The 55,180-nt window shown below is 67.7% G+C and carries 54 protein-coding genes; 26 read left to right on the top strand and 28 right to left on the bottom strand.

Annotated features, from left to right (window positions below; translation table 11 throughout):
* From ON38_RS34210 to ON38_RS17845, 8 genes are all read left to right on the top strand, one after another.
* Positions 1–1,930 (top strand): serine/threonine-protein kinase (locus tag ON38_RS34210; protein WP_506330621.1); only part of this gene is annotated, 1,930 nt, incomplete at its 5' end.
* Positions 1,931–2,076: 146 nt separating this feature from the next.
* Positions 2,077–2,979 (top strand): serine hydrolase family protein, encoded by a 903-nt coding sequence (locus ON38_RS17875; RefSeq protein WP_245564089.1) that lies wholly within the window; start codon positions 2,077–2,079, stop codon positions 2,977–2,979.
* Positions 2,980–3,067: 88 nt separating this feature from the next.
* The gene (locus tag ON38_RS17870) at positions 3,068–4,102 is read left to right on the top strand and encodes an ATP-dependent 6-phosphofructokinase (RefSeq protein WP_039825973.1); all 1,035 of its coding nucleotides are present in this window, start codon (positions 3,068–3,070) and stop codon (positions 4,100–4,102) included.
* Positions 4,103–4,206: 104 nt separating this feature from the next.
* Entirely contained in the window at positions 4,207–5,592 is a 1,386-nt protein-coding gene (locus ON38_RS17865) for an alpha/beta hydrolase family protein (protein WP_039825961.1), read from the top strand.
* Positions 5,593–5,635: 43 nt separating this feature from the next.
* On the top strand, positions 5,636–7,144 hold the full coding sequence (gene gatB / locus ON38_RS17860; protein WP_039825960.1) for an Asp-tRNA(Asn)/Glu-tRNA(Gln) amidotransferase subunit GatB: 1,509 nt from the start codon (positions 5,636–5,638) through the stop codon (positions 7,142–7,144).
* Between the two features lie 119 nt (positions 7,145–7,263).
* The gene (locus ON38_RS37545) at positions 7,264–7,908 is read left to right on the top strand and encodes a PadR family transcriptional regulator (protein ID WP_083872767.1); all 645 of its coding nucleotides are present in this window, start codon (positions 7,264–7,266) and stop codon (positions 7,906–7,908) included.
* A complete protein-coding gene (locus ON38_RS17850) occupies positions 7,868–8,419 on the top strand; it encodes a GyrI-like domain-containing protein (RefSeq protein WP_245564088.1) in 552 nt (183 codons plus the stop codon). Before ON38_RS37545 ends, ON38_RS17850 begins: the two co-directional genes overlap by 41 nt.
* Positions 8,420–8,465: 46 nt before the next feature.
* Positions 8,466–9,335 carry an alpha/beta fold hydrolase gene (locus tag ON38_RS17845; RefSeq protein ID WP_039825957.1) on the top strand — a complete coding sequence of 290 codons (870 nt, stop codon included), beginning with the start codon at positions 8,466–8,468 and terminating at the stop codon, positions 9,333–9,335.
* 93 nt (positions 9,336–9,428) lie between these two features.
* Here the strand turns inward: ON38_RS17845 and ON38_RS17840 are convergent, their stop codons facing one another.
* Complete coding sequence (locus ON38_RS17840; RefSeq protein WP_039825956.1) at positions 9,429–10,535, bottom strand: PQQ-dependent sugar dehydrogenase; 1,107 nt, start codon at positions 10,533–10,535, stop codon at positions 9,429–9,431.
* Positions 10,536–10,873: 338 nt separating this feature from the next.
* Between ON38_RS17840 and ON38_RS17835 the strand changes: the two genes are divergently transcribed.
* Complete coding sequence (locus ON38_RS17835) at positions 10,874–11,563, top strand: DoxX family protein (RefSeq protein WP_245564087.1); 690 nt, start codon at positions 10,874–10,876, stop codon at positions 11,561–11,563.
* 64 nt (positions 11,564–11,627) lie between these two features.
* Here ON38_RS17835 and ilvD read toward each other — a convergent pair whose 3' ends face one another.
* Both ilvD and ON38_RS37540 read right to left on the bottom strand, forming a co-directional pair.
* Positions 11,628–13,469 carry a dihydroxy-acid dehydratase gene (gene ilvD / locus ON38_RS17830; RefSeq protein ID WP_039825954.1) on the bottom strand — a complete coding sequence of 614 codons (1,842 nt, stop codon included), beginning with the start codon at positions 13,467–13,469 and terminating at the stop codon, positions 11,628–11,630.
* Positions 13,388–14,335 carry a PH domain-containing protein gene (locus ON38_RS37540; protein ID WP_083872770.1) on the bottom strand — a complete coding sequence of 316 codons (948 nt, stop codon included), beginning with the start codon at positions 14,333–14,335 and terminating at the stop codon, positions 13,388–13,390. Before ON38_RS37540 ends, ilvD begins: the two co-directional genes overlap by 82 nt.
* 439 nt (positions 14,336–14,774) lie before the next feature.
* Between ON38_RS37540 and ON38_RS17820 the strand changes: the two genes are divergently transcribed.
* The 7 genes from ON38_RS17820 (at position 14,775) to ON38_RS17790 (ending at position 21,311) form a co-directional block, all read left to right on the top strand.
* The gene (locus ON38_RS17820; RefSeq protein WP_039825952.1) at positions 14,775–16,700 is read left to right on the top strand and encodes an acetolactate synthase large subunit; all 1,926 of its coding nucleotides are present in this window, start codon (positions 14,775–14,777) and stop codon (positions 16,698–16,700) included.
* Complete coding sequence (ilvN, locus tag ON38_RS17815; RefSeq protein ID WP_030521893.1) at positions 16,697–17,200, top strand: acetolactate synthase small subunit; 504 nt, start codon at positions 16,697–16,699, stop codon at positions 17,198–17,200. The genes ON38_RS17820 and ilvN overlap by 4 nt, the downstream gene beginning before the upstream one ends.
* A gap of 111 nt (positions 17,201–17,311) precedes the next feature.
* Entirely contained in the window at positions 17,312–18,313 is a 1,002-nt protein-coding gene (ilvC, locus tag ON38_RS17810; RefSeq protein ID WP_174372431.1) for a ketol-acid reductoisomerase, read from the top strand.
* 126 nt (positions 18,314–18,439) lie between these two features.
* Positions 18,440–18,814, top strand: coding sequence for a hypothetical protein (locus ON38_RS17805; RefSeq protein ID WP_039825950.1), 375 nt, complete (start codon positions 18,440–18,442; stop codon positions 18,812–18,814).
* Positions 18,811–19,881 (top strand): PEP/pyruvate-binding domain-containing protein, encoded by a 1,071-nt coding sequence (locus ON38_RS17800; protein WP_245564086.1) that lies wholly within the window; start codon positions 18,811–18,813, stop codon positions 19,879–19,881. The genes ON38_RS17805 and ON38_RS17800 overlap by 4 nt, the downstream gene beginning before the upstream one ends.
* Positions 19,878–20,477, top strand: coding sequence for a helix-turn-helix domain-containing protein (locus tag ON38_RS17795; RefSeq protein ID WP_039825949.1), 600 nt, complete (start codon positions 19,878–19,880; stop codon positions 20,475–20,477). The genes ON38_RS17800 and ON38_RS17795 overlap by 4 nt, the downstream gene beginning before the upstream one ends.
* A 249-nt stretch (positions 20,478–20,726) precedes the next feature.
* Positions 20,727–21,311: a dihydrofolate reductase family protein gene (locus tag ON38_RS17790; protein WP_039825948.1), complete on the top strand. Its 585-nt coding sequence runs from the start codon at positions 20,727–20,729 to the stop codon at positions 21,309–21,311.
* Positions 21,312–21,337: 26 nt separating this feature from the next.
* Here the strand turns inward: ON38_RS17790 and ON38_RS17785 are convergent, their stop codons facing one another.
* Positions 21,338–21,748 (bottom strand): RidA family protein, encoded by a 411-nt coding sequence (locus ON38_RS17785; protein WP_039825947.1) that lies wholly within the window; start codon positions 21,746–21,748, stop codon positions 21,338–21,340.
* A gap of 78 nt (positions 21,749–21,826) precedes the next feature.
* On the opposite strand from ON38_RS17785, the gene ON38_RS17780 reads away from it, so the two are divergent.
* On the top strand, positions 21,827–22,234 hold the full coding sequence (locus ON38_RS17780; RefSeq protein WP_039825946.1) for a winged helix-turn-helix transcriptional regulator: 408 nt from the start codon (positions 21,827–21,829) through the stop codon (positions 22,232–22,234).
* 134 nt (positions 22,235–22,368) lie between these two features.
* Positions 22,369–23,130 (top strand): dienelactone hydrolase family protein, encoded by a 762-nt coding sequence (locus ON38_RS17775; protein WP_039825945.1) that lies wholly within the window; start codon positions 22,369–22,371, stop codon positions 23,128–23,130.
* 159 nt (positions 23,131–23,289) lie between these two features.
* Here ON38_RS17775 and ON38_RS17770 read toward each other — a convergent pair whose 3' ends face one another.
* The 5 genes from ON38_RS17770 to ON38_RS17750 form a co-directional block, all read right to left on the bottom strand.
* Positions 23,290–24,153 carry a hypothetical protein gene (locus ON38_RS17770; protein WP_157181799.1) on the bottom strand — a complete coding sequence of 288 codons (864 nt, stop codon included), beginning with the start codon at positions 24,151–24,153 and terminating at the stop codon, positions 23,290–23,292.
* Positions 24,140–25,228: a WXG100 family type VII secretion target gene (locus ON38_RS17765; RefSeq protein WP_039825943.1), complete on the bottom strand. Its 1,089-nt coding sequence runs from the start codon at positions 25,226–25,228 to the stop codon at positions 24,140–24,142. Before ON38_RS17765 ends, ON38_RS17770 begins: the two co-directional genes overlap by 14 nt.
* 3 nt (positions 25,229–25,231) lie before the next feature.
* The gene (locus tag ON38_RS17760) at positions 25,232–25,522 is read right to left on the bottom strand and encodes a hypothetical protein (RefSeq protein ID WP_039825942.1); all 291 of its coding nucleotides are present in this window, start codon (positions 25,520–25,522) and stop codon (positions 25,232–25,234) included.
* The gene (locus tag ON38_RS37060; protein WP_218000791.1) at positions 25,519–25,866 is read right to left on the bottom strand and encodes an SAV_915 family protein; all 348 of its coding nucleotides are present in this window, start codon (positions 25,864–25,866) and stop codon (positions 25,519–25,521) included. Before ON38_RS37060 ends, ON38_RS17760 begins: the two co-directional genes overlap by 4 nt.
* Before the next feature lie 91 nt (positions 25,867–25,957).
* A complete protein-coding gene (locus tag ON38_RS17750; RefSeq protein ID WP_039825941.1) occupies positions 25,958–26,539 on the bottom strand; it encodes a TetR/AcrR family transcriptional regulator in 582 nt (193 codons plus the stop codon).
* Between the two features lie 85 nt (positions 26,540–26,624).
* On the opposite strand from ON38_RS17750, the gene ON38_RS17745 reads away from it, so the two are divergent.
* The 4 genes from ON38_RS17745 (at position 26,625) to ON38_RS17730 (ending at position 30,352) form a co-directional block, all read left to right on the top strand.
* Positions 26,625–27,368 (top strand): alpha/beta fold hydrolase, encoded by a 744-nt coding sequence (locus tag ON38_RS17745; protein ID WP_039825940.1) that lies wholly within the window; start codon positions 26,625–26,627, stop codon positions 27,366–27,368.
* Between the two features lie 202 nt (positions 27,369–27,570).
* Positions 27,571–28,455, top strand: a complete 885-nt coding sequence (locus ON38_RS17740) for an alpha/beta fold hydrolase (RefSeq protein WP_039825939.1) — start codon at positions 27,571–27,573, stop codon at positions 28,453–28,455.
* Between the two features lie 285 nt (positions 28,456–28,740).
* Positions 28,741–29,574, top strand: a complete 834-nt coding sequence (locus tag ON38_RS17735; protein ID WP_051164910.1) for an SAM-dependent methyltransferase — start codon at positions 28,741–28,743, stop codon at positions 29,572–29,574.
* A gap of 295 nt (positions 29,575–29,869) precedes the next feature.
* Positions 29,870–30,352: an RDD family protein gene (locus ON38_RS17730; RefSeq protein WP_039825938.1), complete on the top strand. Its 483-nt coding sequence runs from the start codon at positions 29,870–29,872 to the stop codon at positions 30,350–30,352.
* A 239-nt stretch (positions 30,353–30,591) separates the two neighbouring features.
* Here the strand turns inward: ON38_RS17730 and ON38_RS17725 are convergent, their stop codons facing one another.
* Positions 30,592–30,783: a DUF397 domain-containing protein gene (locus ON38_RS17725; RefSeq protein ID WP_039825937.1), complete on the bottom strand. Its 192-nt coding sequence runs from the start codon at positions 30,781–30,783 to the stop codon at positions 30,592–30,594.
* Complete coding sequence (locus ON38_RS17720; protein ID WP_083872765.1) at positions 30,780–31,673, bottom strand: DUF5753 domain-containing protein; 894 nt, start codon at positions 31,671–31,673, stop codon at positions 30,780–30,782. Before ON38_RS17720 ends, ON38_RS17725 begins: the two co-directional genes overlap by 4 nt.
* Positions 31,674–31,960: 287 nt before the next feature.
* Between ON38_RS17720 and ON38_RS36095 the strand changes: the two genes are divergently transcribed.
* Complete coding sequence (locus tag ON38_RS36095; RefSeq protein WP_157181798.1) at positions 31,961–32,620, top strand: hypothetical protein; 660 nt, start codon at positions 31,961–31,963, stop codon at positions 32,618–32,620.
* Positions 32,617–32,832 carry a hypothetical protein gene (locus ON38_RS17710; RefSeq protein ID WP_039825935.1) on the top strand — a complete coding sequence of 72 codons (216 nt, stop codon included), beginning with the start codon at positions 32,617–32,619 and terminating at the stop codon, positions 32,830–32,832. The genes ON38_RS36095 and ON38_RS17710 overlap by 4 nt, the downstream gene beginning before the upstream one ends.
* Positions 32,833–32,932: 100 nt before the next feature.
* Here ON38_RS17710 and ON38_RS17705 read toward each other — a convergent pair whose 3' ends face one another.
* From ON38_RS17705 to urtA, 17 genes are all read right to left on the bottom strand, one after another.
* Positions 32,933–33,817: an HNH endonuclease gene (locus tag ON38_RS17705; protein WP_039825934.1), complete on the bottom strand. Its 885-nt coding sequence runs from the start codon at positions 33,815–33,817 to the stop codon at positions 32,933–32,935.
* A 134-nt stretch (positions 33,818–33,951) separates the two neighbouring features.
* Positions 33,952–34,632, bottom strand: coding sequence for a response regulator transcription factor (locus tag ON38_RS17700; protein ID WP_039825933.1), 681 nt, complete (start codon positions 34,630–34,632; stop codon positions 33,952–33,954).
* Positions 34,629–35,828: a sensor histidine kinase gene (locus ON38_RS17695; RefSeq protein ID WP_039825968.1), complete on the bottom strand. Its 1,200-nt coding sequence runs from the start codon at positions 35,826–35,828 to the stop codon at positions 34,629–34,631. Before ON38_RS17695 ends, ON38_RS17700 begins: the two co-directional genes overlap by 4 nt.
* A 5-nt stretch (positions 35,829–35,833) precedes the next feature.
* The gene (locus tag ON38_RS17690) at positions 35,834–36,724 is read right to left on the bottom strand and encodes a CPBP family intramembrane glutamic endopeptidase (protein WP_051164908.1); all 891 of its coding nucleotides are present in this window, start codon (positions 36,722–36,724) and stop codon (positions 35,834–35,836) included.
* A gap of 235 nt (positions 36,725–36,959) precedes the next feature.
* Positions 36,960–37,748, bottom strand: coding sequence for an ABC transporter permease (locus ON38_RS17685; protein WP_039825932.1), 789 nt, complete (start codon positions 37,746–37,748; stop codon positions 36,960–36,962).
* Positions 37,748–38,485: an ABC transporter ATP-binding protein gene (locus ON38_RS17680; protein ID WP_039825931.1), complete on the bottom strand. Its 738-nt coding sequence runs from the start codon at positions 38,483–38,485 to the stop codon at positions 37,748–37,750. The genes ON38_RS17685 and ON38_RS17680 overlap by 1 nt, the downstream gene beginning before the upstream one ends.
* A gap of 150 nt (positions 38,486–38,635) precedes the next feature.
* The gene (locus ON38_RS17675; RefSeq protein ID WP_039825930.1) at positions 38,636–39,118 is read right to left on the bottom strand and encodes an MTB12 C-terminal domain-containing protein; all 483 of its coding nucleotides are present in this window, start codon (positions 39,116–39,118) and stop codon (positions 38,636–38,638) included.
* Positions 39,119–39,297: 179 nt separating this feature from the next.
* A complete protein-coding gene (locus ON38_RS17670) occupies positions 39,298–40,530 on the bottom strand; it encodes a cytochrome P450 family protein (RefSeq protein ID WP_039825929.1) in 1,233 nt (410 codons plus the stop codon).
* Positions 40,527–41,789: a cytochrome P450 family protein gene (locus tag ON38_RS17665; protein WP_039825928.1), complete on the bottom strand. Its 1,263-nt coding sequence runs from the start codon at positions 41,787–41,789 to the stop codon at positions 40,527–40,529. The genes ON38_RS17670 and ON38_RS17665 overlap by 4 nt, the downstream gene beginning before the upstream one ends.
* A 782-nt stretch (positions 41,790–42,571) precedes the next feature.
* Positions 42,572–44,308 carry an allophanate hydrolase gene (atzF, locus tag ON38_RS17660; RefSeq protein WP_245564090.1) on the bottom strand — a complete coding sequence of 579 codons (1,737 nt, stop codon included), beginning with the start codon at positions 44,306–44,308 and terminating at the stop codon, positions 42,572–42,574.
* 2 nt (positions 44,309–44,310) lie between these two features.
* A complete protein-coding gene (gene uca / locus ON38_RS17655; protein WP_245564084.1) occupies positions 44,311–47,970 on the bottom strand; it encodes an urea carboxylase in 3,660 nt (1,219 codons plus the stop codon).
* Between the two features lie 49 nt (positions 47,971–48,019).
* On the bottom strand, positions 48,020–48,721 hold the full coding sequence (locus ON38_RS17650; protein ID WP_039825927.1) for a GntR family transcriptional regulator: 702 nt from the start codon (positions 48,719–48,721) through the stop codon (positions 48,020–48,022).
* A 10-nt stretch (positions 48,722–48,731) separates the two neighbouring features.
* Complete coding sequence (gene urtE / locus ON38_RS17645) at positions 48,732–49,424, bottom strand: urea ABC transporter ATP-binding subunit UrtE (RefSeq protein WP_039825964.1); 693 nt, start codon at positions 49,422–49,424, stop codon at positions 48,732–48,734.
* Between the two features lie 5 nt (positions 49,425–49,429).
* Positions 49,430–50,371, bottom strand: a complete 942-nt coding sequence (gene urtD / locus ON38_RS17640; RefSeq protein ID WP_083872762.1) for an urea ABC transporter ATP-binding protein UrtD — start codon at positions 50,369–50,371, stop codon at positions 49,430–49,432.
* The gene (urtC, locus tag ON38_RS17635) at positions 50,371–51,486 is read right to left on the bottom strand and encodes an urea ABC transporter permease subunit UrtC (RefSeq protein ID WP_039825926.1); all 1,116 of its coding nucleotides are present in this window, start codon (positions 51,484–51,486) and stop codon (positions 50,371–50,373) included. Before urtC ends, urtD begins: the two co-directional genes overlap by 1 nt.
* The gene (gene urtB / locus ON38_RS17630; protein ID WP_039825925.1) at positions 51,483–52,370 is read right to left on the bottom strand and encodes an urea ABC transporter permease subunit UrtB; all 888 of its coding nucleotides are present in this window, start codon (positions 52,368–52,370) and stop codon (positions 51,483–51,485) included. The genes urtC and urtB overlap by 4 nt, the downstream gene beginning before the upstream one ends.
* A 4-nt stretch (positions 52,371–52,374) precedes the next feature.
* Positions 52,375–53,700 (bottom strand): urea ABC transporter substrate-binding protein, encoded by a 1,326-nt coding sequence (gene urtA, locus ON38_RS17625; protein WP_083872761.1) that lies wholly within the window; start codon positions 53,698–53,700, stop codon positions 52,375–52,377.
* Positions 53,701–53,933: 233 nt separating this feature from the next.
* Here urtA and ON38_RS17620 point away from each other — a divergent pair, with 233 nt between their 5' ends.
* Both ON38_RS17620 and ON38_RS17615 read left to right on the top strand, forming a co-directional pair.
* Positions 53,934–54,539 carry a ClpP family protease gene (locus tag ON38_RS17620; protein ID WP_039825924.1) on the top strand — a complete coding sequence of 202 codons (606 nt, stop codon included), beginning with the start codon at positions 53,934–53,936 and terminating at the stop codon, positions 54,537–54,539.
* 40 nt (positions 54,540–54,579) lie between these two features.
* Positions 54,580–55,180 (top strand): ClpP family protease (locus ON38_RS17615; protein WP_039825923.1); only part of this gene is annotated, 601 nt, incomplete at its 3' end.

Raw genomic sequence — 55,180 nt, 5'->3', positions numbered from 1 at the left:
CCCGGCCACCAGCGTGGGCATGCTGATCCGCTCGCATCTGACCGAACCGCCACCGCGAGCAAGCGTGCAGCGAACCGGATTACCGGCCGCACTCGATGATGTGATCGCATGGGGTATGGCCAAGGATCCGCACGAGCGTTTCGCTACGGCAGGTGAACTAGCTGTAGCTGCCCGCACCGCGCTGAACTCTCCGGCGCGCCCCCCGTATCCCGCCGGCCCACAGCCGCGGTCCGGCGAATCTCCCGCTATTGCCGAGGTGCCCGCTCCGTCGGCGCCGCCGACCGGCGGGATTCCCACCCTGGTGGTCCGGATACCGCGCGAGGAGGGCACGCCGGACCCGGCCACGACCCTGCCCGCGATTATCCCCGGCGACCCGACCTCCTTCCGGCCCACCGAAACCGAGTTCACCCCGCTGCCGGCCGACGATCCCGCTCCCGCCGCCGATCCCGAGGCCCCGCCCGGCGGTATCCGGCCGTTCCCGGACGCGCATCTCTACCAGAACGAGCAGTTGCACCCGGCCGTCGATCCGTCACAGTACGAGAACCCGGCGCCCGCGACCGGGGGCATGCCGGTCGCGGACTTCTACCCGCACGATCAGGCCACCCGCATCTACGGTGAACCCGGCTATCCGGTCCCGGCGGCCGAGGAGTCCACCCGGGTCTTCCGGGACGAGACCCCCGCAGGACAGGCCTATCCCGCCCAGGACGCGACCCGCTCCTATCGGCCGGTGGAGAGGGACGCCTCGGGGCTCGCCTATCCCGCCGACGATCCGGCCCAGGCCTACCTGCAGGAGAACGCCGGATTCGCCTACTCCGGAGAGGACACCACTCGGGCCTATCAGCCGGTGGAAGAAGGTCATGCCGGGCTCGCGTACTCCGGCGAGGACGCGACCCATGCGTATCAGCCGGTGGATGATGGCCACGCGGGCCTCGCGTACTCCGCCGAGGACGCGACCCATGCGTACCAGCCGGTGGATGATGGCCACGCCGGGCTCGCCTATTCCGGCGAGGACGCGACCCGCGCGTATCAGCCGGTGGATGATGGCCATGCGGGCCTCGCGTACTCCGCCGAGGACGCGACCCGTGCGTATCAGCCGGTGGAAGAGGGTCACGCGGGCCTGGCGTACTCCGCCGAGGAGACCACCCGGGCGTATCAGCCGGTGGATCGGACGCCTCCCGAACTCGCCTACTCCGCCGAGGAGGCGAGCTTCGACCCGCGGCCGCAGTACCCGGTGTCCGAGCCGACCGGCCGCTACGACGCTGCGGCGCCCGGCGAGCACTACGGCTACCGGGCCCAGGATCCCGGCCCACCGGCCGACCCCTATGCGGCCGCCTACGAGGCCGGCTATCGCGACAGTTACGCCGCGAACGCGCGGGCCCGTGACACCGCACCCGGCGGCGAACGTTCCAAAGTCGTGCCGATAATGACCGGAATCGGGGTTTTCGCGGTGGTGATCATCCTCGCGGTACTCGGTATCCAGTTCCTCGGTGGCTCCGAGGGCCCGGAATCCACCGGCGCCGCCGATACCACCGGCGCCGCCACCACCTCGGCCCCCGAGCGGACTTCCGCGGCCGACAGCACCGGCGAACCCTCCGCCACCACCTCCGCGCGCACCAGCACCACCACGTCGGCGACCACCACCACGGCCCGGGCCGATCTGCCCGCGGGTGCGCAACCTTGTTCGGGGGTGTCCTCCGGCGGTTCCGAATACGGTTCCGCGGCAACCGGTACCGCGGTGACCAGTTGCGAGTTCGCCGAGGCGGTCCGGCAGGCCTACCTCGATCCCTCCGTGGTCTCGGCCGAGGGCGATCCCGTCTCGGTCGAGGCCACCAGCCCGGTGACCGGCCAGGCCTACACGCTCGAATGTGTCGCCGCGGCCGGCCTGGTCACCTGCCGGGGCGGGAACAACGCCATCGTCTACCTCTACTGACCTGCCGGTAGACGCGGAACCGCGCATTCGTTCGCGTCCCCGGCGGGCTCATCCGGGCCGGGCCGGGGCCGCCGATGGAGTACGGTTTTCCGACCGGGTACGAATCATCGGGACTGTGGGAGATCACAAGAGCCATGCGGAGAGAAGTGTCGGCCGATAAGAAACGGGAACTCCCACTGGTCCGTCGCCTGCTCGCGATCACTGCCTGCCTGCTCGTCGCAGTCGTCGCGCCGGCCTGCGGATCCGAGCCCGAGAAACGGCCGCTGACCACCTCGATCACCCAGGCGGCGGCCGAAGCGCCGGGCGGCAAGGTCTCGATCACCATTCCGGGCACGCTGGCCGCCGATTTCACGGTGCTCGAGCAGTCGGCGAAAGGGAAACTGGGTCTGGCGATCATGCCGGTGGGCGGTGAACAGTTCGTCGGACTGGGCAAGTGGACCACCGGTCCCGCGTGGTCGACGATGAAGGTTCCGCTGGTGGTGGCCGCCGAGCGGAAGAACCCCGGGGGCCAGTCCTACGCCGCCTCGGCCGCCATCACCGCGTCGGACAACACCGCCGCGGACACCCTGTGGTCCGCGCTGGGGACCCCTCGGGAAGCCGCCCAATCGGTCCAGGCGGTGCTGCGCGAGGGCGGCGACAGTGTCACCGTCGTGGCGGAGAAGCCGAAGCGCGCGGAGTACTCGTCATTCGGGCAGTCCGAGTGGTCGCTCGCCGACCAGGTGCGGTTCGCCTCGAAACTGCCCTGTCTCCCGGGCTCGGAGAAGGTCGTGCAGTTGATGGGTTCGGTCAGCGCGAATCAGCAGTGGGGTCTCGGTTCGGTGTTCGAGGCGGCCGAGTTCAAGGGCGGCTGGGGTCCGGACACCGACGGGGCCTATCTGGTGCGGCAGTTCGGCCTGGTACCGGCCAGTGGCGGTTCGGTCGCGATAGCGCTTGCCGCGCAACCGGATTCGGGCACGTTCTCCGACGGGATGAATCTCCTCGACGAGATGGCGGGCCTGATCTCCCAGCATCTGGGCGAGTTCACCGGCGGGTCCTGCCCGGCCCGGTGAGCGGCACTCCCGCCCGGTGCGCGGGCGTTACCGGACATTCACGGGCCCGACGCGGCAAAGGTGTCTCGCAGCGGGCAAGATGGGCGCCATGCGCATCGGAATCCTGACCGGAGGTGGGGACTGCCCGGGACTGAACGCGGTGATCCGCGCTGTCGTTCGCACCGCGAACGGCCGCTACGGTGACGCGATCGTCGGCTTCGAGGACGGCTGGCGCGGATTACTCGAGGACCGCAAGATCCGGATCCAGAACGACGATCGCACCGACCGCCTGCTCGCCAAGGGCGGCACCATGCTCGGTACGGCGCGTACCAACCCCGATATCCTGCGCGCGGGCCTTGGGCAGATCCGCCGGACGCTCGACGACAACGGCATCGAAGCGCTCATCCCGATCGGCGGAGAGGGCACGCTGACCGCCGCCAGCTGGCTGTCCGAGGAGGGTGTTCCCGTCGTCGGCGTGCCGAAGACGATCGACAACGATATCGACTGCACCGATGTCACCTTCGGCCACGACACCGCCCTGTCCATCGCCACCGAGGCCATCGACCGGCTGCACACCACCGCGGAATCCCATCAGCGGGTGATGCTGGTCGAGGTCATGGGCCGGCACGCGGGCTGGATCGCCGTACACGCCGGTATGGCGGCGGGCGCCCATCTGACGCTGGTCCCCGAACAGCCCTTCGACGTGACCGAGGTCTGTGCACTGATCAAGAGCCGGTTCCAGCGCGGCGACAAACATTTCATCTGCGTGGTCGCCGAAGGCTCGCATCCCGCTCCCGACTCCGGGTTCACCCTGCGGGAGGGCGGAGTCGACGAATTCGGGCACGAACGGTTCACCGGCGTCGCGCAGCAGTTGGGGGTGGAGATCGAACGCCGGATCGGCAAAGAGGTCCGCACTACGGTGCTGGGGCACGTGCAGCGCGGCGGCAGCCCGTCCCCGTACGACCGGGTGCTGGCCACGCGGTTCGGCCTGCACGCGGCCGAAGCGGTGCACGCCGGGCATTTCGGTCAGATGGTGGCCCTGCGGGGTACCGAGATCGGGCTGGTGCCGCTGCACGAGGCGACCAAACAGCTCAAACGTGTTCCGGCCGACCGCTACGACGAAGCCCGCGCCTTCTTCGGCTGAACCCGCCCGCCGGCGGCGCCGGAACCGGGGGTCCGGCCGAAATCCTCGGCGCGACCTCGGTGCTTCGCCGGGGTCGCGCCGCGGCGCGGGGATACAGTCGGACCATGCGCCATGGCAGGGGTGTGTTGCTGGTTGCGGTTCTCTCGATGCTCGTCCCGGTACTGGCCGGTTGCCCGGGCGGCGCCGTCGACGACCGGGTGCGCGGGCAATGGCACGGGGCGATCGAGGTGCCCGGCGCGCCGGTCGTGGTGGCGGTGGATTTCACCGGTCGGACCAGCGGGCGGATCGATATACCCGCCGAACGGATCGCCGGCCGTGCCCTGGCAGAAGTGGTGGCCGAACCCGGGCGGGTGGAGTTCGGGGTGCCGGATGTCCCGGGCGACGCGCGGTTCGCGGGCCGGCTCGACGAATCGGCCGATGCCATCGTGGGTGATTTCCGCCAGTCCGGGCACAGTTTCGGGTTGCGACTGAATCGCCGGCCGGTCGGTGCCCCGGCCCGTCCCCAGCAACCCGCACCGCCGTATCCCTATATCTCCGAAGAGGTTTCGTACCCGAGCGGCGGTATCACCGTCGCGGGCACCCTGACCCGTCCCGCGGCGACCACCGGGCCGCTGCCGGCGGTCGTCCTCATCGGCGGCAGCGGTCCACAGGACCGCAATGAGGAGATCGCCGGGCACCGGCCGTTCCTGCTGCTGGCCGATACCCTCACCCGGGCGGGGTACGCGGTGCTGCGCACCGACGATCGCGGAGTCGGCGGTACCGGCGGCAACCTGAATCAGGCGAATTACCCCGATCTGGCCGGTGATATCGAGGCGGGACTGCGTTTCCTGCGCGCGCGCCCGGAGATCGACGCCGACCGTATCGGCCTGCTCGGGCATTCCGAAGGCGGTTATCTGGCGCCGCTGGTGGCCGCGCGCCCCGAGAACGGGATCGCGTTCACCATCCTGATGGCCGCACCCGCCGTCCCCGGGACCGAGATCATCCTGGCCCAGGGCCGCCGGACCTTCCTCGAGGCCGGAGCCACCCCCGACCGGCTGGACGCCCATCTCGCCTTTCTGCGGGACTGGACCGCGGCGCTGCGGGCCGGCCGGCTCACCAAGGCCGCACGGCTGTCGGAGACCTACAACCGCACACTGCCGACGGAGCTGCGCACCGCCTCCGAGGCCCTGACCGGCGAGAACACCCCGTATATGGCCGCGCTGGTCTCCTACGATCCGGCTCCCGCGCTGTCCGCGCTGCGGATACCGGTGCTGGCGTTCTTCGGATCCAGGGATGTGCAGGTCCCGCCGGCGCAGAACGAACAACCCATGCGTGAGCTGCTGGGCGCCGCCCCGGATGCCACGGTCACGGTGCTGGACGGGCTCAACCATCTGATGCAGCCCGCCGTATCCGGCCTGCCCGGCGAGTACGAGACCATCGAGACGACCATCGATCCGGTGGCCCTCGATACGGTCACCGGCTGGCTCGGCGCACGGATCCGAGTGGACTGACCGCCCACCGGAGGGGCATGCCTGCACGCTTAGACTGTGGGCCATGAGCGCACCCACCGTCGAACTCATGGATTACGCCGAGGTCGTCACCCGGTACGAGCCGGTGCTCGGCATGGAGGTCCATGTCGAGCTGAACACCGCGACCAAGATGTTCTGCGGTTGCCCGACCACCTTCGGCGCCGACCCCAACACCCAGGTCTGCCCGGTCTGCCTGGGCCTGCCCGGTTCGCTGCCGGTGGTCAACCAGCAGGCCGTCGAGTCGGCGGTGCGGATCGGACTGGCGCTCAACTGTTCCATCACGCCGTGGGGCCGGTTCGCGCGCAAGAACTACTTCTACCCCGATCAGCCGAAGAACTATCAGATCAGCCAGTACGACGAACCCATCGCCACCGGGGGATACCTCGATGTCCCGCTCGACGACGGCACCACTTTCCGGGTGGAGATCGAGCGTGCGCACATGGAGGAGGACACCGGTAAATCGGTACACGTCGGCGGCGCGACCGGGCGTATCCACGGGGCGAGTCATTCCCTGCTCGACTACAACCGGGCCGGGGTGCCGCTCATCGAGATCGTCACCAAACCCGTCACCGGCGCCGGCGACCGCGCACCCGAGGTCGCGCGCGCGTATGTGACCGCCCTGCGCGATCTGCTGAAATCCCTGAACGTCTCCGATGTCCGGATGGAGCACGGTTCGCTGCGCTGCGACGCCAATGTCTCGCTCATGCCGGTCGGCGCCGAGGTCTTCGGCACCCGCACCGAGACCAAGAACGTGAACTCGCTCAAGAGCGTCGAGGTCGCGGTCCGGTTCGAGATGCGCCGCCAGGGCGCGGTGCTGGCCACCGGCGGCGAGGTGATCCAGGAGACCCGGCATTTCCACGAGGCCGACGGGTCCACCTCCCCGGGCCGCCGCAAGGAGACCGCCGAGGACTACCGCTACTTCCCCGAACCCGATCTGGAACCGGTCGCGCCCGACGCGGACTGGGTGGAGGGGCTGCGCGGCACCATTCCCGAGTATCCGTGGCTGCGCCGGGCGCGCATCCAGTCGGATTGGGGTGTCTCCGACGAGGTGATGCGCGATCTGGTGAACGCCGGTGCGCTGGACCTGATCATCGCGACGGTCGATGCCGGCGCCCCCGCCAAGGAGGCGCGTTCCTGGTGGGTCGCCTACCTCACCGAGAAGGCCAACGAGCGCGGTGTCGCCCTCGAGGACCTGCCGATCACGCCCGCGCAGGTGGCCGAGGTGATCGGCCTGGTCGAGGCCAAGACGGTGAACAACAAGGTCGCCAAACAGGTGGTCGACCTGGTGCTCGACGGCGCCGGGGATCCGGCCCATATCGTGGAGAGCAAGGGCCTGGGCATGGTCAGCGACGACAGCGCGCTACAGGCCGAGGTCGACAAGGCGCTGGCCGCCAATCCCGATATCGCCGACAAGATCCGCTCCGGCAAGGTGCAGGCCGCGGGCAAGATCGTCGGCGATGTCATGAAGGCCACGCGCGGCCAGGCCGACGCGGCGCGGGTGCGGGAGCTCGTTCTCGCTGCCTGCGGCGGGTAGCTCTCGCGGAATCCTTTCACCGGCCCGTCCCGCCTCGTGCGGGGCGGGCCGGTTCGCGTTGTGGGCAGCGGGCCGGATGAGTCTGCGTCGCTGGTTTATTCTAGTGCTAGAATAGCGCCGTGGAGCTCACTCCTTCCGAACTCGTCGTCCTCGGCCTGATCATCGAGTCCCCGCAGCACGGTTACGATCTCGAACAGGTCATCGAACGCCGCGGGATACGGCAGTGGACCGAGATCGGGTTCTCGTCGATCTACTACCTGCTCGCCAAGCTGGAAAAACGCGGGCTGGTGCACGCCGAGGCGCCCGCCGCCGCGAAGGGGCGTCGCGTCTTCCGTGCCACCGCGGCGGGGCGTGAGGTCGCCGCCCGCACCGCGCTCGCGCTCGTCGCGGAGCCGCACCCGGTACCGCACCCCTTTCTCGTGGGTGTTTCGAACCTGCCGCTGCTGTCCGAACCCGAATACCGGCGTGCGCTCGCCGACCGGCTGCGGCAGCTCGAGGCGCGGATCGCCGCCGTCGAGGCGGCGGCGTCCGCGCAGTCGCCTCTCGCGTTGCCCGCGCGCGAGGTCTTCTCCTATTCCCTGAGCCTCCTGGAGGCAGAGAGGTCGTGGCTCGCCCGGCGAGTCCAGGTGCCCGATGACGGACAGAGCGACAGCCGACAAGGTCGACTTCAAGAAGGAGATCGCGGCCTACCGGGCCCGGCAGGGCCGGTTCGAGGTGGTGGAGGTGCCGGATCTGCAGTACCTCATGGTCGACGGGCACGGTGACCCCAATACCGACCCCGCCTTCGGTCACGCGACCGAGGCGCTCTACCCGCTGGCCTACACACTGAAATTCGCCAGCAAGCGTGAGCTCGGACGCGACTATGTCGTGATGCCGCTGGAAGGTCTGTGGTGGGCCGACGAGATGGACGCCTTCACCGCCGCGCGGGACAAATCCCGCTGGGACTGGACGCTGATGATCATGGTCCCGGACTGGATCGAGGGGGACCTTTTCGCGGCCGTGGTCGAGCAGGTCGCGGCCGGTGATCGCCCGCGGCGGCTGTACGACGTACGCCTGGAAACCCTCTCGGAGGGGCGCTGTGTGCAGACACTGCACATCGGCTCCTACGACGACGAAGCCGGGGTGCTGGCCCGGATGCACCACGAATTCATCCCGGACAACGGGTTGCGGATGGTCGGCCGACACCACGAGATCTATCTCGGTGACGCACGCAAGGTGGCGCCCGAGAAGCTGCGCACCATCCTCCGGCAACCGGTCGCCGCGGCCGGCGCCTGACGATACGGTGGCACCGTTGGATCGATACGCACCGGCCGGGGGACTCATGAACAATCGCCTGACAACGTTCACCAACGATGGGCTCACCTTCGATGTGGTCGACGACGGTCCGTCCGACGGCGAGCCGGTCGTGTTACTGCACGGATTCCCGCAGACCTCCCGGCAATGGGCGCGTCTCACCCCCTATCTGCACGAGCGCGGCTACCGCACGATCGCGCCCGATCAGCGCGGGTACTCGCCCGGCGCCCGGCCGCGGGGGCGGTTCGCCTACCGGATGAGTGCGCTGGTCGGTGATACGGCGGCGCTGATCGACACGCTCGGTGCCGGACCGGTGCATCTCGTCGGCCACGACTGGGGATCGGCCGTGGCCTGGTCGACCGCGGCGACGCACCCGTCCCTGGTGCGTACGCTCACCTCGGTATCGGTCCCGCATCCCATGGCGTTCGTCCGATCCTGTCTCGGCAGTACGCAGTTGTTCCGCACGTTCTACATGGTGTGGTTCCAAGCGCCGTGGCTACCCGAAGTGGTGATATCGCGCGGTTTTCGCGCGGCCGATGCCGTACGCAGCCCGCAGTGGCAACGCCGGGCCCGGGAACTGTCGCGGATGGACGACGAACAGTTCGGCCGGATCCGGCGCGATATCGTCGACGGCGGAGCACTGCACTACGCGCTGAACTGGTACCGGGCGATGCCACTCGTCGCGCCGCGGCGTGCCGGGCGTGCTGTCGGTGTCCCGACGACGCATGTATGGGGCAGCCGGGACGTTTTCATGGCACGTAAGGGTGCCGAACTGACGGCCGAATACGTGACCGGACCGTTCCGCGGCGAAACCCTCGACGCCGCCCACTGGATTCCGGAGGAGCGACCCGCCGAGCTCGCCGCCATCATCGCGGCACGAGCGAGCGGCATCGGCTGACCTGCCCGGCGTTCGGCCCCCGCGGTGCGACTCCGCTCCGCCGTGCGGGAGGTGCCCCGGCCGGCCGGCGGCCGGGGCACCTGCCGCGGTCTCCTAGTCCGGTCCGCCGCCACCGGCGGACGGCGGCGGGATGCGTACCACCCGATCGTCGTTCGGGGTCGGCTCGCCGCCGTCGGATTTGTTCGCCGTCGACACCCAGATGGTCCCGTCCATCGCCGGGGCCGCGCCGAGCAGACGACCGTACTTGTTGGCGACGAAAACGCTGGGGGGCGCGGTCACCGCGTAGGTCTTGGGGTCCGGCACGGCCATCGCGAGCGCTTTCGCGTCGGTCAGCGAGATCGCCACGCCCTCGGGAGTCACCGCGCACCCGGCCACTCCCGGCCGGTCGGGCCAGGTCCACGCGGTGGTGACGGCGCCGTCGGGGGCGACCCGCTGCAGCCGGTCCATGGTGGGGGTGCGGTCGGTGATCCAGATCTGGTCACCACCGAGGCAGATATCGCCGGCCGAGCCGATTCCGGCAACCGCGACCTCGGTGGGCGCGTCGCCGCTGGAGCTCGGATTGTTCACCCGCAACAGTTTCCCGGCCCGGCTGCCGGGATTCGCGGCCGCGGCCGGGTCGCCGGTATCGCCGGTGAGCACCAGCATCTGATCGGGTTTCGACCATTCGATCGCACCGCGATTACCGGTGGTGCCCTTGGGAATTCCGGTCAATACCGGTTTCGGCGGCCCACCCTCGGCGAAGCGCACCACCCGGTTGTCGCTGGGTGTGGTGACGTAGGCGTAGATCAACCCGTCCTCGGCATAGGTCGGGGAGATCGCGATATCGCTCAATCCGCCGTCACCCGCGGGATCGACATCGACCCGGGCCACCTCGACCGGTTGCTGTTCCGGGGCCACCTGCAGGATGCGGCCGGTGCGGCGTTCGGCCACCAGCGCGTACCCGCCCATTTCGACCAGTCCGCCGGTGGTGTCGAGGCAGCTCACCACGACGGCCGGGTCCGGGTCGATACACGGACCGCTGGGCCGGGTGGTGGAACTTTCGGACTGCTCGGGTTTCTTGGGCTCGAGTTCCGCGCCGTCCAGCGTCGGTTCCGGGGTGAACGGACTGGATGCGGAATCGTCGAATCGGGCGCATCCACTCAGCACCAACGCTCCGAGTACCAGCCCCACCGTCACGCGCCGCGCGCCAACCGACCTCATAATCTCCCAACGTAGTGGAAACGGCCCCGGGTGTGCCCCGAAGGCCCTGTCGCGGCGGGAAGCGTCCGTTCGGCGCGGGTGCGTCCGTCCTGTGACACGTGCCGGCCCATGGCACGGACACGCCGCCGATTCAGCCGGTGCGGGGCGGTTCGTCCGCTTACTGTTGAGGAGTGAGTGCCAAGGCGAGAAACGGGTCCGCGTCCTCCGAGGCCGCGGGGCCCGGGAATCTGTCTACCGGAGAGCAGCGCGCGGTATCGACCACCGCGGGCGGGGTCGGGAGTCCCTACGATTCCCCGACCGGCCAGTTCCCCCCAGTGGCCATGACGAAGGAGATTCCGGTGAACGCATCGGCGACCACCGGCGGCACACCGGCCGATACGCCGGGTCCCGGCGGCCCCGGCGGCAGTCGCGAGGACACCTACGACTACGCGAGCATCCCGCCGGCCGGTAATCAGCCCAACGGCGGCCTGCGCCGCCGCAACGGTGATTACCGCCGCGGCACCCTCGACTTCGGGCTTTTCATCCTGCGGCTGGTCGTGGGGGCCACCTTCCTCTACCACGGCCTGCAGAAACTGACGGGCTGGTTCCACGGCCCCGGCCTGGACGGCACCAAAGCCATGATGGAGGGCAGCGGCTGGCAGCATCCCTCGCTGGCCGCCGCCATGGTGACCGCCGGCGAGGTGGGCGGCGGGGCGCTGCTGATCCTGGGGCTGGCCACGCCGCTGGCCGCGGGCGCGGTGCTGGCGGTGATCCTGGACGCCTGGTTCTGGAAGCAGGGGATGCATCCCGGGTTCCAGTACAAGGCCGGTCCGGGCGCGGTCGAGCTGGAGAGCATCCTCGCGGGCGCCGCGGTCGCCATCATCTTCACCGGGCCCGGACGCTGGTCGCTCGACCGCGGGCGGGGCTGGGCGGTCCGGCCCGGGGCGGGATCGTTCGTGGTCTTCGTCCTGGCGGTCGCCGCCGCGGTCCTCACCTACTGGTGGCTGCAGAACGGCAACCCGCTCACCGGTATCGGTCCTTTCGACTGACTTCATGAGACGACAAAGGCGCTCCCTCGGATCCGAGGGAGCGCCTTCATTGTTTCGAGGCGGATCAGGGCACGTGCCGGACCGCGCCTTTGTCGGCCGAGGTCGCCATCGCGGCATAGGCGCGCAGCGCGGTGGTGACCGTCCGTTCCCGGTTCTGCGGCTGCCACGGCCGTTCGCGGGCTTCCATCTTGGCCCGGCGTTCGGCCAGCACCGCCTCGTCGACGACGACCTCCAGGGTGCGGGTCGCGACGTCGATGCGGATCCGGTCGCCGTTCTCCACCAGGCCGATCACACCGCCGCTGGCCGCCTCCGGCGAGATATGGCCGATCGACAGACCCGAGGTGCCGCCGGAGAACCGGCCGTCGGTGATCAGGGCGCACTGTTTGCCCAGGCCCGCGCCCTTGAGGAACGCGGTCGGATGGAGCATCTCCTGCATTCCCGGCCCGCCCGCCGGACCCTCGTACCGCACCACGAGCACATCACCGGGCCGGATCTTCTTGCCCAGGATCACCGAGACGGCTTCCTCCTGGGATTCGACCACCACGGCCGGTCCTTCGAAGGAGAACAGTTCCTCGTCGATACCGGCGGTTTTGAGCACCGCGCCGTCGACCGCGAGATTGCCGCGCAATACGACCAGCCCGCCCTCGGCGGTGTAGGCGTGCTCGATATCGCGGATGCACCCGCCCGCGGCATCGGTGTCCAGCGACGACCAGCGGTTCTCGGTCGAGAAGGGTTCGGTGGTGCGCACCCCGCCCGGTGCCGCGTGGAAGAGTTCCAGTGCTTCCTCGGACGCCTTGCCGGAACGGATGTCCCAGGTGTCGAGCCATTCGTCCACCGACGCGCTGTGCACGGTGGTCACATCGGTTTCCAGCAGTCCGGCCCGGCGCAGCTCACCGAGGATGGCGGGGATACCGCCGGCCCGGTGCACGTCCTCCATGTGATAGTCCGAGTTCGGTGAAACCTTCGACAGCGTCGGCACCTTGCGGCTGATGGTCTCGATGGTGTGCAGGTCGAAATCGACCTCGCCCTCCTGGGCCGCGGCCAGCGTGTGCAGGACGGTATTGGTGGACCCGCCCATCGCCACGTCCAGGGCCATGGCGTTGCGGAAGGCCTTCTCGTTCGCGACATTGCGCGGCAGCACCGAGGCGTCGTCGTCGCGGTACCAGCGGGTCGCGATATCGACGACGATCGTGCCCGCGCGCTCGAACAGGGCACGGCGGGCCGCGTGGGTGGCCAGCGTCGACCCGTTGCCCGGCAGCGCGAGACCCAGGGCCTCGGTGAGACAGTTCATGGAGTTGGCGGTGAACATGCCGGAGCAGGAACCGCAGGTCGGGCAGGCACTGCGCTCGACCTCGCTCAATCCGTCATCGGTCACCGCGGAATTCGCGCTGGCCGAGATAGCGGTGATCAGGTCGGTCGGGGCCTGCGCGACGCCGCCCACGACCACGGCCTTTCCGGCCTCCATCGGGCCGCCGGAGACGAAGACCGTGGGGATGTTCAGCCGCATGGCGGCGTTGAGCATGCCCGGGGTGATCTTGTCGCAGTTGGAGATGCACACCAGCGCGTCGGCGGTGTGCGCGTTCACCATGTACTCCACCGAATCCGCGATGATCTCCCGGCTGGGCAGCGAGTAGAGCATGCCGCCGTGTCCCATGGCGATACCGTCGTCCACCGCGATGGTGTGGAATTCCCGCGGTACCCCGCCCGCTTCCCGCACCGCATCGGCCACGATCTCGCCGACGTCCTTGAGGTGTACGTGCCCCGGCACGAACTGGGTGTAGGAGTTGGCGATGGCGACGATCGGCTTGCCGAAATCGGAATCGGTCATACCGGTGGCCCGCCACAGGGCGCGGGCGCCGGCGGCATTGCGGCCGATGGTGGTTGTTCGGGAACGAAGCGGTGGCATGAGTGTCCTCGGTCGGGTCGCGGGGCTGAAAGTTGCGACAGCGCCGTATCGCCCAGCGCGGGGACCGCGGTCGGGTGCGATCGGCGATTTTCCAGGCTACTCCCGTTCGGAAGTGGGCCCGGGGCCGGTATCGGCAGCCCTGGGAGTGGCGGAGGGGTCGCCGGAGCCGGTGCGTGTCTCGCCGGAACGGCCGGGTGCGGGCCGGCCGGACTTCGCATCGCCCGATGCCGTGTCGGCGGACGCCGCCTCATCCGACGCGGGATGAGCCGACGCCGCGCCGGAACCCGCGGCAGGCGGTGTCGCGTCGTCGGATGCCGCGGCGGCGGGCGCCGAGTCGGCGGGCGTGGGACGGCCGGTTCCGGAGGTGGGCGCCGAGTCGTCGTGCGCCGAGTCGTCGTGCGCCGAGTCGTCGTGCGCCGGGTCGGCGGGTGTCGCGTCGGCGGGCGCGGGACGGCCGGTTCCGGCAGCGGGCGCCGAGTCGCCGGCACCGTGTATGGCGTCATCGGGTGCGGTGTCGTCGTCGGCGGGGGCTCGGCGGCCGGGGCGGGATCCGGGAGCACGAACGGATCAGGGATACGCCCGCCGGAGGCGTCCACCAGATCACGCAACCGGTCGTAGCTCACCGCCGGCAGCGGTACCTCGCTGTCGTCGTCCAGATGGGCGCGGACGAATCCGCGTTTGGGGATGCTCAGGCCCTTCACCTGTGCCCAGTCGATATGCCGGGAGGAGAAGACCGACCGCAGATCCAGGCCAGCCGGTGACACCCGCGTCTGGGTACGCAGGATCCAGACGAGCACCCCGATCGGGATCAGCGCGAGCCAGAACAGTCCGGCCGGCCAGCCGACGATGGGGAAGAACACGCACATCGCGAGGATGAACACGCCGAGGAACGACAGTCGTGTCGTGCGGATCACACGCGTGGGTCCGGGCGGCGCCGTATCCCCACCCGTTACCTCCGCGGCGGCGGGGTTGTGGGACGATTCAGGAGGTGGCACGGACTGATGCGGTGATGACACCTCACCATCCTCGCATCATGGTGGACCGGCGTGAGCACCCGCTACCTTCCCACATAATGGGAAGTCGGCGGTCAGCTGTTTGACTCCGCACCACACGCACACATACCGTCATGCGCGTGAATCGAAACGAGTTGCTCGTAATCGGCCGGCGCGTCCAGCGCTGAGCCAGACGATCCGGAGTCGAATACGTCAGCTCGCACTGCGACGCGCCACCCTCGAACAGCCGCCGGCTGTCGAGGGCTTTTTTATGTCGGGACCAGTGAACGACAAGCAGTAAGGAACCAAGACGGTGAGCGCACCAACTACCCGGCCCGGGCCTTCGGCCCGCAGGCCCGCGCCTTCGAACCCGTCGGCTCCGGCCGGCGCTCCGACCACCCAGGCGAACCGCCGCCAGGTCCCGCCCGAGCGGGTCACCGGCGCGCAGTCCGTCGTCCGCTCCCTCGAGGAGCTCGGCGTCGACACCGTATTCGGTATTCCGGGCGGTGCTGTCCTTCCTGTTTACGATCCGCTCTTCGATTCGACCAAGGTGCGCCATGTGCTCGTGCGGCACGAGCAGGGCGCGGGCCACGCGGCCACCGGATACGCCCAGGCCACCGGCAAGGTCGGGGTGTGTATGGCGACCTCCGGTCCCGGCGCGACCAACCTGGTGACCCCGATCGCGGACGCCCAGATGGACTCGGTGCCGATGGTCGCGATCACCGGGCAGGTCGGCCGTAGCCTCATCGGCACCGACGCCTTCCAGGAAGCCGATATCTCCGGCATCACCATGCCGATCACCAAGCACAACTTCCTGATCAAAGAGGGCATCGATATCCCGCGGATCCTCGCCGAGGCCTTCTACCTGGCGTCCAGCGGCCGGCCCGGGGTGGTGCTGGTCGACATCCCCAAGGATGTGCTCCAGGAGCAGACCACGTTCAGCTGGCCGCCGGAGATGCGGCTGCCCGGCTACCGTCCGGTCACCAAACCGCACGGTAAGCAGGTGCGCGAGGCCGCCCGGCTGATCGCCGAGTCCACCCAGCCCGTGCTGTACGTCGGCGGTGGTGTGATCAAGTCCGAGGCGTCGGCCGAACTGCTGGAGCTCGCCGAGCTCACCGGTATCCCGGTGGTCACCACGCTGATGGCGCGCGGCGCGTTCCCCGACAGCCACGAACTCAATATGGGTATGCCGGGTATGCACGGCACCGTGGCCGCGGTGGCCGCCCTGCAGAAATCCGACCTGCTGGTCACCCTGGGCGCCCGCTTCGACGACCGGGTCACCGGCCGGCTGGACTCCTTCGCACCCGGCGCCAAGGTCATCCACGCCGATATCGACCCGGCCGAGATCGGCAAGAACCGGCACGCCGATGTGCCGATCGTCGGCGACTGCCGCGAGGTGATCACCGAACTCATCGAGACCCTGCGCGCCGACCCGGCCGGTTTCGAACTCGACCTGACCGCCTGGCGGACCTACCTCGACGGCATCCGCGACTCCTACCCGCTCGGCTGGAGCAAGCCCTCGGACGGGTCGGTGTCGCCGGAGTTCGTTATCGAGACGCTGGGCCGCCTGGCCGGTCCCGACGCCATCTACTGCGCGGGTGTCGGCCAGCACCAGATGTGGGCCGCCCAGTTCATCAAGTACGAGAAGCCGCGGACCTGGCTGAACTCCGGCGGCGCCGGAACCATGGGGTACGCGGTTCCCGCCGCGATGGGCGCCAAGATGGGTGCGCCCGACCGCGAGGTGTGGGCGGTCGACGGTGACGGCTGCTTCCAGATGACCAATCAGGAACTCGCCACCTGCGCGGTGGAGGGGGTGCCGATCAAGGTGGCGCTGATCAACAACGGCAACCTGGGCATGGTCCGCCAGTGGCAGACCCTGTTCTACGACCAGCGCTACTCCAATACCGACCTCAAGACCCACGGCCTGCGCATCCCCGATTTCGTGAAGCTCGCCGAGGCCCTGGGCTGCCACGGTATCCGGGTGGAGAAGGAAGAGGACGTCGAGGCCGCGATCCGCGAGGCGCAGTCGATCAACGACCGTCCCGTGGTGATCGATTTCATCGTCGGCAAGGACGCCCAGGTGTGGCCGATGGTCGCCGCGGGCACCAGCAACGACGAGATCATGGCCGCCCGCGGGATCCGCCCGCTGTTCGACGAGGACGAGACGGCCGCCGAACCCGCCATCATCCACGAGGCCATGAACCGTGAGCAGGCCGAGACCGAGGGGAACCCATCATGAGCACCACCCACACCCTCAGCGTCCTGGTCGAGGACAAGCCGGGTGTGCTGGCCCGGGTGGCCAGCCTGTTCTCCCGGCGCGGATTCAATATCGAATCCCTCGCCGTCGGCGCCACCGAGGTCAAGGAGATCTCCCGGATGACCATCGTGGTCACCGTGGACGATCTGCCGCTGGAACAGGTCACCAAACAGCTCAACAAGCTGGTGAATGTGATCAAGATCGTCGAGCAGGACCCGGAGACCTCCGTGGCCCGTGAACTGATCCTGGTGAAGGTCCGTGCCGACGCCAGTGTGCGCACCCAGGTGATCGAATCGGTCAACCTGTTCCGCGCCAAGGTCATCGACGTCTCGCCCGACGCGCTCACCGTCGAGGCGACCGGTACCCGGTCCAAGCTCGACGCGCTGCTGCGCATGCTCGAGCCGTACGGCATCCGGGAGATCGTGCAATCCGGGGTGGTGGCCGTGGGCCGCGGACCGAAGTCCATCACCGCCACCCGTTGACCCGTGGCCGGGCGCACCCCGCGCCCGGCCGCATTACGTGCCTCGTTTACCGTTTCCCGCGTTTCGCGGGTTCGAATAAGTCAGAAGGGATACCACCAAGTGGCAGTCGAGATGTTCTACGACGACGATGCCGACCTGTCGATCATCCAGGGCCGTAAGGTCGCGGTGATCGGTTACGGCAGCCAGGGGCACGCGCATTCGCTGAGCCTGCGCGACTCCGGCGTCGAGGTCCGCATCGGCCTCAAGGAAGGCTCCAAGTCGCGGGCCAAGGCCGAAGAGGCCGGGCTGACCGTCGGCACCCCCGCCGAGGTCTCGGAGTGGGCCGACGTCATCATGCTGCTCGCCCCCGACACCGCGCAGGCGTCGATCTTCACCAATGACATCGAGCCCAACCTGAAGGACGGCGACGCCCTGTTCTTCGGCCACGGTCTCAATATCCACTTCGGCCTGATCAAGCCGTCCGCCGAGATCACCATCGGCATGGTCGCCCCCAAGGGCCCCGGCCACCTGGTGCGCCGCCAGTTCGTCGACGGCAAGGGTGTCCCCGCCCTGATCGCCATCGAGCAGGACCCGAAGGGCGAGGGCCAGGCGCTGGCGCTGTCCTACGCCAAGGGCATCGGCGGTACCCGCGCCGGCGTCATCAAGACCACCTTCAAGGAAGAGACCGAAACCGATCTCTTCGGTGAGCAGGCCGTGCTCTGTGGTGGTACCGAGGAACTGGTCAAGACCGGTTTCGAGGTCATGGTCGAGGCCGGCTACGCCCCCGAGATGGCCTACTTCGAGGTGCTGCACGAGCTGAAGCTCATCGTCGACCTGATGTACGAGGGCGGTATCGCCCGCATGAACTACTCGGTCTCCGACACCGCCGAATTCGGTGGCTACCTGTCGGGCCCGCGGGTCATCGACGCCGACACCAAGAAGCGGATGCAGGACATCCTCAAGGACATCCAGGACGGCACCTTCGTCAAGCGCCTGGTCGCCAATGTCGAGGGCGGCAACAAGGAGCTCGAGGGCCTGCGCAAGCAGAACGCCGAGCACCCGATCGAGGTCACCGGTAAGAAGCTGCGCGACCTGATGAGCTGGGTCGACCGGCCGATCACCGAAACCGCCTGAGCGGTTTGCTGATTCAGCGCTGAAAGGGGTCCTTCCGCGGTTGCGGGAGGGCCCCTTTGCTGTCGATGACGGCAATTCATCAACATCGCGTTGACAACACGATGTTGATCGGGTGAGCATGGATCCGTGCATTCCGATGACCGTTCCCACGCGGCTGCTCTCACGGCCCACCGCGCTGTTCTGGGTGCTGCCGGTGGCGACGCCTTGCCCGACCGGCCTTGGCAGCACGCTGGACAACCGCCGAGCGACTGCGATCTGGTGCGGCTGGCGGCGTGGAAGGCGTCGGAGCTCGAGGTCGACCCGGAGGTCGTGACGGCGGGCCTGGCGCTGCTCGGCGCGGCCCGTTCGGAACTGGACCAGGCCGAGGCGGCCCTACTCTTCGCAGCGAGGGCCGCGGGCGTCACATTCCAGCAAATCGGGGCGGCACTGGGGCTGGGGTCGGGGCAGGCCGCGCAGCAGCGAATGTCCCGAGTTCTCGCCCGGCTGGAATCGCGGCCGTGACCGCGTTCGTCCCGCTCCGCGAGGCGGGCATGTCGTGCGGGGCGAAGGCGGCCACGCTGGGGCGGCTGCTACGAGCCGGTTTCGCGGTCCCGAACGGATTCGCTCTGCCCGTCGGTGCGGGCGTCGGCTGGGAGCGTGAGCTGCTCGGCGTCTTGGAGACGTTGGGCGGGTCGCGCTTCGCAGTGCGGTCGTCGGCGTTGGCCGAGGATGGCAGCGAGGCGTCGTTCGCGGGACAGTTCCGCACGACCCTGAACGTGTCGTCCGGTGAGGTCGAAGTCCAGGTGCGACGAACCGCCGCTGCGGTCGACGAGGCGCGCGCTTACGCTGCCGCCCTCGGTCGGCCGGTTCCTCGAGGCATCGCCGTCATCGTGCAGCGGATGCTGGTACCCGACGCGGCCGGTGTCGCCTTCACCCGCGATCCCATCAGCGGGCGACGGGCCGTCGTCCTCGAGGCCGTCCGTGGTCTGGGCGATCGGCTCGTGTCGGGTCGGGCGAGTCCGGAAAGATGGCGGATCGCCCCTGGCTGCGGCCCCAGGTCCGCGGAGGCGCCCGAGGTCCTCAGCGCCGAGCAGGCGGTCACGGTGAGCCGGGTCGCGACGCGCGCGGAGGGACTCCTCGGTGGCGGCCAAGACCTGGAGTGGGCGCTCACGGGTAGCCAGGTCTGGGTGTTGCAAGCCCGGCCGATCACATCGACCACGAAGAGCGACCGAAGTCCGGCCTGTCTCCCGGTGATGAACGCGATGATCGTCGCTTCGGGAACACCGGCGAGCCCGGGCCGGGCGCGGGGCGTTTTACGCATCGTCAACGGCCTGGACGACTTCGCTCGGTTCACCTCGGGTGAAGTGCTGGTGTGCCGGGCCACGTCACCGGCCTGGGCACCACTGCTCGCTCGGGCCGCGGCCGTCGTCACCACGCGTGGAGGGGTGCTCGCCCATGCCGCGATCGTCGCCCGCGAATTGCGTATCCCCGCCGTCACCGACGTTACTTCAGCTATGGACCTGCCCGAAGACATGCTCGTCGACGTCGACGGCACCGCCGGAACCATCACCGCACAGAAGGCCCGATGAACTCACCACAGGACGTTCGGCGACAGGTCCTCCACGCACTGCGCCTCCTCGGTTACGCCGGAACCATCCCCGTGAGCGAGCGCGCGGGCGTCCTGCCCGCCGAGGCTGCGGAATTCCTGCGCGAGGCCCAGGCGGCCGGGCAGGTGACCCGGAGCCGATTCGAGGACGACGGCGGATGGTCGCTGACCGAAGCGGGTAAGACGCTGGGAGAAAAACTCCTGGCGGAGGAGCTGAAGAGCACGGAGGCCCGGCCCCTGGTCGAGTCCGTGATGGCCGAGTTCGAGCCACTCAACCGCCTGGTGGTCGACGCGTGCACGCGCTGGCAGTTGACCGAGATGGGCATCACCGAACCGCCCGCGAGCCTTGCGGATGTCCTCTCGAGCCTCTCCCGCGGCAGCGCAGGGTGGTCGGTGCTCGAGGAGCGTCTGGTGAACCGCTTGCCACGGTACAGCGGCTACCATGAGCGATTCGATATGGCCGTGGATCGCGCTCGAACGGATCCCGCCTGGCTGACCGCGACCGACCGCGAGTCCGCCCACCGTGTCTGGTTCGAACTACACGAAGACCTCCTGGCCACTCTCGGTCGTTCCCGATGACATCGGTGGACACGACCTGATGAGCTGGGGCGACCGGCCGATCACCGAAACCGCCTGAGCGGTTCGCTGATTCAGCGCCGAAAGGGGCCCTTCCGCAAGTTGTGGGAGGGCCCCTTTCAGCAACGTGGCGCCTATGCGCCGCTCGGGTGAGCGCCTCGGCCTTATCCGGAGCCCGACCTCCGATGAGTTTCGCCGTGGTCCCGGGTCTGTACCCGTACATGCCCGATCACCGCACCCGAGGAGAGCATTATGCCCGCCACCTACACCTTCGACGTCTTCTCCAGCCTCGACGGCTACGGCTCCTACGGAGAGGGCGGCGACTGGGGCGGCTACTGGGGCAAACAGGGCCCCGAACTGCTCGACCGCCGATTGGAACTGTTCGGCACCGAGCAACGGATGATATTCGGTGCCAACACGTTCCGGCAGTTCGTGGAGATGCTGGGCTCGAGCACCGAAGAGTCCGGGGTGGGTGACCCCTGGGTCACCCGGATGCGGAACCTGCCCGCGACGGTGGTGTCGAGCACTGTGGAAGGCCCACTCGACTGGCCGGACGCGACCATCGCGAGCGGCGACGCCGTCGATATCGTCGCCCGGCTCAAGAAGGAATCCGAGGTGCCGTTGCGGTCACACGGCAGTCTGTCGATGAACTGGGCGCTGTTGGCCGCCGGTCTGGTCGACCGGGTGCAGGTGACGATCTTCCCGGTGATCACGGGGCGGACCGGCACCGACCCGATCTTCGGCGGCGCCGCCGACTTCGATCTGGAGCTGATCGAGAGCCGGACGCTCGACGGCAATATCCAGGAGCTCATCTACCGTCCCACCCTGCACGTGTGACCATCGGGCGCGCTCCTATCCGCAACTCAGTCCAGCACGGCGTACGCCTCCACCTCGACCAGGACATCGGGCTCGAACAGGTAGTCGACACCTATCGCCGACAAGGGCGGCAACGGCCGGGGTATGCCGAGTTCCTCGACGACCCGCTCGATACCCGCGACGAAGTCGTCGTACTTGTCCGGCGTCCAGTGCGTGACGAAGAAGCGCAGGCGTACGACATCGGCGAAACTCGCCCCCGCCCCCGCCAGCCCGCGGGCCGTATTGCGCAGGGCGTGGGCGACCTGGCCCGCGAGATCACCGGTCGCGACGGGATTGCCGTCGGCGTCGCGCGCGATCTGGCCGGCCACGTGTACCTGCCGGGTGCCCGAGCCGATCGAGACATGGTGATACGGGACGGGCGCGAACATGCCTTCGGGGGTGAGCAGCTGGACTGCCATGGATATCCTTTCGCTGATCGAGCAAGGTATCCGATATGTACCTGGTGTCCGAAGGGAACTTCAACGAGACTAGGTGTCATGCCGGAAACCGCGCCCCTGCCCCCGGGCAGCCCGCAACTCACCCAGGACCACCGCGAACTACTCGATCAGGTCCTCGACAAATGGTCGCTTCAGATCCTCGACGCGCTGTGCGAGCACGGACCGCTGCGTTTCAACGACCTCCGCCGAGCCATCCCGGTGGTGACGCAGAAATCGCTCACCACCGCGCTGCGGCGACTGGAACGCAACGGGATGGTCGACCGCATCGTCACGAACACCCGGCCTGTCGCGGTCGAGTACCGGTTGACGCCGCTGGGCCGCTCGCTGCAGGACCTCATCGACGCACTCCTGCACTGGGCCACCGGCACACTGCCCGAGGTCGAACGCGCTCGCGCACGATTCGACCAGGAGGAGGAGACGGCCGGGCGGGACTCCTCTTCGCGGTGATCCCGCCTTTCTCCCCTAGCGACAGAAGGTGGTATCGGGATCCGGCCCGGCGGCAGATTGCCGATGCCGTGTCGGATAGCCCGGTGTCGGAACCGGTATGTTCGACAGCGCTCGACATCACAGGAGGATCCACGATGAGTGAAGTCCACGGTATGTCGGTCGACATCCGGACCCCCGATGGTGTCGCCGACGCGTATCTCGCCCACCCCGACGCCGGGGCAGCCCATCCGGGAGTGCTGCTGATCCAGGACGGTTTCGGACTGCGGCCCACCCTGCGGGATATGGCCGACCGTATCGCCGCCCACGGCTACACCGTCCTGCTGCCGAACGCCTACTACCGCCACGGTCGCGCCCCGGTGCTCGAACTACCGGACTTCATCGACCCGGAGGCGCGGCCGGAGATCTTCCAGCAGCTCTTCCCGATGATCCGCGAACTGACACCCGAACTGCTGCGGTCCGATGCCGCCGCCTATCTCGACTGGCTGGCAGCGGCGCCGCAGGTCGCCGCGGGGAAGGTCGGGGTCACCGGCTACTGCATGGGTGCGCGACTCGCCGTACTGATCGCCGCCGGGTTCCCCGATCGGGTGGCGGCGGTGGCCGGATTCCACGGTGGACCGCTGATCACCGAGAGCGCGGACAGTCCGCATCTGCTCGTCGAGAACATCACGGGGGAGCTGTATTTCGCCCACGCGGGCGAAGACGTGGAGAAGTCGCCCGATCATTTCGATCGGTTCGACAAGGCGGTCGCGGCGGCCGGTGAGCGCCACCGCACCGAGGTGTACGAGGGGGCGAAACACGGCTACACCCAGGCCGATACCGCCGCCTACGACGCCGAGTTCGCCGAACGGCACTATCGCGAACTGCTGGCCCTGTTCGACCGCAATCTGCGGCAGTAGCCGGGTGCGAGAGCGCGCGCTCCCCTGATGAACTATCGGCCGCGGCCCGGGCCGATAGTTACATCACGCGAGCTTTCGCGGCGATTGCTGCTCCAGCACGGGAGTGGGGTAGCAGGTGAGTTACGAGGTGACGACCGGCGGTGGTCTTCGCGCTCGAGATCAGAGGACCGTAGCCCATCGTTTCGTCGCTGCCGGGGTACCCAGTTCCACTCGGGCAGTGGGGTTATCGGCGTAGTAGGTGAGAAAGCGGTAGAGCCGATATCCGTCCACGGCCAACCGCGGGCACTCGAGCACGATGCTTCCGGCCGCTGCCGGGCGGTCCAATTTCCAGAGCTGGTGTCGGTTGCGGCCCAGCCGCACGATGGGTGTAGTAGCGCACGTACTCCATCGTGCGCCGTCCGACCCGGTGATCACGATCAATCGCTGCCGCTCGAATGCCGTGATCACTCGGGGAGCGTCTGCCCACGCCAGACTGGTTCGCGAACTCCAGCCGTAGTGGACGATTTCCTGGTCGGTGAGTACGACCCGCCCCCTACGGAGTCTGCCGGCCACCGCCAGTGCCGGAGCGGAGGCGCTACCCAACCCCAGGCAGGCGAGCAGGAGCGCCAGGGGCCAATGAGTAGGCCATGCCGCCGCCCCGATCTCGAACGCCGCCCCGAGGAACAGGACAGCGAAACAACTCCAGATCGTCTGGTACAAGGTGAAGTAACCGATCGACCCCGGGACCACCGTCGCGGCCGCACCATGGGGCGGGGCCGACTGGACTATGCGGCTTCGCCGTTTTCTCGCTTCGTTCGCCCATACCCCCATTGCGACGGTGGCGGCCATCGCGAGACCGAACAGCGCCACGTATTTCGAGACAACACGCGCGGCGTGGTCATCGCTGCGCCACATTGCCGCCGCTATGCCGAAGCACAATACAACCAGCCCGGTCAGGCCCAGCATGGCAGCGATGTGCTTCTGCGTGAACCCGGCCGGCACGGCCCAGGGGCTCGGAGAGCCGATCCGATCAGAAGAGCGCATTCCAAGCCTTCGACAACCCGCCACCGATTGCTTCGCCGGTACCTTCGAGCGCTTCCATTCCACCGTCGATAGCACTGCCCACGCTGAGGCCCTCCGAATACAGCGAGTCGACAGCGCCGGAGGTGAAGATTCCGGTAGCGGCGCCTACTACGGTTCCCGCAGCCGCGCCGACCAGGTTTCCGGGTCCCGGCACGATAGTGCCGACTGCCGCACCGACCGCGGCACCGGCGGCGACAGAAGCGCCGAAACCGGCAGCACCGGAGACGATTGCCTGTTCAGGGGGCTTGCCGTTGTAGATGTCGTACGCGATACCCGCGACTGCGAGGGCGCCACCCACCCGGAAGCCGATTTTCGCGGCTTTGGCCTTCGTGGTGTCCGCCTGATCCAGGAGATCACCTGCTTTGAGCATCTGCTGACGAGACCAGTCCATGTCGCGGTAGACGACCTCGCGCGGTGTGCCGGCCGGGGCGTTCTTCGCCTCGAGCAGGGCTTTCAATGCTTCGCTGGATGCCGCGGCCGAGCTTTGGAGAAGCATCGACGAGTGGGTGGTGGCAAGTGCGCCTGCAGCGCCGTTGATCATGTCGCCGATGACGAGGAACCATTTGTCCTTCAGATCGTTCTGCATGTTCTTCCAGGTCGACGCCCAGAAGCCCTCGCGATCCCGCACTTGATCGGCCGCGAGAACAGCCGTGTTGTAGGCCGCGAGTCCGGTGGTGTCATCCTCTGCGGGCTTTTCGATGGTGTGGTCGTTCACCGTGAGTCCGGCTTCGCCGGCCTCGGTCCGGATCGACGACATGTCGAGTTGTGCCTGCTGAACCTGCCCCGCCAGTGCGTCGAGTTCGGTCGCGTACTTCTGCACCTCGGTGACGAGGTTGTTCGCTTTGTCGGCGGTCTCGCGCGTCTTCGTCGCGAAGGCGTCACCGGATTCCCCATCCCAGCCCGACTCGGCAAGGCCCCGGATCCTGTCCAAGTCCGTGATCGAGGTGGACAGCTGACCGGCGAGGGTGTCCCGCAGCCACGCGGCCGCTGCCCGAATGCTGGCCGGATCTCCGTCGATCTTGGTATCGATGCTCATCGGTCAGACCGCCGTCCATGTCTGCCTGATGACGGTATCGGCGGTCGTGTCGTCCTGCTCCTTGTACTTTTTCGCGGCATCGGTGACGGCTGCGCTGCTGGCGGCCATCCCGACCACGAGTTGACCGGCGCCGTCCATTAGAACCGACAGGACTGCGAGCACCGAGGGCGTCACCGTCCCGGCATCCAGAGTGTCCGGTGTCTTGTCGTTGGTCGCGTCCAGTTCCGCGCTCGAAGTTGCGAGGGTATTCGCGATTGTTGCCAGCGCATTCTGGTCGATGTACAGCTCGGTCATGCCTGCGGATGCCTCCGGTTCTCCTGCGGGATGAAGACATCGAGCAGCAAGACGTCGAACGGCCGTGCCTGCTGCAATGCGTCGAGTGCCACTGTCGGAGTCCACATCCACGGTTGCTCTTCACCGCAACACGTCAAGAGGCGGTCGAGGGCGGAATAGGCCAGGCACGCTACTCGACCGTCACGCATCTGACGCAGCATGATCTGCGCATCCTCGACCTGATGAACATGTGCCAGGACCGGCAAGTAGACAACCGGCGGAAAATTCTTCGGTAGCGGTGTGCCCCCCGAATACTGTTGCCCCCGGCCGCTGTCGAACGCGGCCGTCGTACCGAATTCGTGCATGCGCGGGATCATACAGCCGGGTTCGGCTGCGGCCGGTGGGTTGCCGGCGCGGTCCGGTGTCACCGAGTAGGACGGTGATTGCTGTGCACCGCTATACGGACAGGCCGTTGAGCACGATATCGACTACTTGATCGATATCGGCCGGCTCGACCGGTTCGGCGCGCAGGAATACGCGGAACCAGATCGCCCCGGCGAGCATGTCCATCACCAGGCGGGGATCGGTCCGGTCGTCGAGTTCGCCGCGTTCGACCGCACGGCGGAAGATGGGGTGCTCGCGGGCGGCACGGTCGGCGAAGAACAACCGCCCGACCGCTGCCAGCGACGGCCGGCCGGGGGATGCCGCCAGAACCGCGGCCGCGATGGGGGCGGTGGCGGCATCGGTGAGCAGGCCGTGGATGCTCCGGGTCGTCGCGAGGAGATCGCCCCGGAGGCTTCCCGTATCAGGGACCGGGAAGGTGAGCAGATCCGACCCGGTCAGCGCGGCCGCTAGCACCTCGTCCTTGGATTTCCACCAGCGATACAGGGTCGTTTTGTTGACCCCGGCCCGCAGCGCGACCGACTCCATGGTCAGTCCCTCGTAGCCCGTGGTCGCGAGGAGTTCGAGGGTGGCCGCGAAGATCGCCTCGGCCCGCCGGGGCAGGGAGGTCGCACGCGTATCGGCTGACTCGTCCATACACCGACAATAGCAACGCAACGTTGCGTTGTATCCGGTACAGCCGTACAGTGCAACGCAACGTTGCGTTGCAAATGGAGGCATTATGGCTCTTCCCGTGGTTCTGGTGCACGGCATCCGGTTGAGTGGCGGATGCTGGGTTGCTGTCGAGAGCGAATTCGGCACCGAGCGATCGGTGGTCACCCCCGATCTCCCCGGGCACGGTGCGCGTCGCGGCGAACGCTTCACCATGCCCGCGGCGATCGAGACCGTCCGCACGGCAGTCGATTCCGTCGGCGGTCGCGCCCTGGTCGTCGGTCACTCGCTGGGCGGGTACGTCGCCATCGCGGCGGCCGCCGAACTCGGTGAACGCGTGGCCGGTCTGGTGGTCGCCGGGTCGACACGTATCCCCGGCCGAGCCCTGACGATTCCCTTCCGGCTCGCTCATCTGCTCCTGTCGACCCAGCGTGACGGGGGCGAACGGCTCAGCCGCCGACTCTTCGACGTAGTCCTCCCCGCACAGGTGGCCGCCGCCGTCGCGGCGGGTGGTATCGCCACCGAGGTGATCCCCGATATCGCCAGGGCCGCCGCCGCATTCGATCCGCTCGGTGGACTCCGTCGATACAAGGGCCCGGTCTGGCTCATCAACGGAAGCCGGGACCATTTCCGCGGTCACGAGCAGCGTTTCGTCGCGGCCTCGCTCCGGACGAGTCTGCTGGTGGTCCCCGGCGCCGGGCATTACCTACCGCTGGCCGAACCGCAGCGTTTCGCCCGGCTGATCCGCGATATCGCCGACGCCTGCGAGACGGGAGCCGGGGAACGCGCGAGAGAACGTCACGCGGAAGATTGAGAGTGAATCTTGTTGTACTGCAAACGATCCTCTCGCTACTTTCGGCGATGGATTGTCCGCCCCGAGCCTCTACGAGCGTTGCCCGGATGTCACCGGCACGGTTCTCTGTCCGGGCCCGGCTCAGCGGCCGACCCCGCGTCGCGGTCGCCCCGGTTCGCGCTCGCGGACCCCGCTTGTCGGTGGTGCTCGTTATGGTCCGGGCATGGGTATCCGAATTCCGGGATTCGACTACGAACGTATCCCGGTGGGGGACGTGCGGCTGAACGTGGCCACCGCGGGATCGGGTCCCCCGATCGTTCTACTGCACGGCTTTCCCCAAACACACCTCGCCTGGCGCCACATCGCCACCGATCTCGCTCAGGATCATCAGGTGGTGTGCCCGGATCTGCGCGGCTACGGCGACAGTGACAAACCGGCCGACGAGCGCGACGGCCGGACCTACGCCAAACGGACCATGGCCGAGGACGTCGTCGAACTCATGCGTTCCCTCGGGCACAGTCGCTTTGCCGTGGCCGGACACGACCGTGGCGGGTTGGTCGCATTCCGGGCCGGTCTCGACCATCCGGCCGCGATCAGCCACCTCGCCATCCTGGACGTGCTCCCGGCCGCGAGCATGTGGGACACGCTGCGGGGGACCGCCGGCGTCTTCGCGTTCCACCTCTACCTGCTGGCGCAGCCCGGCGATATCGCCGAGCGCATGATCCGGGCCGCCCCCGACCTGTTCTTCGGGCATTTCTTCGACAGCTGGCTGCGCGAATCCGCCGCCATCCCGGCCGATATCCGCGCCGAGTATCTCTCCGCCGCGAGCACACACGACGCCATCGCCGCGGTGTGCGCGGATTACCGGGCGAGTGCGTCGGTCGACAACGCCCACGACGAGGCCGACCGCGCATGCGGCCGCCGGCTCGAGATGCCGGTCACCGCCCTCTGGCAGGACCCGGGCGAGATGGTGCTGCCGTTCGATCCGGCGGCGATCTGGTCCGAATGGGCCACCGATCTGCGCACTGCCACCGTGGAATGCGGCCATTTCCTGCCCGAGGAACAACCCGGCACGATCATCGCGGCACTACGGGAACTGATTGATTGAACCGCCCGAGCCGTACGGACGGGGTGCGCCCGGTATTCCGAAAGTCGTTGCGTCGCAGCCTTACCCGGTCGGACTCGGCAGAGGTTACCGACGCCGTGGGTGCCGCAGGCATTCCACCGTGGGAATCCGCGGTCGAATTCGGCCCCCGGTGGCAACTGTCGTTGGTGTCAACCACTGCCGGACAACGGCGTTGACCATGCAGACCGACCCTGTCCGGGCGTACGGTCCCTGCTGGGGTGGTTAACTCGTTACGGCGGACATCTTCGCCGGAGTGAGGAGTGAATCGTGGCAGAGGGCAGAGGTCCGGCGGACCTTCGGCAGGACCGAGCACACAGTGCCCGCATATACGACTATTTCCTCGGCGGCAAGGACAACTATCCCGCCGACCGGGAGGCCGCGGCGAAGATCGAGCAGGCCATTCCGTCGGTGCGGGGCGTGGCGCGCGACAATCGCGCGTTCATGGTGCGCGCGGTGCGTCACCTCAGCGAACTGGGGGTCCGTCAGTTCCTCGATATCGGCACCGGAATTCCCACCGAACCGAATCTGCACCAGGTGGCCCAGGCGACGGCATCCGACGCCCGGGTGGTCTACGTGGACAACGATCCGATCGTCCTGGCCCACGCGCGGGCATTGCTGATCGGAACCCCCGACGGTGTGACCCGATACGTCCAATCCGACCTGACCGCCCCGGAACGGATCCTGTCCGATATCGCGGTGCGGGAGACCTTGGATTTCGACCGGCCCGTGGCATTGAGCCTCATCGCCCTGTGCCATTTCGTTCCCGGCGACCGTATCTACGACATCGTCGATACCCTGCTCGCGCCGCTGCCGTCCGGTTCGTACCTGGTGATGACCCATCTGACCACCGACTTCGACCCGAAAATGGTTGAGGGCACTGTGCAGGCGTACCGGCAGAGCGGGATCGAGATGGAGGCGCGCGACTACGACGGCGTCTCCCATTTCTTCCGCGACCTGGAGCTGCTGGAGCCCGGAATCGTCGCGATCGAGAACTGGTACCCCGAGGGCGAGCGGTCCCCGGCGCCCGAAGTGACCGAATTGCCGACCGGCGCGGCCCGGCCGCCCGCTGCCGGCTACGCAGCCGTGGGCCGCAAGAAGTAAGCAGCCGCGACGTCCCCGCCGCGCCCCCGGATCGCCGGGGCGCGGCGCGCCACGGGCTTATCCACCTCGCCGACCGACGCGATGAATCGGCCTCTCGGGCTGCCCTCCCCGAACCTGTCGCACCCGTCCTACCTGTCACTTTCCGTTATCAACCGGATTGAGCGCGTGCTGCGAGATGGACACGAAACAGTGTCGACCCCGCCGCTGCCGTCCCCACCATGGAATCCTTGGGAACCGACATGCCGTGAGCACGTGACAGGCACCCGGAGCCACACAGCGTTCGCTAGGAGGCGTGATGACCGCAGGTGGATTCGACCCCGCATACAGCCCCACAGCCGGCCTCGCCAGCAGCATCAAACCTGCCGGCCTGGGAAAACGCGCGGTAGCCAGGTTCGTCGACTGGATCATCGCCGGCATCATCGGCGCCATCTTCTTCTGGCTCCTCGGCACGGTCTGGGACCTCCCGGACTGGGTCTCGGTCCTCCCCGGCGCCGGATTCGGCTGGCTGTACTTCGTTCTCTTCGAAGTCTCCTCCGGCTCGACACCGGGTAAGAAACTGCTGAGCCTGCACGTCAACGGGTCGGGCAGGGCACCGAAACCCAGCCTCAAGGACTCCGCGGTCCGCAACGCCTATATGTTGCTCAACCTGATTCCGTGGGTGGGCGGGCTGCTGTGGTTCATCGCGGCCATCGCGATCGCATTCACGATCAGCTCGAGCCCGACGAAGCAGGGTTGGCACGATAATGCGGCAGGGGGGACGCAGGTCATCGACACATAGTCTTGGTAATTCTTACGGCCGCCTGTCGCTACCGCACCGAATAGTGCGGTAGCGACAGGCGTGTCCGCACTGCCGAACGAGTCGAGGTCGTCTCCGTGCCCCGGTTCGTTTCCGTTGGAGTGCTGGTTGGTCGACGGTCGGGTCGGGCCGGCGGGACTCCGGTTTTCTCAACGTTCAGACCTGAGGAACGTCGCCGTTCGAATAGCCGCGGTGGATTCAACCGTCCTTGGTCGCCGCACTCAAATACTGGACGAGATCTCCCGGATGAACGCATCCCACTCGGCCGGAACGAAGACGAGCATGGGCCCAGTGGGGTCTTTCGAATCCCGGACACCGACCGCGTCGGTCGCATGCGCGACCTCCACGCAATCTCCGCTCGGTTGGCTATAGCTACTCTTGAACCAGCTAACGCCGGTTAGATCCCTGGTCACGCGCCAAACTCCTCTGCGATCTCCTGTATCAGGCGCCTACTGGCGTCGGCACTCAACGCTACCGCGTGAAGATCTGCCAAAGCTTGCCTGTGGCGTTCGATCGCGCTGTCTTCCTCCAAGAACAGCGCTCCCGTAAAGCCCTCCACGAACACGACCGGCGGTTCTGGGTCGCGAGCTGTACGCAGGGAGGGGAACTCGAAGAGGGTGAACGACTGGACGATCAGCCCAGAGTGTCCGCCGACGCCGAACGGAATCACCCGGATGGAAACGTTCGGCATTCTTCCCAGATCGACGAGGTGCTGAGCCTGATCGGCCATCACATGGCGTCCTCCCACCTGGTGTCGCAATACTGCTTCAGATAGCAGCACATCGATTGTGAATTGTTGATCCGCGTCAAGTCTGCGTTGCCGCCTCTCCATCAGCTCGAGTCGTCGGTCAACGTCTATCGCTGGCATGTCGGGGTCGGCCGTCCGGACCAGCCACCGGCGATACTCGGCAGCCTGCACCAAACCGGGCAGGAGCGTCAGCTGGAATGCGGTCATTCGGGAGCACGCCTGCTCGAGACTCATGAAGTGGTCGAAATGTGGGTTCACCACATCGGCGTAGGTGCGCCACCACCCGCGCGATGGATCGCCCTTCGCCGCCTTTACCTCTTGGACAAGGCCCAGAACCTCTTCCGTTGCTGCGTCGTCGGCCCCGTAGAACTCCAGTAGATCCCGGAACTGCGAGGTACAGATCCGAACAGGTTGCCCCTCCTCCAATCTCCCGATGCCTTGCTTGGACACTTCGATCGCCAAGCCTGCGGCCAACTGACTCTTCTGGGATTGGAGCCGCAGTTCCCGAAGTCGCCGCCCCAAAGCGCGCCGTGGAAGAGTCGAACCAATAGCCATTCCCACCCTCGCTATCTCCGTCGTGGTCCAGTACGGACCTATGTTTTCTGGACCTACCCATACTGGACACCCGACTACCTGGCCGGATGTTCCCGAATGACCCTCCCAGTGAACAGCTTTCGGTGTCTACTGTATCCACCCGATGGCCGCGAATCCGAATAAATACCCAGCCCAGATACTTTCAATGAGAACATTCAGGAAAGCTTCCGGAATCGCATTGTCGTGCCGGCAGCAATTGTCATGCGCGGTCACCGGTCAAATCGCCATCTCCGAAGAGGAAAGAAAAGATGACGTTACGTCCGGTGAATGAAAAACAACGCCTGCATCGACCTCGCGCGATCGGCTATCTCCGAACCGATCTCTCGCCCTATGAGGCGCGCGACACGGAAGCTATCCGTCGACTCGCGCGACGGCAACATCACACGCTGGTCTACATAGTCCGACTCGGCCCCGACTCCGTTCCGGACGCCATCGGTCACGTCCTCGAGATCGTTCGCGCGACCGGCACAACGACGCTGATCATCCCGGACCTCGCGCATCTCGAAAACCACCCGGGTCGAGTCTGTGAGACCTGCGACCTCATGACGGTGTGTCCAGGGCAGATCTGGATGAAAATCGGCACGAATCCACATGACGTTCCCCATGAACCCGTCTGGTTGCCAGAGTTCTGGCACAGCGAACCTGACACTCGACTGCACATCGCCGATGCGCACCACATCATGCAAACCCACCTGGACTGCAATCTCTTGGACTGCCCCCGTAAAGCCGCCGCTTTCGCCCTCCTGGTAACGGCCGGCAAGCTCGTCCCCGCCACCCGCAGCCTCCGCGAGCGCGCTGCCTCTCGCGGCCTCACCTACCCACTAATCGGGCCGACCAGTTCGAGCACGTGCCCATCCCCCGCGATGCTTCAACGGCTGCTGACTGTTCTCACCCAGGCGCGGTCATGAACACCCACGCAGACCAACAGTTCGCCGCCGATGTCCACCTCATGGTCTTCCTCGACGGCCTCCGCCTCGACTACCGAGCCCACCCCAGCGCCGCCGAGTGCTTTCTACAGGAGTGGGCCGCGCACCACGGCAACCACACAGCTTCCGTACTCTGTGAGGATCCGGCCGACCTCCCACGTCTCCCATGTGAACGCCTCTACCTGGACCGCTGAACCTGCACGCCCCGGAAGCCGGTGACCTCCAGCCAACCTTCCCTTCTGTTGGCCCGGGCTTCCGTCACGGCCGGAGCTCCACGTTCGATTCGGTCGACGGCTACGCCGAGTTTGTGAACTCTGCGTACCTTTCCGCCAATCTATCTCGCGAGGGCTTGTCGACGGACCTATGCGGAAGGGAAATTGCCCTACCGTGCATCTCTTGTAGCCCGTGTTTCAACATCGGGCCATCTTCTTCTTCGAGAAGATCTCGGTTGATTACCACCTGATAGTTCGGAGAGATTCCCAAGTAGTTGCGATCGTAGGCTGCGTGATGGATTTTGCAGAGACTCAGGCCGTTACTGACCTCAGCGCTCCCATGCGGTTTCGCATCGGAGATGATGTGCGCTGCATCGAGCAGGGGACCGTGCTTCAAATTGCACACCGTGCACTGACCGCTGTATGCGTGCAGGACTCTCCCTCGGAACTCAGGCTGATGTAGGCGCTGTTTGGTGATCCTCTCTACGTACTTCTTCTCCACCGGATGAAGACGGAGGGGGTCGTCCACGGAGAGCAGCGTTTCGTCGAGCGCGATGAGGAACCGCCTGTTCGCCTGATCGTCGGCCACTGCGTAGACGGGGAAGATCGGTACGAAGAGTCCCGGCTCGATTTTTCGGAGCAGGATGAACGGCAGCCGGAGTTCATAGGCTCGGCGGAGCTTCTTGTTGTCGCCGGCAGTGCTTCCCTCGCGGTACGCGTAGGCAAACAGTGATTCGGTCACATCCTCGTCCGTATATTTCCCCTTCGGGTCCGACAGTATCGACAATGTCCCGTGCATGGCGGCGGGGTTCCGAATACCGCGACTGTGGTCTATCAGGCGATGCACCTCTCCATCGACAGTGAACCTCGAAAGTTGCTCACGAGTGACGACCCCGGTATCGCGGGCCATCTCCTCGAGATGGTCGAAAATTGCCTGTCGCAGGATGGTTTCAGCACTGATGTCCACGAATGGATTCTGACAGGCCCGATCGTCTCGTGGCTGACTATGATGCTGGATTCTCTAGCTGGCCACGGCGCACGAGTTGGTTCGCGTGCCGCGTGTGACTGCATGTGAACCGCTGGGGGCGGACATTCTCGTGGTCAGGGGGCCGGGGGCCGGCCGAGTGACCGTAGATAGATGAGCGTCGCCTGAACTCGTCGATCACCGCCGTGCAAGGGAAGCTTCGCGAATATCGAACCGATGTGTTTGCGTACGGCGGCTTCCGAAACCGTCAGGATTTCCGCTATACCGGAATTCGTCTTGCCCTCCGCCACCAGTGCGAGCACTTCCCGTTCACGAGCGGTGAGGTCGGCCAGGGGAGTGCGGTGCCGGCTCGACTTGACGAGGGCTCGGACGACCTCGGGATCAACAATCGTTTCGCCTGCGGCGACCCGGGAGATGGTGTCGAGGAACTGCCGCACGTGTCCCACGCGCTCTTTCAGTAGGTATCCCACACCGGCGGTCGAGTCGTCACCGAGTATGTCGTCAAGATAGGCAACCGAAACGTACTGTGACAGAACCACTAACGGCAGACGTGGATCGCGGCGGCGGAGTTCGGCGGCGGCGCGGAGACCGTCATCCGTGCCGTTCGGCGGCATCCGTACGTCGGTGATCACCAGGTCCGGCGTGTAGGCCGTATAGGCGTGGAGGAGACCCGGTGCGTCGCCGACTGCCGCGCTCACCTCGTGCCCCGCCGAGGCGAGCACACTCTCCAGCCCGGCGCGTAGCAGCGGGCTGTCCTCGGCCAGCACGATCCGTAGTCGGGAAGGTGGGGCTGTCACACTGTGCACTCCATCCGGATGGTGGTCGGTCCGCCGGGTGGGCTGGACACCGTCAGTTGTCCGTCCAGGGCCGCGAGGCGGCGTTGCAGGCGGTCGAGGCCGTGGCCGTCCACGATGTGGGCGCCGCCCGGTCCGTTGTCGGTGATGCTCACAATCCACTGTGTACCGGTGCGGGTGCCGTGGAGGTCGACTCGGGTGGCGTCGGTGTGCCTGGCGATATTGGTGAGGGATTCGGCGGCGAAGACGTAGGACATGTGCTCGACTGCCGGTGGTAGCCGGTTGGCCGGGCCGGACGCATTGTCGAGGTCGATGTGGATATCGAGCGGTAGGTCCGCCGCGAGATCGATCAGCGCCGGCTCCAAGCCGCGTTCGGTGAGGACCCGCGGCGAGAACCCGCGCAGGACGGCCCGCAGTTCGCTCAGGGTTTCGTCGACCTGCCGGTGGGCTTCGGCGGCGACGCGGCCGGCGGGTCCGTTCGCGTCCTGCGATTCGGCCAGGCCGAGGGTCATCGACAGGGCGACGAGCCGATGCTGGACACGGTCGTGTAGTTCGGATTCGAGGAGGTCGCGCTCGAACCCCTCGGCTTCCAGCAGCGCGGAGCGGGAGTTCTCGATGCGGACCGCTTCGCGCCGCCAACGGTCGGTGTCGGGGGCCAGCAGGGTCCGGGCCACCAGCGCTTCGAGCGCCGACCAGGCGCTGAGAAGTACCAGTAGTAGGACTGCGGCGACGAACCCCGCGCCTGTGCAGATCCATGCTTCCGCCGGTTCGTCGACCACCCAGGGGCCGAGGTCGAAGTAATCGGTCCGGACGAGGAGCGGCGCGGCGAGCAGGACCGCGACGAGGGTGAAGGCGAACACCGCCAGGCCGCACACGGCACCGCCGAACACGGTGGCGGCGAGGAGATAAGTGGCGTGCCGGGCGGTGGGTAACCGGCGCTCGGCCGCGGCGGTCCGCACCCGGGCCGCGGCGTGGTCCGCGGTACCGGGGTCGACGAGCCGGAGCCGGGCGCACTGGAGTCGCAGCATCGGCTCCCACAGGGCGGACCGCAGATCGCGGGTCACACCGAGCAGTATCACCGGCACGACACCGGCCATCGTGGCCGCCGCGAGGACGCCACCGCAGAGCACGGAGAGCAGCGCGAACCACGGCCGACGGGAGACGAAGAAGCGCGGGCCTGTCCGGAGTGCGGACCCCATCGCGGTCACTGCCGGACTCCTGCCGTCGTCGCCGGTTGCGCGCTCCGCGGGCCGCCGCGCTTCGTCGCCATGACGATCCACGCGACCACGGGCGAATATGCTGCGCACATCAGCAGCGTAGTGGCGGCGCCGGAGGGGTCGGCGGTACCGGCGAACAGTTCCAGTCCCAGCGCCAGTACGAGGTTGCTTCCGCCGTGTAGTAGGGCCGGAGGCCACACCGAACCGCTGCGCACCCACAGCCAGCCGATCACGAATTCGAGTTCGATCGACAGCGGCAACCACAGCAGCATGGCGATGAACGCGTCGGCGGCGGAACCGCCCGCGCCCAGATACCCCACCCAGGGCAGGGGCCAATGCCACACCCCCCAGATCACGCCCGTCGCGAAGGTGGTGAGCACGGGACGACCGGGAACGAGACGATCGCGTAGATAGGTCGTCCAGCCGAATTCCTCACCGAAGAAGATCGGCGCGGCCACGACCGGGATGATCGGCGCGAGCGCCAGGAACAGCACATGGCCGGAATCGAAGTCTCCGACTTCGGGACGCCACATTCCCAGCGCCACCGCGATCCCGAGCGCGACAGCGAGAACGCCGAGCGGGAGCAGGGCGGCGATCAGGTACGAGCGCCACTGGCTGTCGAGCCGCAGCCGCAGACCGGCATCGGCGAAACCCTCGCGGGTGATCCACCGCCGGGTGCAGACCGCGGCGAGGGCCGGGACGAAAGCGCCGGTCAGTAATTGGATGACCGGATTATCGAGGGTGTACCCGGCCGCCCCGGCGATGCCCCACGGAATCCACGCTCCCGCGAACGCGAGCACGAGGAACCAGAGAATGCCCTTGCGCCGAGTCCGGGAGCCGCGTTCGAGCGGCTCCCGGTCGGTCAACGCTGTAGTCATGCCCTTATTACAGAGGGGTCGCCGCGGGAAGTCGGTGGTGGACGGGACCGTTTCATGGTCGCGTACGCGCTACCTCCGGGGTCGACGCCTGTGGTGACCAACTGCGCCCGTGGTGTCAGCTCGACTCACGGACTCAGTATCCACACCGCGCGAAGACAGTGGGTGGACGAAGCGGTGCGGCGCCGGGCGAGTGCCGACCGACACCACTTCGGTGCCGTAAGGGCGTTATGCGGCGCTAGTGACCCGTGCTGTCGGTGCGGGCGAGCCGAATCGTGCCGATCGCGAAGATCGTCACACAGACCACCGCGAAGTAGAGCAGCGATCCGCTCTCCCCGCCGAACAGACTCTCGATGGTCGTCAACTGACCCACTCCGAGCTCCCCGTTCTTGAACGGCGACAGCTGTTGCAGGGTCACGCCGAAGTCGCCGGGTACGAAGGTCACGAAGACCTCGATCCCGAATTTCCACAGCAGCACGATCATGACCACCAGGCCCGGTTTCGGGACCAGCGCGGCGATTCCCAATCCGAGTGCGGCGATCAGGAGTGTGTAGAGCGGAACCCCGATCAGCAGTTTCACCCCGTCACCCGAGAACACCTCGACCTTGCCCCAGATCTCGGGAAACAGCCGCGGGAAGGCCCACAGGATGAGGAAGGTGGCGGCGGCCGCGGTGGCGGCGGCGATCACACCGAAGACGATCAGTTTCGCGATCGGCAGGATCCAGCGGCGGGTCTGGATGCCGAAAACCGTTTCGACTGTGTTGTCCTTGAATTCCGCGCACAGCGAGGAGACTCCGCCCGCCATGAGGATGAAGGACGAGAAGACGAGGATCCAGTAGGCCGCGTTGTTCGTATCCATACCGCCGGCGCCGTCGAGAATATTGGATCGACTGGCGGTGGCGATACCGAAGTTGAGGCCGAAGGGGATCACCACGGCGAGGGGGACGACGGCGTACCAGGCCGGGCTGCGCCAGGAGAGTTTGGCGAGTTCGCTGCGGACGGCTCGGAGGATATAGGTGGCGAGCATTATCGCGTCCCTCCGGTGGCGGCGTATTCGACACTGTCCTTGGTGATCTCGACGTAGGCCGATTCGAGAGGACGGGGTCCGGAGCCTGCCGTCACCAATTCGTCCTTGCTCGTATCGGACAGGACCCTGCCCTTGCCCATGATGACCACGCGGCTGCCGGTGATCTCTACTTCGGTGAGGTTGTGGGAGGCCACAAGCAGGCATTTGCCTTCGGCGGCCAGGCCGAGGAGTAGTTCGCGCAGCCAGATGATGCCTTCGATATCGAGCCCGTTGGCCGGTTCGTCGAGGACCAGCGTTTTCGGATCACCGAGGAGGGCCGAGGCGATACCCAGACGTTGCAGCATGCCGTAGGAGAATTTGCCGACGGGGCGTTTCGCGACCCGATCGAGGCCGACCCGGTCCAGGACGGGGCCGATTTCCGAGGTGGCCAGGCCGCCCAGCCGGGCCTGCCAGCGGAGGTGTTGTTCGGCGGTGTGGCCGGGATTGCGGGCGAAAGCGCCCAGACCGAAACCGATTTCGCTGATGGTGTCGCGGAAATCGCGCAGTCCGCTGCCGTTCACCGAAATCGTGCCGGAACCGGTGCGGGTCAGACCGGCGATCATCCGCATCACCGTGGTTTTCCCGGCGCCGTTCGGTCCGAGCAAATAGGTTATCGAGCCCTGCTCGGCCTCGAAGGTGACGTTGTCGACGGCGAGTTTCTCGCCGAAGCGTTTGGAAACGCCACGAACGCTGATCATAGGGAATCCTGGGTGGCTGGTACGGGTTACCGCCGGGAATTCGAGCCCCGGAGGTCGTTTCGGGAATGCGAGGCGTACACGCCCGCGCGAAGTGGCGGCCCCGAGCCGAATACCCGTCGGGCCTGCCGCTCCGGCGGGCGTATCCGCGGCTCAGTACCCGAAATCAGGGTTGCCCTGGCACTGGATATCCGCGCAGATGGCCTTGAAATCGTACTTCCACAGGCCGTTTTCCCGGATGTAGTAGTACACGCTGCTGGTCGCCGGGAAACCGGCCATCACGCCGTGCACATTGACCGTCATCGTATTGCCGGAGATATTGATCGGGGCGAGAGCGCGGCCCTGGATGGAGAAGAAGTCCATGGTCTTGCTGGTCTCCATGACCCGCTCGAGTGCCGGGCGGGCGGCGGGACCGTTGAAGGTCACCTCGACCTTGGGGTCCATGCCGATATTCGGGTTCCAGAACGCGGCGAACTGTTTCTCGAGCTGTGTCAGGGTCGGGACTTCGTCGCGGATGTAGAGATCCGCGGCCTTGGAGTCCCGGATGGAGACATCGGCCGACGCGGGATGCGCGAGGCCGAATCCCATGAGCGCGGTGAGAATACAGACAGCGGCGATTCTGATGAACTTGGACATGACGGCCCCTTCTAAGACCAACCGGCGAACCGATGCGACCGGGGCGGTGTCCGCGGTGGTGCGTACCTCGTCCGCCGGCGCAGCCCGGATGGGTGGACGCGGAGGCGCCACCCACTCGGGTAATGCGAAACGCTAGCGATCGCTCTTAGGTTAGTCAATCCTAAGTCTTGGGGTCCTGCTCAGATCATGACCGGGAGGGTGCGATGTCCATTGGTGACCAGGCTGGGGACATTGCCGAGGGCGCCGGGGTCGACGGCCAGCCGCATCTCCGGGAAGCGCGCGAACAGGGCGGGCAGCGCGACCGCAGCCTCGAGCCGGGCCAGCGGGGCGCCGAGACAGTGGTGTACGCCGTGGCCGAAGGCCATGTGATCCTTGGACTGCCGGGTCGGGTCGAAGGTGTCGGGACGGTCGGCGTGGACCCGCGGGTCCCGGCCGGCACCGGCCAGCCCGGCCAGAATGGCCTCACCCTCGGCGATGCGGTAGCCGCCGGGCAGATCGATATCGGTGAGTGCGAAACGCATCGGCATATGGGCGATCGGGGGTTCCCAGCGCAGGGTCTCCTCGATGATCTCGGCCCAGTCGAGTTGCCCGCCGAACGCGGCGGCGCGGTGCTCGGGATGGGTGAGCAGGGCATAGACGGCGTGATCGAGGAGATTGGCCGTGGTCTCGTGGCCTGCGACGATGATCAGCAGCAGGGTGTCGCCCAGTTCCTGTTCGCCGAGTTTCGACCCGTCCTCGTCGTGGGTGGTCATGAGGACGGTGGTGAGATCGTCACCGGGGTTGCGGCGCTTGTAGTCCAGGAGTTCGTGCAGGGTCGTGTAGAGACCGGCGAAATCGGCCTGCGCCTGCTCCGGTGTGAGGGTGGTGTCGAGGGTGCCGCCGGCGTAGGTGCGCAGGGCGGCGGACAATTCGGCGGGCACACCCATCAGTTCGCCGATCACCCTGATCGGGAGGGCGCAGGCGAAACGGTCACGCAGGTCGACGGGCCGATCGGCCGGAGTGGTGCCGATATCGTCGAGCAACTCCTCGGTGATGGCCTCGATCCGGGGCCGCAGCGACTGCGTGCGGCGGTGGGTGAACGCGGGAGCCACCAGTTTCCGCAGCCTACGGTGATCGTCACCGTAGGCGGTGAGCAGATTGGATACGGCGACCCACGGCCACATCACCCAGTCCTGCGGGATCTCGCCGGTGTGCATGGCGGGCCAGTGCCGGTGGGCGTCCTTGGAGACCCGGGGATCGGTGAACAGCTTCTCCAGCAACTCGGCATCGACCACCGACCAGGCGGGCACGCCGCCGGGAAGTTCGATCCGGGCCATCCGGCCCCGGGCCCGGATCCGGTGGATCTCGGTGTGGAAATCGGCGCCGGCGGGGTCGACTACCAGTGGTTCGGTCTGCGACTGCTCCTGGGTCATCGGGGTGCTCCTGTCATGGGGGTCAGGGGAGCGGACGGGGGGAACTGCACGGGAAGTGAACTCAGGGCGCGCTGGAACAGACCCGGGCGCCAGGTGAGGTCCTCGGCGGGGACGGCGAGTTCGATTTCCGGCAGGGCGTCGAGCAACTGATCCACCGCCTCACCGGCGATGATGCGCGCGATGTTCTCGGCTGTGCAGGCGTGACTGCCCTGGCCCCAGGCGAGATGGGAGCGATTGCCGATACGTTCGCCGCTGCCGATCCGCGGATCGGTATTGCAGGCGGCGATGCTGATCACCACCGGCTGATCGGCCGGCAGCCAGGTGTTACCGATGAGGACCGGCCGGCGCGGATAGGAGGTGCAGAAATTCGGCAGCGGTGGGTCGGTGAAAAGCGCCTCGTCGATGGCGTCGCGGGTCGACAGCGAACCGCCGAGCATATGACTGCCGAACCGCTCGTCGATGAGTATGAGCCGCAGGGTGGTGGTGATCAGCGAGGTGGTGGGCTCGGTACCGGCGGCGTACACCAGGGCCGCCTGCTGCACCATCTCCATATCGTCGAGCCGGGATTCGTGCCGCATCATCCAGGAGGTCACATCCCGGGCCGGGCAGCTGCGCTTCTGCCCGACCACCTCCATCAGGGCCCCGGCGAAACGCATATTTCCCGCGGCGGCGCTCTCCGCGGAGGTGGCGTCCAGAATCGCCGCCATCCCCTCGAACGCGGTGTGCCCGGCTTTCGGTGAGAGACCCATCAATTCGGTCAGCGTGGCGAAGGTCAGTGGAAACGCGTATTCCGTGCGCAGGTCCGCCGTGCCGATCTCGCAGAAATCGTTGATCAGCGGGATCGCCAGCCGTTCGATGGTGGCACGCAGCTGATGCAGATCCACCGCCTCGAGCCCGGCGACAATGGGCGCGCGCAGGCGGGCGTGCTCCGCACCGGCCGAACGCAGGGCATTGGGCCGGTACTCCATCATCGGTAGCAGAGGACAATCCGGGGGCACGGTCTCCTGCCAGCGGCGCGGGTCGGCCGGGAAGTGTTCGGGGTCGTGCAGGATGCGCAGGGCGTGGCGATACCCGACGACGAGTGTCGCGGGGACGCCCGGGGCCAGATCCACCGGCACCAGTGCGCCGTACCGGCGCCGCATCTCCCGGTACGCACCGCCGGGGTCGGCGGCGAACTCGGGTGCGTAGAGCGGCACCCGCTCGCCGCCGGGGGCGAGCGGCGACCCCTGGTCGGCCGGACGCGTGGACGGAATCGACATGGTCACGTACTCCAAAGCGGATCGATGGTTCGGTCGAAGGCCCCGGGTACGGATGGTTCCCGCGCACGGCAACGCGACGACGGCCGCAAGCGCGAGCATGTCTTCCGTGCGGTGTTCGGCGAAGCGGAACGATCACGGGGCGGTCCGGGTGACGACGGACAGGGCAGACGGCAACCGGCCGTTTCGTCACCGGTGAGTCGGGCCGGGGCTCCACGCGGTGACGGGGGCACCGGCCGTCGATAATCGAGGGCCGCCCGGCCGGGAGCCGCGAATCCGAGCGACCTCGCGCGCCTGACGGGCCGGATGCCGCGTGGATACCCGGCGAGTGAACAGGAGCGGCGACGCGCCCCGGGTGCGCTCGCCGCACCGGCGGGTGTCCCGGGGACGGGATTCGGGACGTCGACCGGAGAGCCGGAACATCGGTGTACCCGGCCGGTTCGTCACACGTCGGGGGAGATCGCGGGCGGGTACATGGTCGCAGGGGAGGGACGGGCCGGGCGGCGGCGGCGGTGGCACGGCGCGCTCCGGCACAACGAATCCCTCCCGCTTCGTCAGATCATTACCAATGCGAATCATAGTCCAGCACTGGGGATTACGTGTGGTGAGCGAGTACGCCGCAGGTCACCGGTACGGCAGTGCGGTGACCCGCGTTCGTTCGTATCACGGGTGGCCGATGGCCACCCGGCCGTTCCTGCTCCGCAGGCTGCCCTGCAACCCTCATCGGGAACGGCCGGGTGACGCCGTGCGGTTGGACAGGCCGCACGGGGTCTCGGGCGGAGGGGTCAGCGACCGGCGTTCAGGTAGTTGCGCCACCCTCCGTATTCGGTGATATCCATTGCCTCGCGGGCGGATTCGTAGTCACAGGCGAATCCGGTGACCCAGCGCCCGTCCTCCAGCTCCACCTTTCCCAGCGTCATGGGCGCGGGCAGGTTGCTCAGAAAGGTTCCGAGGGCGGCGGGGGAGAGCCGGTACAGCTCGCCGGGCAGCGCGCGGCCGGACTCCGCGCCGACCCGGAGCATGCCGGGTTTGGGTGGCTCGGCCGGCAGCGCGACCATGCGGTACGCCGCCGCGGTGGTCACTTCGCCGAGGAATCGGGCCCGCGCCTGTTCCAGCTGGTGGTGCAGGGGCAGGCCGCGCAGATGGGCGCCGACGACGAGGAGGTCGGTGCCGGTGCCGGTGAGCAGCGGGGCGGGGGTGTCCAGCAGCCGGGCGGCCAGTTCGATACCCACCTGGTCGGCGAATGCCGGGGTCACCAGCATGACGCCGAACGGGTCGCCCGTCGCGGTCTTCTCACCCGGGATCGCGACCGCGGCCAGGTCGAGGAGGTTGCAGAAATTGGTGAAAGTGCCCATCCGGCTGTTGATCGCCAGCGGTTCGGCGGTGACCGCCGCAATGGTCGGATGCTCGGTGGTGGTGGGCAGGAGCAGGGCGGGGTACTCGGCGAACAACCGGCGCGCGGCGGCGGCCGCGGCGGCGAGCCGACCCAGATCGGTGACGTATTCGTGGGCGGCGGGCCGCGCCGCGCCCGCGACGATTCCCGCGACCACCGGGTCGGCGCCCTCCGGTTCGCCGGCGAGGAATTCCCCCATCGCGGCATAGCGCTGGGCCACGATGGCACCGTCGTAGAGGAGTTTCGCGGCGTCGAGCAGTTCGCCGATATCGACCGTGGCGACCTCGCCGCCGCCGGCCCGCCAGCGCGCGACCGTGGCGTCGAAGGCGGCCCGGTAGGCGGGGGACAGGGCGGACAGATCGTGATCGGCGGGGACCGCGAGGGTGGCCCGGGCGGGCGCGCCCAGGGGGGTGTCGACGGGCCAGGCGCGGGAACGGGGGTCGGCGGGGTCGGGGCCGATCATGGCGGCGGTCACCTCGGTGGCGAGGGTCAGGTCGCGGGCGAAAACGGTGACCGCGTCGTAGTCGGGGCAGGCGGGCGTGACACCGGTGGTGGAGACCAGGCCGAGGGTCGGTTTGATGCCGACGATCCCGTTGAGGGCGGCCGGTACCCGCCCGGATCCCGCCGTATCGGTGCCCAGCGCCGCGTCGACCATGCCGAGGGCGACAGCGACGGCCGAGCCGGAACTGCTGCCGCCGGAAACGCGGTCGGGGAACAGGGCGTTGCGGACCGCCCCGTACGGGCTGCGGGTGCCCACCAGGCCGGTGGCGAACTGGTCGAGATTGGTTTTGCCGAGGACGAGGGCGCCCTGGTCGATCAGCCGGGCCACAGCGGGAGCAGTGTGCTGCGGCGTGGTGGCGAAACCGGGACAGGCGCAGGTGGTGGGGATTCCGGCGATATCGATATTGTCCTTCACCGCGAGAAGCACCCCGGCCAGCGGCAACCGCTCACCCTGCGCGAGGCGGGCGTCGAGCGCGGCGGCCTCGGCCGCGACCTCGACCTCGGCGCGCAGGGTGATCCAGATCTCCGGACGGTCGTGCTCGCGGATGGTGCGGTAGGCGCGGGCGACCTTGGTGGCCACGCCGATCGGCGTATCCGTCGCCGGTTCGGCTAGCGGTAGTTGCTCCATGGTCATGCCACTCCTTCGGTTTCGATGGCGACCAGAGGTGCGCCGGTGGTGACTTGGTCGCCTGCCGCGACGGTGATCGTATGCACGGTGCCCGAGACCTCGGCGACCACCGGCAGCTCCATCTTCATGGCCTCCAGCACCAGCAGAGTAGTGCCGGCCTCGACGTGCTCGCCCGCGGCGACCTCGACCCGCCAGACATTGGCCATCATGGGCGCCGCGACGACATGGGCGTCCGCGGGCAGTTCGAGCTCTTCGGTGGGTTCGGGTTCGGCGGCGACCTCGGCCGGAGCGCTCAATTCGCCACTGGCCTCCCAGCGCTGCCGTTCGGCGGTGAACGCGACCTGCCGGTGTGCCTCGGTGGCGGCGATATCGGCCGCGTTGTCCCGCAGGAACCCGAGATGATCGGCCATGGCGAATTCACCGACGCTCGTGCGCATCTCGTAGCGGCCCGCCGCCATCTCGGCGCGCAGGTCCAGCAGCTCGTCGGCCGAGACCGGATACCAGCTGATGCGGTCGAAGAACCGGAACAGCCAGGGCTTCCCGGCTTCGAAGGGCGCGCGCTGGCGGTAACCGGACCAGATCGGGACGGTGCGGCCGACGAGCTGGTAGCCGCCGGGGGATTCCATCCCGTAGACACAGAGGTATTTACCGCCGATACCCACCGCGTCGGACGGGGTCCAGGTGCGGGCGGGGTTGTACTTGGTGGTCACCAGCCGGTGGCGGGGGTCGAGCGGGACGGCCAGTGGTGCGCCGAGATAGACGTCGCCGAGACCGAGCACCATGTACTGGGCGTCGAAGACGATATCGCGCACCTCGTCGACACTGTCCAAACCGTTGATCCGGCGGATGAACTCGATATTCGACGGTAACCAGGGAGCTTCGGAGCGGACACCGCGACCGTAGCGTTCGATGGCCTGCCCGATGGTGGGGTCGTCGAAGGACAGCGGCAGTTCGATATGGCGGCTCGGGACTCGCAGAGCCGCGGTATCGGGGATATCGTCCTCGAGTTCGCCGAGCAGCCGGACGACGGTGCGCTGATCGATGACCTCCGGATCGAAGTGCAGGTGCAGCGAGCGCACCCCGGGGGTGATATCGATCAGGCCGGGGATCGACGCCTGTTCGAGGCGTTCGCTCAGGGCGTGCACGCGCATGCGCAGACCCAGATCGAGTTCCATCGGGCCGTATTCGATCAGCACGTTGTCGTCCGCGCCGCGCAGGTATTTCACCTCGGGCGTGCCGGTCCCGGCGTCGCGGCGGCCCAGCACGCCGTTGTCCCGCTCCCGGGACCCGAGGAGATCGGCGGCGGGGCGGCCGCGGCCGCGCAGCGCGGAGGAGGAACGCAACGCGCCGGTGCAGTCGTCGGCGACCGGGACGAAACGCACCTGGTCGCCGGGACGCATCTGACCGAGTTTCCAGCGGTGCGCGGAGACCACGGTGAGCGGGCAGGCGAAACCGCCCAGGCTGGGACCGTCGGGGCCGAGCAGGATCGGGGTGTCGCCGGAGAGATTGAGCGCGCCCACGCTGTACGGGCAGTCGTGCAGGTTGGAGGGGTGCAGGCCGGCATCGCCGCCGTCGGTGCGCGACCAGGTCGGTTTCGGGCCGGCCAGGCGCAGGCCGGTGCGGTTGGCGTGGGCCTGCACCTGCCAGGTGGCGTCGTAGAACTGTGCGATATCGGCGGCCGTGAAGTAGTCCGGGGCGGGCTGGGGGCCCTCGCCGACCGCGACGTACCAGGTGTGGCCGAATTCGGGGCGTTCGCCGGCCGGGATCGGGGTGGGTTCCAGCAGACCACCGGCGTCCGGTTTGAGGCCGAGAATATCGCCGGTGGCGACGGCGCGGCCGGTGATGCCGCCGAACCCGCCGAGGGTGAAGGTCGCGGCGCTGCCGTGGTAGTCGGGGGCGAGGATGCCACCGCGGACGGCGAGATAGGTGCGCAGTCCGGTGTCGTGGGGCGCGCCGATATCGAGGACCGAACCGGCGGGGACGGTGACCGGCTCCCACATCGGGACCGGCCGATCGTCCACGGTGACGGGGGCTGCGGCGCCGGTCACGCAGACGACGGTGGTGTCGGTGCAGCGGATCCGCGGACCCAGCAGTGTGGCCTCGAGGCCGTTCTCGCCCAGCGAGTTCCCGACGGCGTGGTTGGCCAGCCGGAAGGAGAGATCGTCGAAGGCCCCCGACGGCGGGATACCGACGTTCCAGAGTCCCAGGCGGCCGGGAAAGTCCTGGATGGTGGTGGAGACCCCGGCGCGCAGGATCTCCAGGCGGGGCCGGATGGTGGCCAGGCTGCCCAGGGTGGCGGTGGTGTGCCGGGCATCGAGCATGGGGGAGCTGGTGGCGGCGGCGCGCAGCTGGGGCAGGTTGGTGGTGATACCGAACATGCGGGTTTCGTCGAGCGCGGCGCGCAGCCGGTGCAGGGCCTCGGGCCGGCTCTCGCCGGCGGTGATGATCTTGGCGATCAGCGGGTCGTAGTAAGGGCTGATCTCGGTACCCGTCTCGACCCAGGTCTCCACCCGGGCCGGCGCGGCGGGGATCTCGACACCGGTGAGGGTGCCCGCGCCGGGCCGGTAGTCGTTACCGGGGTCCTCGGCATAGACGCGGGCCTCCACCGCGTATCCGGTGATCGGCGGGCCGGCGTCGGGGATCTCGTCGAGGAACGCGGAGTCGCCGCCGGCCAGCCGCAGCATCCATTCGACGATGTCCACGCCGGTGACCGCCTCGGTGACCGGATGCTCCACCTGCAATCGGGTGTTCACCTCGAGGAACGACGCCTCCCCCCGGTCGACGTCGTAGATGAACTCGACCGTCCCGGCGGAGCGATATCCGACATCACCGAGCAATTTCCGGCTCGATACGAGCAGTTGTTCGCTCACGGTGTAGGGCAGACCGGGGGCGGGCGCCTCCTCGATGACCTTCTGGTTACGCCGTTGCAGACTGCAGTCGCGGGTGCCCAGTGATACCGCGCGCCCGCGTCCGTCGCCGAAGATCTGCACCTCCACGTGGCGGGCCCGGGCGACGAACCGCTCCAGATACACCGCGGAGGAACCGAAATTGTTCTGCGCCAACCGGATGACTCGCTGATAGGCGCCGGTGAGTTCGCCCGGGTTCGCGCACGCGGCCATCCCGATACCGCCGCCGCCCCCGGCCGCCTTGAGCATCACCGGATACCCGATCCGCTCGGCCTCCGCCAGCGCTTCGTCGAGCCCGGTGAGCAGACCGCTGCCGGCGACCAGCGGAACCCCCGCCGCCGCGGCGGCCCGGCGGGCACTGTGCTTGTCGCCGAAGAGCCGCAGATGCTCGGCCGCCGGGCCCACGAACGCTATCCCCGCGGCCTCCACCTCCGCGGCGAAATCCGCGTTCTCGGAGAGGAACCCGTAGCCGGGGTGCACGGCGGTGGCGCCGGTGGACAGCGCCGCCTCGATCACCGCGTCCGCGCGCAGATACGACTCGGCGGCCGGGGCGGGGCCGAGCCGGACCGCGCGATCGGCCATCCGCACATGCCGTGCCCCCTCATCGGCATCGGAGAACACCGCGACCGTCTCGATCCCCAGCCGCCGGGCGGTCCGCAGGATGCGGCAGGCGATCTCACCGCGGTTGGCGATCAGCAGGCATTCGGGCAGCGGCGTATGCAGTGGCGTATACAACTGCGGGGCGGTCTCGGTCACGGTCGATCCTCTCGGCGTGGACAGTGCGGCTACCGGAGTAGCCGGTCTTTCAGGTCTTGGTCGCGCGGGCCATGCGGGTCAGCTGGAGCACCTGACCGGCGCGGTCGGCCACCACGCGGCGGGACTGGTCGATATGGGCGAGGAGCTGCTCGCGGGCCCCGGTGAGATCTCGGTCGAGGACGGCCTCGCCGATGGCGATATGTTCCTCGATGGTCGCGAGCATGCGGTCGGGGGTGAGGTAGTCGAACATCCGGACGGGGCGTATCCGGGCGTTCACCGTGGTCAAGGCCTCGGTGAGGGCGTGGTTGCCGGAGGAGTCGAGCAGGACGGTGTGGAACTGTTCGTCGGCGGCCACGAAACCGGCGTCCGGGTCCGGGGGTGCGGTGCGGAAGGCGCGCCAGCGGTCGATCTCGGGTCCGAGCACGGCCCGGTCGTGGCCGAGGTCCGGATCGTCGAGCACGCGGGCGATGCCCTGGACCTCCAGGGTGATCCGCAGCTCGTAGTAGTCGCCCAGGGTGTCCAGGCGCGGCCGGTACGGGAAAAGTCCGGCGTCGTGGCGTTCCACCAGACCGTCGGCCTGCAACCGGGCCAGCGCCTCGCGCACCGGGGTGCGCGAGACACCGTAGCGTTCGGCCAGCCGTTCCTCGCCGAGCCGCTCCTGCGGCGCCAGCGCACCGGTCATGAGTTCGTCGCGCAGTGCCTTGTACACAGTGTCGCTGCGTGATTCGCGTTTGCTCCGTGGTTCGGTCACGACGCGCAGCCTAGAGAGTCATGGCGGCGCGAACGGTTTCCACCGCCGCGGCCCCGCCTGCCCCGGTAGAGGTGACCCGGCCGCTCTCCAGTACGTAGTACCGGCTCGCGGCCCGCAGTGCGAAACCGATGTGCTGTTCCACCAGCAGCACCCCGAGACCGCCGCGTGCCACCAGCTCGGTGATGGTGTTCTCGATCTCGGCGACCACCGACGGCTGGATGCCCTCGGTGGGTTCGTCGAGGATCAGCATGCGCGGTTCGGTGATCAGCGCCCGGGCGATCGCCAGCTGCTGGCGCTGCCCACCGGAGAGCAGCCCGGCCCGGCGGTCGAGCAACTCTTTCAGCGCGGGGAACAGATCCAGCTGTTCGTCGATCAGAGCCCGGCCGCGTGTGCGGCCGTCGGCCACCACCCGCAGATTCTCGGCGGTGGTGAGATGGCCGAAGCACTGCTGCCCCTGTGGCACATAGGCCAATCCCCGCTTGACCCGGGCGCTCGGCCGCAGCCCGGTGATATCGGCCCCGTCGAAACGGATGGTGCCGCGGTGGGCACGTACCAGACCGACCGCCGCACGCAGCAGGGTGGTCTTCCCGGCGCCGTTGTGTCCCATGATCGCGGCCACACCGTCGGCGGGTACCTCGATTCCGGCCCCGTGTACGACCTCGGTGCGGCCGTAACCGGCGTGAACGTCGATGAGTTCCAGCATCGCGGTCACCCTTCGTTCTCGTCAGCGGTACGTGGGGAATCTGCGCGGTCACGGGGTGCGGCCGATTCGCGGTGACCGTTCGACGCGGGCGGCACCTCGGCGTGGTCACGGCGGGCCGCCGCCGGATCCGGTTCGCCCACGCCGGCCTGTTCGGCGGCCGCCGCGGTCCCCAGATACGCCTCCTGCACGGCCGGATCCGCCTGCACCTCGGCCACCGTTCCCTCGGCGAGGACAGACCCCCGGGCCAGCACCGTCACCGAGGTGGCGAAACTGCGCATGAAGTCCATATCGTGTTCGACCACCACGACGGTGCGTTCGCCACCGATCCGGCGCAGCAGGTGCCCGGTTTCCTCGCGCTCCTCCTGGCTCATCCCGGCGACCGGTTCGTCCAGCAGCAGGACCGACGCGTCCTGGACGAGCAGCATTCCGATCTCGAGCCACTGTTTCTGGCCGTGTGCCAGGGTTCCGGCCGGTTTGTCGCGCAGCGCGGTGAGACCGATGGTTTCCAGCGCCTGTTCGATCGATGCGGAGACCGCGGCCGGACGGCGGCGCAGCATGGTCCAGATCGAACGGCCCGCGCCCGCCGCGATATCGAGGTTCTGCAGTACCGACAGTTCCTCGAACACGCTCGCGGTCTGGAAGGTGCGGCCTACGCCCAGCCGGGCGATCTGATGCACCTTCTTGCCCAGCAGTTCGACCCCGGATTTCTGCACCGAGCCGGTGGCCGGGACCAGACCGGTGATGGCGTCGATCATGGTGGTTTTGCCGGCGCCGTTGGGGCCGATGAGGAACCGTAGATCACCCTGGAACAGGGTCAGGTCCACATTCGATACGGCCTTGAACCCGTCGAATTCGACGCTCAGCCCCCGCACCTCGAGATAATCGCTGTGCATTCCGGCGTTACCACCGGCGACCGGGGCGACCGCCGTTGTTACCTGCTCGGTCATCACGACACTCCTACCGGGGTAGCGGGCGCGGGTTCCGGTGCCGGCCCGGGCGGCACCGGGGTCTTGTCGCCGCCGCGGGTACGCCGCCGCAGCAGCGTGACCAGGCCCGCCAGGCCCGCCGGGAAGAACCCGACCACGACGATGAACAGGAAACCCTGCGCGTACACCCAGCCGGAGGGAAAGTTCTCCGACAGACCGGTTTGCGCCCAGGCCACCGCGATCGCGCCGAGCACCGGGCCGAGCAGGGTGGTACGTCCACCGATGGCGACGCCGGTCAGGAACGCGATGGAGGGCACTATCCCGATATCGGCGGGGGAGATGATCCCGACGATCGGCACGAACAGCGCACCGGCGATACCGGCGAACAGCGCCGCGACCGCGTAGGCGACCACCTTCACATTGGCCGGGTCGTAGCCGAGGAAGCGCACGCGCTCCTCTTGATCGCGCACCGCGACCAGCAGTTCGCCGTACCGGCTGTACATCAGTTGCCGGGTCGCCGCGACGATCACCAGCAGGGTGGCGGCCGCGATGAAGAACAGCAGCCGCCGGTTCACCGGGTCGTTCAGCGCCAGCCCGAAGAAACTGCGGAACCGGTTGAGCCCGTTGCTGCCGCCGGTGGACTGCTGACCCACCAGCAGGATGGCGAAGGCCGCGGCCAGCGCCTGCGACAGGATCGCGAAATAGGCGCCCTTCACCTTGCGTTTGAACACGCCCAGCCCCAGCAGTACCGCCACCAGCGGCGGCACGATCAGAATGCCCAGGATCGTCAGCACCGGCGAGGCGAACGGAACCCAATAGCCGGGCAGTTCGCGGATACCGGCGATCTGCATGAAATCCGGGACATCGTCACCGCGCAGCTGCGCGTCGGAGATCTTGAGATGCATTGCCATGATGTAGGCGCCGAGGCCGAAGAACACGCCCTGCCCGAGGGTGAGCATGCCGCCCCGGCCCCACGCCAACCCGATACCCACCGCGACGATGCCGAAGCACAGGAACTTGCCGAGCAGGTTGAGCCGGAAGTCCGAGAGCAGAGCGGGCGCCACCGCGAACAGCAGTACGGCGGCGACCGCGAAACCCGAATAGGCCTTCCAGCGGGTGGTCAGGAATTCCCTCATACCAGACTCCTCGACCGGATCATGAACAGTCCCTGCGGGCGAACCTGCAGGAAGACCACGATGACGACGAATACGATCACCTTCGCGACCGAGGCCGTGGTGCTGTATTCGATGAACGAATTCAGCAGGCCCAGCGCGACGGCGGCCAGTACCGCGCCGCGGATCTGCCCGAGCCCGCCGATGACGACCACCAGGAAGGCGTCCACCAGATAGGTGGCGCCGGTATTGGAACTGGTGGAGCCGATCAGCGTCAGCGCCACACCCGCCACCCCGGCGAGTCCGGACCCGATGAAGAACGTCGTGATATCGGTGCCGCGGCTGGAGATTCCGCTGGTTTCGGCGAGATCACGATGCTGGACCACGGCCCGGATGCGCCGGCCCATCGCGGTGTATTTCATCGTCACCGCGACGGCCGTGACACACAGCACCGCGAGCAACATGATGAAGATCCGCGTCTTGGGCACCACGGCCCCCAGGATCTCCACCCCGCCACCGAGCCATTCCGGGGTCACCACGCGAACCGCGGGCGCGCCGAAGATGTCGCGGGCCGCCTGCTGCAGGATCAAGCCGACACCGAAGGTGACCAGCAGGGTGTCCAGTGGCCTGTCGTACATCCGTTTGATCAGCGTCACCTCGAGGGCGACACCCATGAGGCCGCCGACCACGAATCCGATGAGCAGCGAGACGATCAGCGAGACCTCGGCGTCGGCGACCAGGTACTCCTGCACCGTGTAGGCGGTGTAGGAGCCGGCCATGATGAACGCGCCGTGGGCCATATTGATCACGCCCATCTGACCGAAGGTCAGCGACAGCCCCAGGGCCGCCAGCAGCAGGATGGAGCCCAGGCTCAAGCCGGTGAACAGCTGCCCGACCAGTGCTTCCACGAGATCAGCCCCCGAGTCCCTCGGCCCACGGGTAGCCCGACAGGTACGGGTCCGGTTCGATGGCCTCGCCGGAATCCCAGACGCTGTAGATCAGGCCGTCGGGGCGGATCTCCCCGATCCGGGCGGTTTTGGTGATGTGGTTGTTCGCGCCGTCGATGGTCACCAGGCCCTCGGGCCCTTCGAACGTGACCCCGCCCGCCGCCTGCTGCACATCGGCGACCGCGAAGGACTGCGCCTTCTCCACGGTGTTCTTCCACAGGTACACCGAGACGTAGGCGGCTTCCATGGGGTCGGAGGTCGGCTTGTTCGCGCCGTATTTCGCCTTGTACGCCTTGACGAACGCGGTGTTCTGCGGATTGTCGACGGTCTGGTAGTAGTTCCAGGCGGTCAGCTGGCCGGCGATGTGCTGGACGCCGATACCGCCGACCTCCTCCTCGGCGATGGACACCGAGACCACCGGCATATCCTGCGCGGTCAGGCCCACGTTCTTGTACTCGCGGAAGAAGGCGACATTGGAATCGCCGTTGAGGGTGTTGAACACGGCGTCGGCGTCGGCGGAACGCACCTTGTTGACGATGGTGGAGAAATCGGTGGAGCCCAGCGGGGTGTAGTCCTCGCCCTTGATCTCGATACCGTTGGCCTCGGCGTAGGCCTTGATGATGCGGTTGGCGGTCTGCGGGAAGACGTAGTCGCTGCCCACCAGATAGAGCGATTTCACGCCGCGGCCCTTCAGATAGTCCAGGGCGGGCACGATCTGCTGGTTGGTGGTGGCGCCGGTGTAGAAGATGTTCTTCGACGATTCCAGGCCCTCGTACTGGACCGGGTAGTACAGCAGCGCGTTGCGGTCCTCGAACACCGGCAGCATGGCCTTACGGCTGGACGAGGTCCAGCCGCCGAATACCGCGGCCACACAGTCGCTGCTGATCAGCTTCTCCGCCTTCTCCGCGAATACCGTGGGCTCGGAGGCGCCGTCTTCGCCGACCAGCTGGATCTGCTTGCCCAGGACGCCGCCGGCGGCATTGATCTCGTCGACGGCGAGCCTGATCGAATCCCGCACGGTGACCTCGGAGATGGCCATGGTGCCCGACAGTGAGTTCAGCGAGCCCACCTTGATATTCGGGCCCGCGGTGTCGACACAGGAGGTCGTGTTCGCGCCGGCCTGATCGGAGGCGGAACTACCGCAGGCGGTGACCGCCAGCGCGGTCGCGCACACCGCGGCGGGCAGCGCCAGAAGGGTGCGGGCGCGCCGGCCCCGCCGACGGTTGCGGGCGCCGTGGGATACCTCGCCTTTCCTGGATTTTCCGGGTTGTTCGGTTCTGGCTGCATTCATGACCGTTCGGCCTCCACTCAGGAAAGGTCAGCCCGCTGACTAGCTCGTATTCGGCGTTGTATACAGCGACGTATACGAGGAATTACGGTAGGGAGGCTGTGTTTCGCCCACGTATCGCAGCGTGAAGCTCGAGTATCGATCGGCCGATGGTTCCGGGCGGCGCTGCTGAGAGCAGATCTGCCGACAGCAGCGTGGGCTCCCGCTCACCCGGCTGCTCCGGCAGCGTGGTGACCATGGCTCACGACGACAAATCCCCGCTGTTCGGCTGGCGTGCCCGCGAGCAGCTCCTGGCCCGCCGCATCCTCGTTCTCGACGGCCCGCTCGACGACGACAACGGCACCCTGCTGGCGACCCAGCTCCTCACCCTCGCCGCCGAGGACGACGAGGCCGGTATCTCCCTGTGGATCCATTCGCCCGGCGGTTCGGTACCGGCCATGCTGGCCATCCGCGATGTCATGCGGCTGATACCGAGCCCGGTGTCCACGCTCGCCCTCGGATTGGCCTGCAGCGCCGGCCAGTTCCTGCTCTCCTCGGGGACCCCCGGTCGACGTTTCGCGCTACCGCACGCCCGGATCCTGATGCACCAGGGCTCGGCCGGTATCGGCGGGTCCGCGGTGGACGTGGAGGTACAGGCCGACGATCTGCGCTACACGGTGGAAACCGTGCTCGGCCTGATCTCCGCGGACACCGGCCAGCCCTACGAACGAATCTACGAGGATTCCCTGCACGACCGCTGGTTCAGCGCCACCCAGGCCAAGGAATACGGCTTCATCGACCATATCGTCGGCGATTTCGCGCAGGTCGTCCCGCAGCGCCAACGGGTGGGGATCTCCGCGTGAGCGGAGCCCACGAAAGCCGCACCGAATACAGGGAGACCCGATGAGCACCTACACGATTCCCAATGTGATCGCTCAGCATCCACGCGGCGAGCGGATCACCGATATCTACTCACATCTACTCGCCGAACGCATCGTCTACCTCGGCACCCCCATCGACTCCGGTGTCGCCAACGCGCTCATCGCGCAGCTGCTGCACCTGGAATCGGAGAGCCCGGGGCAGGAGATCGCCTTCTACATCAACTGCGAAGGCGGGGACCTGTCGTCGATGCTGGCGGTCTACGACACCATCCAGCACATCGGCGCTCCGGTGCACACCACCTGTGTCGGTCAGGCCATCGCGGTCGGCGCCGTCCTGCTCGCCGGTGGCGCGCCCGGCCACCGGTCGATGCTCCCGCACGCCCGGGTGGTGCTGCACCAGCCCGCGGCCCGCGGCCAGGGGGCCATTCCCGACCTCATCCTGCAGGCCGACGAGCTCGTGCGGATGCGGGCCGAGATCGAGACGATCCTGTCCCGGCACACCGGACGCACCCCGGAGCAACTGCGCCACGACACCGACCGCGACCGGGTGTTCACCGCGGCGGCCGCGGTCGAATACGGGTTGGTCGATTCGGTACTGGCGCCGCGCAGCCCGGCCCCGGCCC

The sequence above is a fragment of the Nocardia testacea NBRC 100365 genome (assembly GCF_000308775.1).
GTDB classification, from domain to species: Bacteria; Actinomycetota; Actinomycetes; order Mycobacteriales; family Mycobacteriaceae; genus Nocardia; species Nocardia testacea.
This window is presented reverse-complemented; position numbering and strand designations above follow the sequence as displayed.

What these genes read in the sequence shown, in the direction of transcription:
- ON38_RS17870 (WP_039825973.1), top strand. Translation starts at nt 3,068, where the DNA reads ATGCGCATCGGAATCCTGACCGGAGGTGGGGACTGCCCGGGACTGAAC.
- ON38_RS17865 (WP_039825961.1), top strand. Translation starts at nt 4,207, where the DNA reads ATGCGCCATGGCAGGGGTGTGTTGCTGGTTGCGGTTCTCTCGATGCTC.
- gatB (WP_039825960.1), top strand. Translation starts at nt 5,636, where the DNA reads ATGAGCGCACCCACCGTCGAACTCATGGATTACGCCGAGGTCGTCACC.
- ON38_RS17845 (WP_039825957.1), top strand. Translation starts at nt 8,466, where the DNA reads ATGAACAATCGCCTGACAACGTTCACCAACGATGGGCTCACCTTCGAT.
- ON38_RS17840 (WP_039825956.1), bottom strand. Translation starts at nt 10,535, where the DNA reads ATGAGGTCGGTTGGCGCGCGGCGCGTGACGGTGGGGCTGGTACTCGGA.
- ilvD (WP_039825954.1), bottom strand. Translation starts at nt 13,469, where the DNA reads ATGCCACCGCTTCGTTCCCGAACAACCACCATCGGCCGCAATGCCGCC.
- ON38_RS37540 (WP_083872770.1), bottom strand. Translation starts at nt 14,335, where the DNA reads ATGTGCGTGTTCTTCCCCATCGTCGGCTGGCCGGCCGGACTGTTCTGG.
- ilvN (WP_030521893.1), top strand. Translation starts at nt 16,697, where the DNA reads ATGAGCACCACCCACACCCTCAGCGTCCTGGTCGAGGACAAGCCGGGT.
- ilvC (WP_174372431.1), top strand. Translation starts at nt 17,312, where the DNA reads ATGTTCTACGACGACGATGCCGACCTGTCGATCATCCAGGGCCGTAAG.
- ON38_RS17795 (WP_039825949.1), top strand. Translation starts at nt 19,878, where the DNA reads ATGAACTCACCACAGGACGTTCGGCGACAGGTCCTCCACGCACTGCGC.
- ON38_RS17790 (WP_039825948.1), top strand. Translation starts at nt 20,727, where the DNA reads ATGCCCGCCACCTACACCTTCGACGTCTTCTCCAGCCTCGACGGCTAC.
- ON38_RS17785 (WP_039825947.1), bottom strand. Translation starts at nt 21,748, where the DNA reads ATGGCAGTCCAGCTGCTCACCCCCGAAGGCATGTTCGCGCCCGTCCCG.
- ON38_RS17780 (WP_039825946.1), top strand. Translation starts at nt 21,827, where the DNA reads ATGCCGGAAACCGCGCCCCTGCCCCCGGGCAGCCCGCAACTCACCCAG.
- ON38_RS17775 (WP_039825945.1), top strand. Translation starts at nt 22,369, where the DNA reads ATGAGTGAAGTCCACGGTATGTCGGTCGACATCCGGACCCCCGATGGT.
- ON38_RS17770 (WP_157181799.1), bottom strand. Translation starts at nt 24,153, where the DNA reads ATGCGCTCTTCTGATCGGATCGGCTCTCCGAGCCCCTGGGCCGTGCCG.
- ON38_RS17765 (WP_039825943.1), bottom strand. Translation starts at nt 25,228, where the DNA reads ATGAGCATCGATACCAAGATCGACGGAGATCCGGCCAGCATTCGGGCA.
- ON38_RS17760 (WP_039825942.1), bottom strand. Translation starts at nt 25,522, where the DNA reads ATGACCGAGCTGTACATCGACCAGAATGCGCTGGCAACAATCGCGAAT.
- ON38_RS37060 (WP_218000791.1), bottom strand. Translation starts at nt 25,866, where the DNA reads ATGCACGAATTCGGTACGACGGCCGCGTTCGACAGCGGCCGGGGGCAA.
- ON38_RS17750 (WP_039825941.1), bottom strand. Translation starts at nt 26,539, where the DNA reads ATGGACGAGTCAGCCGATACGCGTGCGACCTCCCTGCCCCGGCGGGCC.
- ON38_RS17745 (WP_039825940.1), top strand. Translation starts at nt 26,625, where the DNA reads ATGGCTCTTCCCGTGGTTCTGGTGCACGGCATCCGGTTGAGTGGCGGA.
- ON38_RS17740 (WP_039825939.1), top strand. Translation starts at nt 27,571, where the DNA reads ATGGGTATCCGAATTCCGGGATTCGACTACGAACGTATCCCGGTGGGG.
- ON38_RS17730 (WP_039825938.1), top strand. Translation starts at nt 29,870, where the DNA reads ATGACCGCAGGTGGATTCGACCCCGCATACAGCCCCACAGCCGGCCTC.
- ON38_RS17720 (WP_083872765.1), bottom strand. Translation starts at nt 31,673, where the DNA reads ATGGCTATTGGTTCGACTCTTCCACGGCGCGCTTTGGGGCGGCGACTT.
- ON38_RS36095 (WP_157181798.1), top strand. Translation starts at nt 31,961, where the DNA reads ATGACGTTACGTCCGGTGAATGAAAAACAACGCCTGCATCGACCTCGC.
- ON38_RS17710 (WP_039825935.1), top strand. Translation starts at nt 32,617, where the DNA reads ATGAACACCCACGCAGACCAACAGTTCGCCGCCGATGTCCACCTCATG.
- ON38_RS17695 (WP_039825968.1), bottom strand. Translation starts at nt 35,828, where the DNA reads ATGGGGTCCGCACTCCGGACAGGCCCGCGCTTCTTCGTCTCCCGTCGG.
- ON38_RS17690 (WP_051164908.1), bottom strand. Translation starts at nt 36,724, where the DNA reads ATGACTACAGCGTTGACCGACCGGGAGCCGCTCGAACGCGGCTCCCGG.
- ON38_RS17685 (WP_039825932.1), bottom strand. Translation starts at nt 37,748, where the DNA reads ATGCTCGCCACCTATATCCTCCGAGCCGTCCGCAGCGAACTCGCCAAA.
- ON38_RS17680 (WP_039825931.1), bottom strand. Translation starts at nt 38,485, where the DNA reads ATGATCAGCGTTCGTGGCGTTTCCAAACGCTTCGGCGAGAAACTCGCC.
- ON38_RS17675 (WP_039825930.1), bottom strand. Translation starts at nt 39,118, where the DNA reads ATGTCCAAGTTCATCAGAATCGCCGCTGTCTGTATTCTCACCGCGCTC.
- ON38_RS17670 (WP_039825929.1), bottom strand. Translation starts at nt 40,530, where the DNA reads ATGACCCAGGAGCAGTCGCAGACCGAACCACTGGTAGTCGACCCCGCC.
- ON38_RS17665 (WP_039825928.1), bottom strand. Translation starts at nt 41,789, where the DNA reads ATGTCGATTCCGTCCACGCGTCCGGCCGACCAGGGGTCGCCGCTCGCC.
- atzF (WP_245564090.1), bottom strand. Translation starts at nt 44,308, where the DNA reads ATGGAGCAACTACCGCTAGCCGAACCGGCGACGGATACGCCGATCGGC.
- urtE (WP_039825964.1), bottom strand. Translation starts at nt 49,424, where the DNA reads ATGCTGGAACTCATCGACGTTCACGCCGGTTACGGCCGCACCGAGGTC.
- urtD (WP_083872762.1), bottom strand. Translation starts at nt 50,371, where the DNA reads ATGACCGAGCAGGTAACAACGGCGGTCGCCCCGGTCGCCGGTGGTAAC.
- urtC (WP_039825926.1), bottom strand. Translation starts at nt 51,486, where the DNA reads ATGAGGGAATTCCTGACCACCCGCTGGAAGGCCTATTCGGGTTTCGCG.
- urtA (WP_083872761.1), bottom strand. Translation starts at nt 53,700, where the DNA reads ATGAATGCAGCCAGAACCGAACAACCCGGAAAATCCAGGAAAGGCGAG.
- ON38_RS17620 (WP_039825924.1), top strand. Translation starts at nt 53,934, where the DNA reads ATGGCTCACGACGACAAATCCCCGCTGTTCGGCTGGCGTGCCCGCGAG.